This window comes from Gammaproteobacteria bacterium, assembly GCA_017999615.1.
GTDB lineage: Bacteria > Pseudomonadota > Gammaproteobacteria > JAABTG01 > JAABTG01 > JAGNLM01.
This window is the reverse complement of sequence record JAGNLM010000014.1, coordinates 1-51674: the sequence shown is the minus strand read 5'-3', so window position 1 is coordinate 51674 and position 51674 is coordinate 1. Positions and strand designations below refer to the sequence as shown.

At 70.8% G+C, this 51674-nt stretch carries 58 protein-coding genes and 1 tRNA gene; 27 read left to right on the top strand and 32 right to left on the bottom strand.

Annotation, left to right across the window (positions count from 1 at the left end; genetic code table 11):
• Positions 1-215 (bottom strand): efflux RND transporter permease subunit (locus KA217_10510; GenBank protein ID MBP7712873.1); only part of this gene is annotated, 215 nt, incomplete at its 3' end.
• 11 nt (positions 216-226) lie between these two features.
• The gene (locus KA217_10505; protein ID MBP7712872.1) at positions 227-1408 is read right to left on the bottom strand and encodes an efflux RND transporter periplasmic adaptor subunit; all 1182 of its coding nucleotides are present in this window, start codon (positions 1406-1408) and stop codon (positions 227-229) included.
• Between the two features lie 212 nt (positions 1409-1620).
• On the opposite strand from KA217_10505, the gene KA217_10500 reads away from it, so the two are divergent.
• From KA217_10500 to KA217_10490, 3 genes are read left to right on the top strand one after another with little or no spacing between them, the layout of a single operon-like run.
• The gene (locus KA217_10500; GenBank protein MBP7712871.1) at positions 1621-2694 is read left to right on the top strand and encodes an HlyD family efflux transporter periplasmic adaptor subunit; all 1074 of its coding nucleotides are present in this window, start codon (positions 1621-1623) and stop codon (positions 2692-2694) included.
• Positions 2691-5564: a ribosome-associated ATPase/putative transporter RbbA gene (rbbA, locus tag KA217_10495; GenBank protein MBP7712870.1), complete on the top strand. Its 2874-nt coding sequence runs from the start codon at positions 2691-2693 to the stop codon at positions 5562-5564. Before KA217_10500 ends, rbbA begins: the two co-directional genes overlap by 4 nt.
• Positions 5565-5566: 2 nt before the next feature.
• Positions 5567-6688 (top strand): ABC transporter permease, encoded by a 1122-nt coding sequence (locus tag KA217_10490; GenBank protein ID MBP7712869.1) that lies wholly within the window; start codon positions 5567-5569, stop codon positions 6686-6688.
• Positions 6689-6779: 91 nt separating this feature from the next.
• On the opposite strand, the gene KA217_10485 is transcribed toward KA217_10490, so the two are convergent.
• Positions 6780-9212: a phosphoketolase family protein gene (locus KA217_10485; protein MBP7712868.1), complete on the bottom strand. Its 2433-nt coding sequence runs from the start codon at positions 9210-9212 to the stop codon at positions 6780-6782.
• 56 nt (positions 9213-9268) lie between these two features.
• Positions 9269-9529: a GlsB/YeaQ/YmgE family stress response membrane protein gene (locus KA217_10480; protein ID MBP7712867.1), complete on the bottom strand. Its 261-nt coding sequence runs from the start codon at positions 9527-9529 to the stop codon at positions 9269-9271.
• 110 nt (positions 9530-9639) lie between these two features.
• Here KA217_10480 and KA217_10475 point away from each other — a divergent pair, with 110 nt between their 5' ends.
• Together KA217_10475 and KA217_10470 are read left to right on the top strand one after the other, a co-directional pair.
• The gene (locus KA217_10475; GenBank protein MBP7712866.1) at positions 9640-9909 is read left to right on the top strand and encodes a DUF1778 domain-containing protein; all 270 of its coding nucleotides are present in this window, start codon (positions 9640-9642) and stop codon (positions 9907-9909) included.
• Between the two features lie 2 nt (positions 9910-9911).
• Positions 9912-10433, top strand: a complete 522-nt coding sequence (locus KA217_10470; protein ID MBP7712865.1) for an N-acetyltransferase — start codon at positions 9912-9914, stop codon at positions 10431-10433.
• Between the two features lie 128 nt (positions 10434-10561).
• Here the strand turns inward: KA217_10470 and KA217_10465 are convergent.
• A tRNA-Lys gene (locus tag KA217_10465) sits at positions 10562-10637 on the bottom strand.
• A 123-nt stretch (positions 10638-10760) separates the two neighbouring features.
• Between KA217_10465 and KA217_10460 the strand changes: the two genes are divergently transcribed.
• The 14 genes from KA217_10460 (at position 10761) to ybgF (ending at position 22804) form a co-directional block, all read left to right on the top strand.
• Complete coding sequence (locus KA217_10460; GenBank protein MBP7712864.1) at positions 10761-11069, top strand: zinc ribbon domain-containing protein; 309 nt, start codon at positions 10761-10763, stop codon at positions 11067-11069.
• A 186-nt stretch (positions 11070-11255) separates the two neighbouring features.
• A complete protein-coding gene (gene aspS / locus KA217_10455; GenBank protein ID MBP7712863.1) occupies positions 11256-13031 on the top strand; it encodes an aspartate--tRNA ligase in 1776 nt (591 codons plus the stop codon).
• 36 nt (positions 13032-13067) lie between these two features.
• Entirely contained in the window at positions 13068-13940 is an 873-nt protein-coding gene (hslO, locus tag KA217_10450; protein MBP7712862.1) for an Hsp33 family molecular chaperone HslO, read from the top strand.
• A 106-nt stretch (positions 13941-14046) separates the two neighbouring features.
• Positions 14047-14793 carry a YebC/PmpR family DNA-binding transcriptional regulator gene (locus KA217_10445; protein MBP7712861.1) on the top strand — a complete coding sequence of 249 codons (747 nt, stop codon included), beginning with the start codon at positions 14047-14049 and terminating at the stop codon, positions 14791-14793.
• Positions 14790-15308: a crossover junction endodeoxyribonuclease RuvC gene (gene ruvC / locus KA217_10440; protein MBP7712860.1), complete on the top strand. Its 519-nt coding sequence runs from the start codon at positions 14790-14792 to the stop codon at positions 15306-15308. The genes KA217_10445 and ruvC overlap by 4 nt, the downstream gene beginning before the upstream one ends.
• The gene (ruvA, locus tag KA217_10435; protein ID MBP7712859.1) at positions 15305-15940 is read left to right on the top strand and encodes a Holliday junction branch migration protein RuvA; all 636 of its coding nucleotides are present in this window, start codon (positions 15305-15307) and stop codon (positions 15938-15940) included. Before ruvC ends, ruvA begins: the two co-directional genes overlap by 4 nt.
• A gap of 2 nt (positions 15941-15942) precedes the next feature.
• On the top strand, positions 15943-17016 hold the full coding sequence (gene ruvB / locus KA217_10430; GenBank protein MBP7712858.1) for a Holliday junction branch migration DNA helicase RuvB: 1074 nt from the start codon (positions 15943-15945) through the stop codon (positions 17014-17016).
• Positions 17006-17440, top strand: a complete 435-nt coding sequence (gene ybgC / locus KA217_10425; GenBank protein ID MBP7712857.1) for a tol-pal system-associated acyl-CoA thioesterase — start codon at positions 17006-17008, stop codon at positions 17438-17440. The genes ruvB and ybgC overlap by 11 nt, the downstream gene beginning before the upstream one ends.
• The gene (gene tolQ / locus KA217_10420) at positions 17437-18111 is read left to right on the top strand and encodes a protein TolQ (protein MBP7712856.1); all 675 of its coding nucleotides are present in this window, start codon (positions 17437-17439) and stop codon (positions 18109-18111) included. The genes ybgC and tolQ overlap by 4 nt, the downstream gene beginning before the upstream one ends.
• Before the next feature lie 51 nt (positions 18112-18162).
• On the top strand, positions 18163-18594 hold the full coding sequence (tolR, locus tag KA217_10415; GenBank protein MBP7712855.1) for a protein TolR: 432 nt from the start codon (positions 18163-18165) through the stop codon (positions 18592-18594).
• Positions 18594-19970, top strand: a complete 1377-nt coding sequence (tolA, locus tag KA217_10410) for a cell envelope integrity protein TolA (GenBank protein ID MBP7712854.1) — start codon at positions 18594-18596, stop codon at positions 19968-19970. The genes tolR and tolA overlap by 1 nt, the downstream gene beginning before the upstream one ends.
• Positions 19967-21265, top strand: a complete 1299-nt coding sequence (gene tolB / locus KA217_10405) for a Tol-Pal system beta propeller repeat protein TolB (GenBank protein MBP7712853.1) — start codon at positions 19967-19969, stop codon at positions 21263-21265. Before tolA ends, tolB begins: the two co-directional genes overlap by 4 nt.
• 25 nt (positions 21266-21290) lie before the next feature.
• On the top strand, positions 21291-21887 hold the full coding sequence (locus KA217_10400) for an OmpA family protein (GenBank protein MBP7712852.1): 597 nt from the start codon (positions 21291-21293) through the stop codon (positions 21885-21887).
• Between the two features lie 2 nt (positions 21888-21889).
• Positions 21890-22804, top strand: a complete 915-nt coding sequence (gene ybgF / locus KA217_10395; protein MBP7712851.1) for a tol-pal system protein YbgF — start codon at positions 21890-21892, stop codon at positions 22802-22804.
• 40 nt (positions 22805-22844) lie between these two features.
• Here the strand turns inward: ybgF and rapZ are convergent, their stop codons facing one another.
• The 10 genes from rapZ to KA217_10345 all read right to left on the bottom strand — a co-directional run bounded on the left by rapZ (position 22845) and on the right by KA217_10345 (position 29861).
• The gene (rapZ, locus tag KA217_10390; protein MBP7712850.1) at positions 22845-23705 is read right to left on the bottom strand and encodes an RNase adapter RapZ; all 861 of its coding nucleotides are present in this window, start codon (positions 23703-23705) and stop codon (positions 22845-22847) included.
• Between the two features lie 3 nt (positions 23706-23708).
• Positions 23709-24266, bottom strand: coding sequence for a hypothetical protein (locus KA217_10385; protein MBP7712849.1), 558 nt, complete (start codon positions 24264-24266; stop codon positions 23709-23711).
• 2 nt (positions 24267-24268) lie between these two features.
• Complete coding sequence (locus KA217_10380) at positions 24269-24736, bottom strand: PTS sugar transporter subunit IIA (GenBank protein MBP7712848.1); 468 nt, start codon at positions 24734-24736, stop codon at positions 24269-24271.
• 43 nt (positions 24737-24779) lie between these two features.
• Entirely contained in the window at positions 24780-25100 is a 321-nt protein-coding gene (gene raiA, locus KA217_10375; protein ID MBP7712847.1) for a ribosome-associated translation inhibitor RaiA, read from the bottom strand.
• A gap of 23 nt (positions 25101-25123) precedes the next feature.
• A complete protein-coding gene (locus KA217_10370; GenBank protein MBP7712846.1) occupies positions 25124-26641 on the bottom strand; it encodes an RNA polymerase factor sigma-54 in 1518 nt (505 codons plus the stop codon).
• A 93-nt stretch (positions 26642-26734) separates the two neighbouring features.
• Positions 26735-27460 carry an LPS export ABC transporter ATP-binding protein gene (lptB, locus tag KA217_10365; GenBank protein ID MBP7712845.1) on the bottom strand — a complete coding sequence of 242 codons (726 nt, stop codon included), beginning with the start codon at positions 27458-27460 and terminating at the stop codon, positions 26735-26737.
• Complete coding sequence (lptA, locus tag KA217_10360) at positions 27457-28047, bottom strand: lipopolysaccharide transport periplasmic protein LptA (GenBank protein ID MBP7712844.1); 591 nt, start codon at positions 28045-28047, stop codon at positions 27457-27459. Before lptA ends, lptB begins: the two co-directional genes overlap by 4 nt.
• Positions 28028-28201, bottom strand: a complete 174-nt coding sequence (lptC, locus tag KA217_10355; protein MBP7712843.1) for an LPS export ABC transporter periplasmic protein LptC — start codon at positions 28199-28201, stop codon at positions 28028-28030. The genes lptA and lptC overlap by 20 nt, the downstream gene beginning before the upstream one ends.
• A 62-nt stretch (positions 28202-28263) precedes the next feature.
• Entirely contained in the window at positions 28264-28788 is a 525-nt protein-coding gene (gene kdsC / locus KA217_10350) for a 3-deoxy-manno-octulosonate-8-phosphatase KdsC (protein MBP7712842.1), read from the bottom strand.
• 44 nt (positions 28789-28832) lie between these two features.
• A complete protein-coding gene (locus KA217_10345; protein ID MBP7712841.1) occupies positions 28833-29861 on the bottom strand; it encodes a KpsF/GutQ family sugar-phosphate isomerase in 1029 nt (342 codons plus the stop codon).
• On the opposite strand from KA217_10345, the gene KA217_10340 reads away from it, so the two are divergent.
• A complete protein-coding gene (locus tag KA217_10340; GenBank protein MBP7712840.1) occupies positions 29818-30915 on the top strand; it encodes a phosphotransferase in 1098 nt (365 codons plus the stop codon). The two genes, KA217_10345 and KA217_10340, sit on opposite strands and share 44 nt — an antisense overlap.
• Before the next feature lie 97 nt (positions 30916-31012).
• Positions 31013-31678 carry a nucleotidyltransferase family protein gene (locus KA217_10335; GenBank protein MBP7712839.1) on the top strand — a complete coding sequence of 222 codons (666 nt, stop codon included), beginning with the start codon at positions 31013-31015 and terminating at the stop codon, positions 31676-31678.
• A gap of 43 nt (positions 31679-31721) precedes the next feature.
• On the opposite strand, the gene KA217_10330 is transcribed toward KA217_10335, so the two are convergent.
• The 8 genes from KA217_10330 to KA217_10295 form a co-directional block, all read right to left on the bottom strand.
• Entirely contained in the window at positions 31722-32153 is a 432-nt protein-coding gene (locus tag KA217_10330; GenBank protein ID MBP7712838.1) for a putative toxin-antitoxin system toxin component, PIN family, read from the bottom strand.
• Entirely contained in the window at positions 32131-32487 is a 357-nt protein-coding gene (locus KA217_10325; GenBank protein MBP7712837.1) for a ribbon-helix-helix protein, CopG family, read from the bottom strand. Before KA217_10325 ends, KA217_10330 begins: the two co-directional genes overlap by 23 nt.
• 333 nt (positions 32488-32820) lie before the next feature.
• Positions 32821-33186, bottom strand: a complete 366-nt coding sequence (locus tag KA217_10320; GenBank protein MBP7712836.1) for a ComEA family DNA-binding protein — start codon at positions 33184-33186, stop codon at positions 32821-32823.
• A gap of 228 nt (positions 33187-33414) precedes the next feature.
• Positions 33415-34539, bottom strand: a complete 1125-nt coding sequence (locus KA217_10315; GenBank protein MBP7712835.1) for a porin — start codon at positions 34537-34539, stop codon at positions 33415-33417.
• 185 nt (positions 34540-34724) lie between these two features.
• Positions 34725-35630 carry a CoB--CoM heterodisulfide reductase iron-sulfur subunit B family protein gene (locus KA217_10310; protein ID MBP7712834.1) on the bottom strand — a complete coding sequence of 302 codons (906 nt, stop codon included), beginning with the start codon at positions 35628-35630 and terminating at the stop codon, positions 34725-34727.
• A 13-nt stretch (positions 35631-35643) separates the two neighbouring features.
• Positions 35644-36270 (bottom strand): 4Fe-4S dicluster domain-containing protein, encoded by a 627-nt coding sequence (locus KA217_10305; protein MBP7712833.1) that lies wholly within the window; start codon positions 36268-36270, stop codon positions 35644-35646.
• Between the two features lie 33 nt (positions 36271-36303).
• Positions 36304-38472, bottom strand: a complete 2169-nt coding sequence (locus KA217_10300) for an FAD-dependent oxidoreductase (protein ID MBP7712832.1) — start codon at positions 38470-38472, stop codon at positions 36304-36306.
• A 3-nt stretch (positions 38473-38475) separates the two neighbouring features.
• The gene (locus KA217_10295; GenBank protein MBP7712831.1) at positions 38476-39762 is read right to left on the bottom strand and encodes a CoB--CoM heterodisulfide reductase iron-sulfur subunit A family protein; all 1287 of its coding nucleotides are present in this window, start codon (positions 39760-39762) and stop codon (positions 38476-38478) included.
• 277 nt (positions 39763-40039) lie between these two features.
• Between KA217_10295 and KA217_10290 the strand changes: the two genes are divergently transcribed.
• On the top strand, positions 40040-40396 hold the full coding sequence (locus tag KA217_10290; protein ID MBP7712830.1) for a DUF4282 domain-containing protein: 357 nt from the start codon (positions 40040-40042) through the stop codon (positions 40394-40396).
• Here the strand turns inward: KA217_10290 and KA217_10285 are convergent.
• Positions 40380-41072, bottom strand: coding sequence for a tRNA 2-thiocytidine biosynthesis protein TtcA (locus tag KA217_10285; protein ID MBP7712829.1), 693 nt, complete (start codon positions 41070-41072; stop codon positions 40380-40382). The two genes, KA217_10290 and KA217_10285, sit on opposite strands and share 17 nt — an antisense overlap.
• A gap of 168 nt (positions 41073-41240) precedes the next feature.
• Between KA217_10285 and KA217_10280 the strand changes: the two genes are divergently transcribed.
• The 5 genes from KA217_10280 to KA217_10260 all read left to right on the top strand — a co-directional run bounded on the left by KA217_10280 (position 41241) and on the right by KA217_10260 (position 45596).
• Positions 41241-42182 (top strand): SPFH/Band 7/PHB domain protein, encoded by a 942-nt coding sequence (locus KA217_10280; protein ID MBP7712828.1) that lies wholly within the window; start codon positions 41241-41243, stop codon positions 42180-42182.
• 88 nt (positions 42183-42270) lie between these two features.
• Positions 42271-42651 carry an NfeD family protein gene (locus KA217_10275; GenBank protein ID MBP7712827.1) on the top strand — a complete coding sequence of 127 codons (381 nt, stop codon included), beginning with the start codon at positions 42271-42273 and terminating at the stop codon, positions 42649-42651.
• Complete coding sequence (gene typA / locus KA217_10270) at positions 42648-44468, top strand: translational GTPase TypA (GenBank protein MBP7712826.1); 1821 nt, start codon at positions 42648-42650, stop codon at positions 44466-44468. Before KA217_10275 ends, typA begins: the two co-directional genes overlap by 4 nt.
• Before the next feature lie 7 nt (positions 44469-44475).
• Complete coding sequence (gene dtd / locus KA217_10265; GenBank protein ID MBP7712825.1) at positions 44476-44931, top strand: D-tyrosyl-tRNA(Tyr) deacylase; 456 nt, start codon at positions 44476-44478, stop codon at positions 44929-44931.
• Positions 44928-45596 (top strand): hypothetical protein, encoded by a 669-nt coding sequence (locus tag KA217_10260; protein MBP7712824.1) that lies wholly within the window; start codon positions 44928-44930, stop codon positions 45594-45596. The genes dtd and KA217_10260 overlap by 4 nt, the downstream gene beginning before the upstream one ends.
• An 83-nt stretch (positions 45597-45679) precedes the next feature.
• Here the strand turns inward: KA217_10260 and KA217_10255 are convergent, their stop codons facing one another.
• From KA217_10255 to KA217_10220, 8 genes are all read right to left on the bottom strand, one after another.
• The gene (locus tag KA217_10255) at positions 45680-46234 is read right to left on the bottom strand and encodes a FixH family protein (protein MBP7712823.1); all 555 of its coding nucleotides are present in this window, start codon (positions 46232-46234) and stop codon (positions 45680-45682) included.
• A gap of 2 nt (positions 46235-46236) precedes the next feature.
• Positions 46237-47595 carry a cytochrome c oxidase accessory protein CcoG gene (ccoG, locus tag KA217_10250; protein ID MBP7712822.1) on the bottom strand — a complete coding sequence of 453 codons (1359 nt, stop codon included), beginning with the start codon at positions 47593-47595 and terminating at the stop codon, positions 46237-46239.
• A 152-nt stretch (positions 47596-47747) separates the two neighbouring features.
• Positions 47748-47885 carry a DUF3149 domain-containing protein gene (locus tag KA217_10245; GenBank protein MBP7712821.1) on the bottom strand — a complete coding sequence of 46 codons (138 nt, stop codon included), beginning with the start codon at positions 47883-47885 and terminating at the stop codon, positions 47748-47750.
• An 89-nt stretch (positions 47886-47974) separates the two neighbouring features.
• Positions 47975-48868, bottom strand: coding sequence for a cytochrome-c oxidase, cbb3-type subunit III (gene ccoP, locus KA217_10240; protein ID MBP7712820.1), 894 nt, complete (start codon positions 48866-48868; stop codon positions 47975-47977).
• On the bottom strand, positions 48861-49052 hold the full coding sequence (locus tag KA217_10235) for a CcoQ/FixQ family Cbb3-type cytochrome c oxidase assembly chaperone (protein MBP7712819.1): 192 nt from the start codon (positions 49050-49052) through the stop codon (positions 48861-48863). Before KA217_10235 ends, ccoP begins: the two co-directional genes overlap by 8 nt.
• A gap of 10 nt (positions 49053-49062) precedes the next feature.
• Positions 49063-49665, bottom strand: a complete 603-nt coding sequence (gene ccoO, locus KA217_10230; protein MBP7712818.1) for a cytochrome-c oxidase, cbb3-type subunit II — start codon at positions 49663-49665, stop codon at positions 49063-49065.
• Between the two features lie 15 nt (positions 49666-49680).
• Complete coding sequence (gene ccoN, locus KA217_10225) at positions 49681-51099, bottom strand: cytochrome-c oxidase, cbb3-type subunit I (GenBank protein MBP7712817.1); 1419 nt, start codon at positions 51097-51099, stop codon at positions 49681-49683.
• Between the two features lie 218 nt (positions 51100-51317).
• The coding region (locus tag KA217_10220; protein MBP7712816.1) for a helix-turn-helix domain-containing protein at positions 51318-51674 on the bottom strand (357 nt) is incomplete at its 5' end.

Here is a 51674-nt window from a genome sequence, read left to right as displayed (position 1 = left end):
AGGCCGGTCATCTTCTGCTCGATGACCTGGGTCACGGAGTCTTCGACCGTCTTCGCCGACGCCCCCGGGTAGCTGGCGTTGATGGCGATGGTGGGCGGGGCGATGGCGGGGTACTGGGCGACCGGGAGGGTCAGGATCGACAGCGCCCCCGCGAGCATCACGACGATGGCCAGGACCCAGGCGAAGATCGGGCGGTCGATGAAGAAGCGTGCCATTTCGTCCTACCTCAGCGCGCCGCCGCGCCGGGAGGCGCTGGCTCCGCCTGCTTGGGCGCACCAGCCTCCTCGGCCTTGACCACGGCGCCCGGCCTCACCTTCTGCAGACCCTCCACGATGACACGGTCCCCGGCCTGCAACCCGGCCGTCACCACCCACTTCTCGCCGTGGGAGCGCTCCGCGTCCACGTTACGCGCCTCGACCTTCTCCTCGGCGCCGACGACCATGACCTGGGCCTGGCCGCGGGGATTGCGGGTCAGCGCCGCGTGGGGCAGGAGGACTGCCTGCCGGTTCAACCCGTGGGAGAGCCGCGCCCGCACGTACATCCCGGGGAGCAGCCGCCGCTCGGGGTTCGGGAAGACGGCGCGCAGCGTCACCGTGCCCGTCGCCTCGTGGACCGAGACCTCGGAGAACGCGAGCTTTCCCTCCACCCCGTAGAGCGAGCCGTCCTCCAGCACGAGTTGCACTGGAACGGTCGAGCCCTCCGCGCGCTGCAGCTTCGCGGACTCCAGCTGGCGCTCGATGCGCAGGCGCTCCGCGCTCGACTCCGTCAGGTCCACGTTGATCGGGTCGAGCTGCTGCACCGTGGCGAGGGCCATCGCCTGGTTCGCCGTGACCAGCGCCCCGGGGGTGACTGCCGAGCGCCCGATGCGCCCGGCGATCGGAGAGCGCACCCGGGTGAAGTTCAGGTCGATGCCCGCCTTGTCCAGGGCCGCCCGGGCCGCCGCGAGCTCGGCCTCGGCCTTCTGCGCCTCGGCCACGGCCTCGTCGTTGGCCTGCTTGCTGACCGCGTCGTTCTTCTCCAGCCCCGCGTAGCGCTTGGCCTTGAGGCGGGCGACGACGAGGTTCGCCTCGGCACGCTCCACGTTGGCCTTCGCGCTGTCGAAGGCCGCCTGGTAGGGTGCGGGCTCGATCTGGTAGAGGAGCTGGCCGGCCTTGACCTCGCTGCCCTCCTCGAAGGGGCGCTCCTTGATGATGCCGGTCACCTGGGGCCGGATCTCGGCGATGAGCCGCGCCGCCGTCCGCCCGGGCAGCTCCGTCACCAGCGGCACGGACTCAAGCTGCGCCTTCAGCACGGTGACGGCGGGCGGCGGCGCCGCGCCGGCGGGGCTGGCGGCCTGCCGGGGCGGGCGGTCGCAGGCCGCCAGGAGCAAGGTGCCCAATCCGGCGGCAAACAGCAGGGTCGAGGGCATTCGGCGACCGGCTTGCATTGGGTTGGCTTCTCCGCGGAAACGAGCAAGCGGCCCGCCCGCCTTCACGGGCACGATGCCGCGAGCGGGGGGCCGGGAATGTGGATTGAGTGCTCTTTTTATGCTAGCATGGAAACGAACTTGGCGTCCAAGGCTCCCCGCGCCACGGGGCGGGGCTTCGCCAGGGCAGCTGCAACGCGACAGGACAGGGGGCGATGACCGCGCAGGGCCGGAAATGGTGGGTTCGCCTGGCAGTCCTGGCCGTCGCGGGGCTCGCGGCGCTCAGCGCCTGGGAGCGCTACGGCGCCAACCACGGTAACGAGGGCATCGCCAGCGGCAATGGCCGGATCGAGGCCGTCGAGATCGACGTGGCCACCAAGGTTGCCGGGCGCATCGTGGAGGTCTCGGTGCGTGAGGGCGACTTCGTGACCGCCGGCCAGGTGGTCGCGCGGATGGACACCGAGGTGCTCGAGGCGCAGCGCCGGCAGGCCGAGGCCCAGCTGCAGCAGGCGCGCAGCGCCGCCGCCACGGCGCGCAGCCAGCTCGCGCAGCGTGAGGCGGAGAAGGCTGCGGCCATCGCGACCGTGCACCAGCGGGAAGCGGAGCTCGACGTGGCGGAGAAGCGCTCGCGCAGGTCCGCGGCCCTGGCCACCCGGGGCGCCGGGTCGCAGCAGGACGCCGACGAGCACCGGGGCCTCGTGCTGAGCGCGTCGGCGGGCGTCAGCGCGGCGCGGGCCCAGGTGGCCGCTGCGGACGCCGCCATCGCCACCGCCCAGTCCCAGGTGAGCGGCGCGGAGTCCAGCATCACGGCCGCGCAATCCAGCGTCGAGCGCATCCAGGCGGACATCGCGGACAGCGCGCTCAAGGCGCCGCGCGCCGGGCGCGTCCAGTACCGGGTGGCCGAGGTGGGCGAGGTGCTGGGCGCCGGGGGCCGGGTGCTGAATCTCATCGACCTGAGCGACGTGTACATGACGTTCTTCCTGCCGACGGCGGCCGCGGGGCGCGTGGCCCTCGGCGCGGAGGCACGCCTCGTCCTCGACGCCGCCCCGGACTACGTGGTGCCCGCGGAGGTCTCCTTCGTCGCCTCCGAGGCCCAGTTCACGCCGAAGACCGTGGAGACTGCGAGCGAGCGGGAGAAGCTCATGTTCCGGGTCCGGGCGCGGATCCCCATCGAGCTCCTGCAGCGCCGCATCACCCAGGTGAAGACCGGGCTCCCCGGCATGGCCCACGTGAAGCTGGACCCGGGCGTGCCGTGGCCCGAGCATCTGGAGCGCAACCTGGTGCGATGAGCGGCCCCGGCGCCACGCGGGGCGCGAAGCCCCCGGGCCCGGCGCCTGCGGTCCGGCTGAGCGGCGTCGGCCTGCGCTACGGAAAGCGTGTCGCGCTCGGGGGCGTGAGCCTCGCCATCCCCGCCGGGTGCATGGCCGGTCTGATCGGCCCGGACGGCGTGGGCAAATCCAGCCTCCTGTCGCTGGTGGCGGGGGCCCGCGCGCTCCAGGCGGGGCGCATCGAGGTGCTCGGGGGCGACATCGCCGAGGAGGAGTACCGCACCGCACTCCTGCCCCGCATCGCCTACATGCCCCAGGGGCTCGGCAAGAACCTCTACCCCACGCTCTCGGTGTTCGAGAACGTCGAGTTCTTTGCACGCCTCTTCGGGCACGGGCGCGAGGAGCGCGAGCGGCGCATCGCCGAGCTCCTCGAGGCCACCGCCCTCGCTCCGTTCGCGGACCGCCCCGCAGGCAAGCTCTCGGGCGGCATGAAGCAGAAGCTCGGGCTGTGTTGCGCGCTCATCCACGACCCCGACTTGCTCATCCTGGACGAGCCCACCACCGGCGTGGACCCCCTGTCCCGGCGCCAGTTCTGGGAGCTCATCGGGCGCATCCGCGCGCACCGCCCGGGCATGAGCGTGCTCGTCGCCACCGCCTACATGGAAGAGGCCGCGCGCTTCGACTGGCTGGCGGCCATGAGCGCGGGCCAGGTGCTCGCCGCCGGCACCCCCGCCGAACTGCTGTCGGGCACCGGGGCACCGACTCTGGAGGAGGCCTTCATCGCCCTGCTGCCGCCCGAGCAGCGGGAGGGCCACCGCCCCGTGGTGATCACGCCCCACGCCCAGCCGACCGACGGCGAGGCGGCGATCGAGGCCCGCGACCTGACCATGCGCTTCGGGGACTTTGTCGCCGTCGACCACGTGAGCTTCCGCATCCGGCGCGGCGAGATCTTCGGCTTCCTCGGGTCCAACGGCTGCGGCAAGACCACCACCATGAAGATGCTGACGGGCCTCCTCCCTCCGAGCGAGGGCGAGGCCCGCCTCTTCGGCCACCCCGTGGACCCCCGCGACATCAACACCCGCCGGCGCGTCGGCTACATGACCCAGGCCTTCTCCCTGTACGGGGAGCTGACCGTGCGCCAGAACCTGCAGCTGCACGCGCGCCTGTTCGGAATGGCCGAGGGGCTCATCGGCGCGCGGCTCGACGAGATGGCCCGGCGCTTCGGGCTGTCGGAGATCCTCGACAGCCTGCCGGGCGCGCTGCCCCTCGGCCAACGCCAGCGCCTCTCGCTCGCCGTCGCGATGATCCACGGGCCCGAGATGCTCATCCTGGACGAGCCCACCTCCGGCGTGGACCCCGTCGCCCGGGACGCCTTCTGGCAGATCATGCTGGACCTGGCGCGCCAGGACGACGTCACCATCTTCGTCTCCACCCACTTCATGAACGAGGCGGAGCGCTGCGACCGGATCTCCCTCATGCACGCCGGCCGCGTGCTGGTGAGCGACACGCCGGCCGCCCTCCTCGCGAGACGCGGCGTGGACACCCTCGAAGAGGCCTTCATCCGGTACCTCGAGGACGTGGTGGCCGAAGAGGGTCCCGAGTCACCGGCGCCGGCGCCCGCGACCGGGCCCGTCCCGGGGGCACGGCCAAGCGCGGATGCGTCCCCCGACCAGGGGGCGCTGCAGCCGGGGAGCCTGCCACCCGTCCCTGGGGCCCTGCCGGCCGGGAGCGGCCCTGCGCTGCCGGGGCCCGTCGCCCGCGCTGCGCTCGGGCTGCGGCGCCTCCTCAGCTACTCCCGCCGCGAGGCCCTGGAACTGCGCCGCGACCCGGTCCGCCTCACGCTCGCCGGCCTCGGCAGCGTCATCCTGATGCTGGTGATGGGCTACGGGATCAACATGGACGTGGAGGACCTCAACTTCGCGGCCCTCGACCGCGACCAGACGACCCTCAGCCGGGACTACATCCTGAACCTCTCGGGCTCGCGCTACTTCCTGGAGCGCCCGCCCCTCTCCGACCACGCGGAGCTCGACCACCGCATGCGCACCGGAGAACTGAGCCTCGCCATCGAGATCCCCTCCGGCTTCGCCCGCGACCTCGCCCGGGGGAGCCCGGTGGAGATCGGCGCCTGGATCGACGGGGCCATGCCGACCCGGGGCGAGACGGTGCAGGGCTACGTGCAGGGCATGCACATGCACTGGCTCGCGGCGAAGGCCCGGGAGTCCTCCGACGGCTCCGCCGGGTTGGCGCTCGTGAACGTCGAGACCCGTTTTCGCTACAACCCGGACGTGAAGAGCCTGCCGGCGATGGTGCCGGCGGTGATTCCGCTGCTGCTCATGCTGATCCCCTCCATGCTCACCGCCCTCTCGGTGGTGCGCGAGAAGGAGCTCGGGTCCATCGTCAATCTCTACGTCACTCCGGTCACGCGCCTGGAGTTCCTGCTGGGCAAGCAGCTCCCCTACGTGCTGCTCGCGCTCCTCAACTTCCTGCTGCTCACCGCGCTCGCGGTCTTCCTCTTCGGCGTGCCCATCAAGGGCAGCTTCCTCACCCTCTGCGCCGCAGCGTTCCTCTACGTCATCGCCGCCACGACGCTCGGCCTGGTCGTCTCGTCCTTCGTGCGCAGCCAGATCGCCGCCCTGTTCGGGACCGCGGTGCTGACCATCCTCCCGGCGGTGCAGTTCTCCGGGATGATCGACCCCGTCTCCGCCCTCGAGGGCGCCGGCCGGGTGATCGGCGAGCTCTACCCGACCACCCACTTCCTGACCATCGCGCGGGGCACCTTTTCGAAGGGGCTCGGCTTCGTGGACCTGCGTGCGTCGTTCGTCCCCCTCCTCGTCGCCATTCCCGTGCTCCTCGCCCTGGCGACCGCGCTGGTGCGCAAACAGGAGCGCTGACGGTGCCCGTGGCCAACCTCTTCTACCTGGGAACGAAGGAACTGCGCAGCCTGTGGCGCGACCCCGTGATGCTGGTGCTGATCGTGCAGGCGTTCACGTTCGCCATCTACACGGCGGCCACGGCGATGCCGGAGACCCTGAGCAAGGCACCCATCGCCGTGGTGGACGAGGACCGCTCGCCCCTCTCCCGCCGCATCGTGGACGCCTTCTACCCCCCGTACTTCCTGCCGCCCCAACTGATCACGCAGCGCGAGATGGACGCCCGCATGGACGCGGGCCTCGACACCTTCGCCCTCAACATCCCCCCGGGCTTCCAGCAGGACGTGCTCGCGGGCCGGGGCCCCACCGTACAGCTCAACGTGGACGCCACGCGCATGAGCCAGGCCTTCACCGGGAGCGGCTACGTGCAGTCGATCGTCACGGGCGAGGTGAGCGCCTTCGTCCAGGGCAACCGCGCGGAGTCCCCGGCGGCGGTGGGCCTCGCCCTGCGCGCGCGTTTCAACCCCGAGCTCGACAAGTCGTGGTTCGGGGGCGTGATGGAGGTGATCAACAACATCACCATGCTGTCGATCATCCTCACCGGGGCCGCGCTCATCCGCGAGCGCGAGCACGGCACGGTGGAGCACCTGCTCGCCATGCCGGTGACCCCGTTCGAGATCATGACCAGCAAGGTCTGGGCGATGGGGATGGTCGTGCTCGTGGTCTCGGCGCTCTCCCTCCTCTTCGTCGTGCAGGGCCTGCTCGGCGTGCCCATCGAAGGCTCGGTGCCCCTGTTCCTCCTCGGCACGGCGCTGCAGCTCTTCGCCACGACCTCGATGGGGATCTTCCTCGGCACCGTCGCGCGGTCGATGCCGCAATTCGGTCTCCTGCTGATGCTGGTGCTGCTGCCTCTGCAGACGCTCTCGGGCAGCACCACGCCCCGCGAGAGCATGCCCTACGCCGTGCAGCTCCTCATGCTGGCGGCGCCGAACACCCATTTCGTGATGATCGCCCAGGCGATCCTCTTCCGCGGCGCCGGCCTCGCCGTGGTCTGGCCCCAGTTCCTGGCGCTCGTGGGGATCGGGGCCACGCTCTTCAGCCTGTCGCTCGCGCGCTTCCGCAAGACCCTCGCAACGATGACCTGAGGGCTCTGGCAGGGCGTGCTCTCGCGAGCCTTCGCGGCGCGCAATCGATTCCCGCGGGGCCCTCCCCCGGGTCCCGCGGGCACACCGGCCGCTACAGGGGCCAGCGCCAGTTCGCGTGCTCGGGCATGTCCACGCCGTGCTCGTGGGCGTAGTTGCGCGCCTCGATCTGCAAGTTGCGGAACCGTTCCTTGGCGTGGGCACCGGCCACGCGCAGGCGCGGTACGCGGTCGATCACGTCGATGGCGAGACTGAATCGGTCGATCTGGTTGTTGATCGCCAACTCCAACGGGGTGTTGATGTTGCCCTTCTCCTTGTAGCCGCGCACGTGCAGGTTCTTGTGGTTGGTGCGCCGGTAGGCGAGGCGGTGGATGAGCCAGGGATAGCCGTGGAAGTTGAAGATGATCGGCCGGTCCACCGTGAACAGGCTGTCGAAGTCCCGGTCCGACAGCCCGTGGGGGTGCTCGCCCTCGGACTGCAGCTTGAAGAGGTCCACCACGTTCACGAAACGGATCCTGAGGTCCGGGAACTCGCCCCGCAGCATCGCGGTGGCGGCAAGCGCCTCGAGCGTCGTGATGTCGCCCGCGCTCGCCATCACGACGTCGGGCTCATCCCCCTCGTCGGTGCTCGCCCAGCGCCAGATCCCGACGCCCTTCGCGCAGTGCACGACGGCCTCGGCCATGCCGAGGTACTGCAGGTGCGCCTGCTTGTCGCAGACGATGACGTTGACGTAGTTCTCGCTGCGCAGGCAGTGGTCGGCGACGGAGAGCAGGCTGTTCACGTCGGGCGGCAGGTAGATCCGCGTCACCTTGCCGCTCTTGTTCACCACCACGTCGAGGAAGCCGGGGTCCTGATGGGTGAAGCCGTTGTGGTCCTGGCGCCAGACGGTCGAGGTGATGAGCAGGTTGAGCGAGGCCACCTCCTCGCGCCAGGACAGGTGATTGCAGATGTCCAGCCACTTGGCGTGCTGGTTGAACATGGAGTCGATGACGTGGGCGAAGGCCTCGTAGGTCGAGAAGAAGCCGTGGCGGCCGGTGAGGAGATACCCCTCGAGCATCCCCTCCAGGGTGTGCTCGGAGAGCATCTCCACCACGCGCCCGTCGGTCGCGAGCTCGCCCCCGTCCGCGTCCTCCGGCAGGAGGTCGGCGAGCCACAGCTTCTTGCTCACCTCGTAGAGCGCGGTGAGCCGGTTCGAGGTGTTCTCGTCGGGGCCGAAGACCCGGAAGTTGTTCGGGTTGGCGCGCATGACGTCGCGCAGCATCGCGCCGAGGGGGCGGGTGTTCTCCCGGCGCTCCGTCCCGGGCTTCTCGACCGCGATGGCGTAGTCCCGGAAGTCCGGCATCCGCAACGCCCGCTTCAGCATGCCGCCGTTCGCGTGGGGGTTGGCGCCCATGCGCCGCGGGCCTGACGGCGCAAAGGCCCGCAGCTCGGCCGCCGGGACCCCGTCCGCGTCGAACAGTTCCTCCGGGCGGTAGCTGCGCAGCCACTGCTCCAGCAGCTGCAGGTGGGCCGGGCTCGTCTTCGGGTCCGTGATGGGAACCTGGTGCGCGCGCCAGAAGCCCTCGACCTTGTGCCCGTCGATCTCCGCCGGAGCGGTCCAGCCCTTGGGGCTGCGCAGCACGATCATGGGCCAGCGCGGGCGGTGGGCCTTGCCGCTCGCGCGGGCCTTCGCCTGCTCGGCGCGGATCTCCGCCACGCACCGGTCGAGCACCGCGGCCATCTCCTGGTGCATCGCCTCGGGCTCGGACCCCTCGACGAAGTGGGGAGTCCAGCCGTAGCCCCGGAAGAGCGCCTCCAGCTCCTCGTGGCTCACGCGGGCGAGCAGCGTCGGGTTGTTGATCTTGTAGCCGTTCAGGCTCAGCACCGGCAGCACAGCCCCGTCCCGCAGCGGGCTCAGGAACTTGCCGATGTGCCAGGAGGTCGCGAGCGGCCCGGTCTCGGCCTCCCCGTCGCCCACCACCGCGGCCACGATGAGCTCGGGGTTGTCGAAGGCCGCCCCGCAGGCGTGGGAGAGCACGTAGCCGAGCTCGCCGCCCTCGTGGATGGACCCCGGGGTCTCGGGGGTGCAGTGGCTTCCCACCCCGCCAGGGAACGAGAAGTCCCGCAGGAACGTGCGCAGTCCCTCCTCGCCCCAGCCCTTCTCCGGGTAGACCTCGCCGTAGGTCCCCTCGAGCCAGACCGGCCCCAGGACCCCCGGCGCCCCGTGACCCGGCCCGGCCATGAAGAGGACGTCCAGGTCGTGCTTGCGGATGACGCGATTCAGGTGCGTGTAGACGAACGACAGGCCCGGGCTCGCGCCCCAGTGCCCGAGCAGCCGGTTCTTGATGTCCGCGGGGTCGAGCGGCCGGCGCAACAGGGGATTGTCGCGCAGGTAGATCATCCCCAGGGCCAGGTAGTTGCACGCACGCCAGAAGGCGTGCACCTGACGCAGCTCCGCGGCGCCGAGCGGGCCATTCGTCGGCGCGGCGTCGCGGGTACCGCTCTTGCTCTTGCTCTTGCTCTTGCTCGTACTCGTGCTCGTCGTCATGCCCTACCCCCTGGTGATGGGTGACCGAACTGCGGGTCCTTGCTCGAGCCCTCGGCTCAGTCCGCGCCCTGGAAGGCCCGCTGCCAGACCCGGTCGACCAGATACAGGAGCCCCGCGGCCCCCGCGACCGCGGTGATCACGCCGGTCAGCAGGCTGTCGGGCTCGAAACCGACGATCCCGACGAGGAAGCCGCCGACCGACGCCCCGACGGCCCCCACCACCAGGTTGCCGACGAGGCCGTAGCCGCGCCCCCGGCGCACCATGCCGGTCACCCAGCCGGCCAGGATCCCGACGACGACATCGCCGATGAGGCCCATGGGAATCGCTCCCTCCACGCAGAACCCGGGCGCATGAATTTACCCGGCCTTGCGGTGTATTGCAATCTGCAATACCATCCCACGAGACCCCTGATCCGACGCCTGCTTCCATGGCCACCGCTTCCAGCAACCTCATGATTCGGGTCGACGCCGAGAGCAAGGAATGCATCGCTCGCGCCGCCGCGCTGCGGCGCGTCAGCGTCAGCGACTACGTCCGGTCGGTCGTCGTCTCCCAGGCCCGGCGCGAGCTCGATGCGGCGGAGCATCAGGTCGTGGCGTTGACGCCCGACGAGCAACTCGCCTTCTGGCAGGCGCTCACCGAGCCGCCACGACTGACCGATGCGCAACGGGCACTCGGAGCGCTGATGCGGGGAGAGTAGGGTTGGTCCGTTTCCCCGCCGGTTTCCAGGTCGAGCCGCTCGAGCGCCGGCATCCCCGTTCCTCCTTTCGAAGCGGTCAGGCGCAGGTCGACCACTGGCTCGCGACCGGGGCCCTCCAGAGCCAGAAGAAACACCTGTCGGCAACCCGGGTGCTCATCGACCCACAAGGTGCCGTCGCCGGCTTCTACACGCTCGCCACCGCCCAGGCAGATTTCAGTGACCTGCCACCCGACCTGGCGCGACAACTTCCCCGGCGCAATCTGCCGGTCGCCGTACTGGCGTGGCTCGGTGTCGCCGAAGATCTGCAGGGGGAAGGGCTCGGCAGCCGCCTGCTCGCCCAGGCGCTGCGGGACTGCCACGACGCCGGGCGCACGTTCCCGGTGGTCGCCGTCATCCTCGACTGCATCGACGAGAAGGCGAAGACCTTCTATCGGCGCTGGGACTTCCGCCCACTGCCGGGCCACGCCAATCGCCTGTTCCTGAGCTGGCGGGAGCTCGAGGCGATGGTGGCCGGCGTGTCCTGAACGAGCAGAGCGATGCGCTACGTAACCCATGGACCCTGTCGGGCTGCGTTGCGGCCTTTGCGGACTTCGGGGCAGTTTCAGGGAGCGAGGTCGGGAGCGACGGTTGGCGAGGCTTGGGGTTTCGATGTTGGTGGGCCGTGCAAGATTCGAACTTGCGACCAACGGATTAAAAATCCGCTGCTCTACCAGCTGAGCTAACGGCCCGCGCGGACATGCGCCGAGCATGATACCCGAGCGCCGGGCGATGGCAAACGCAGGGCATGCCTTGATTTTCCAGGGTGCCGACCCTATGTTGCCGAGCAATCCGGTCAGGATCCCAAACTTCCCATGCCTATCTACGAGTACGCCTGCGACGCCTGCGGCCACGAGTTCGAGACGCTCCAGAAGATGAGTGAGGAGCCCCTGAAGGAATGCCCGAAGTGCCACGAGCCGAAACTGAGGCGTCTGGTCTCGGCCGCGGGGTTTCAGTTGAAGGGGACGGGGTGGTACGTCACGGATTTCCGGGACAAGGGGGGCAGGAAGGGGCCCGCGGACCGGTCCGAGAAACCCCCGAAGGCCGGGACGAAGGAAGGGAAGGACACCGGGGGAACGAAGGGCAACTCGTCCTCCGGAGCGGGCTCCGGTAGCGGCGGCTGAGCCTCGCGGGGGCCCCTCGCCCTGGGACTCCCGTCACGCACGCCTCCTCACCCCCCACCGACCCCGCGGCCCTCCCGTTGCGGGGGGCCCGCTCGCGCGGTTGCCGCGGCCCGGGCCGGCTCCTACCATTACAGGCTTCTTGCGCGCTTCTTCCGCGCTTCGCTGCACCGATCGGGTGAGGGACTCATGCGTACGCAATACTGCGGGGATCTCCGGGAATCGCACGTGGGCCAGGCCGTCACGCTGGCGGGCTGGGTCCACCGGCGCCGCGACCACGGGGGCATCATCTTCGTCGACCTGAGGGACCGCGCCGGGATCGTGCAGGTGGTCTTCGACCCCGAGGCGGCGGAGGCCTTTCACGCCGCGGAGGGGGTTCGCAGCGAGTACGTGCTGTCGGTGCAGGGCGTGGTCCGCCCCCGTCCGGAGGGCACCGTGAACCCGGAGATGGCCACCGGCCAGGTCGAGGTGCTGGGCCAGGCGCTGACGGTGCTGAACCGCGCGGAGACGCCCCCCTTCCAGATCGACGAGGAGGACGTCAACGAGGAGACGCGGCTGCGCTATCGCTACGTCGACCTGCGCCGCCCGGAGATGCAGAGGCGCCTGCGCCTGCGGGCCGCGATCACCCGCACGCTCCGCCGCTTCCTGGACGACCAGGACTTCATCGAGGTGGAGACCCCGATGCTGACCCGGGCGACGCCCGAGGGCGCCCGCGACTACCTGGTGCCGAGCCGCACCCACCCGGGCGAGTTCTTCGCCCTGCCCCAGTCGCCCCAGCTGTTCAAGCAACTTCTGATGATGGGCGGGACGGACCGCTACTACCAGGTGGTGCGCTGCTTCCGCGACGAGGACCTGCGGGCGGACCGCCAGCCCGAGTTCACCCAGCTGGACATCGAGACCTCGTTCATGGGCGAGGCGGAGATCACCGGGCTGATGGAGCGGATGGTCCGCGAGCTCTTCGCCCAGGTCCTCGAGGCACCCCTGCCGAGCCCCTTCCCGCGCATGACCTACCGCGAGGCGATGGCGCGCTACGGCAGCGACCGCCCGGACCTGCGCAACCCGCTGGAGCTCACCGAGCTGACCGCGTTGATGCGCGACGTGGACTTCAAGGTCTTCGCCCAGGCCGCGGCCGACCCCCGGGGCCGCGTCGCCGCGCTGCGGGCACCGGGGGGCGCCGCCCTGCCGCGCTCCCAGATCGACGAGTACGGGCGCTTCGTCGGGGTGTACGGGGCCAAGGGCCTCGCTTACATCAAGGTGAACGAGAAGGCGCGCGGGCGCGAAGGGCTGCAGTCGCCCATCGTGAAGTTCCTGCCCGACGCCGTGCTGGAGGCCGTGCTCACGCGCACGGGCGCCGAGGACGGCGACGTGGTGTTCTTCGGGGCCGACCGGGCCTCGGTCGTCAACGAGGCCCTCGGCGCGCTGCGCCTGAAGGTCGGCGAGGACCTGGGGCTCGTGGAGCACGGCTGGCGCCCGCTCTGGGTCGTCGACTTCCCCATGTTCGAGCGCGACGACAAGGAGGGCCGCTGGTACGCGACCCACCACCCCTTCACGGCGCCGAAAGTGGACGGGCCGGAGGAGGTCGGCGTGGACCCCGGGAACCTGCTCTCCCGCGCCTACGACCTGGTGCTGAACGGCACCGAGGTGGGCGGCGGGTCCATCCGCATCCACCGCGAGGAGATGCAGAAGGCGGTCTTCCAGGTGCTCGGCATCGGCGAGGAGGAGGCGAAGGAGAAGTTCGGGTTCCTGCTGACCGCCCTGCGCTACGGGACCCCGCCCCACGGGGGCATCGCCTTCGGGCTGGACCGTCTGGTGATGCTGATGATCGGCGCGCCTTCGATCCGGGAGGTCATCGCCTTCCCGAAGACCCAGACCGCGGCCTGCCCGCTCACCGCGGCGCCGGCGCCGGTCGACGCCCTGCAGCTCCGGGAGCTGGGGATCCGAGTCCTCACGCCGCCCCCGGCCTGAGGCGCTCCGGACCCTGCTCCGGACCCTGGAGACGCGATGCTCGCCCCCGACACCCTGCAGCGCTTCCTGTTCGAGGACAACGCGGTGCGCGGCGAGCTCGTGCACCTCGACGCCACCTACCGGGCGATCCGCGACAACCACGACTACCCGCCTCCCGTGCGGGCGTTGCTCGGCGAGACGCTCGCCGCCTCGGCGCTCCTGAGTGGCTCGATCAAAGCCCACGACTCCCTGATCGTGCAGATCCAGGCGAGCGGCCCGGTGCACCTGGCGGTGGCCCAGTGCACCAGCCAGCGCAGCCTGCGCGGGCTCGCCCGCTGGACCGGCGCCGTCGAGCCGGGAGGGCTGCAGACCGTGTGCGGCACAGGCACCCTCGCCATCACCATCGACCCCGGCCGCGGCCAGGAGCGCTATCAGGGGCTGGTGGCGCTCTCGGGTGGGTCCCTCGGCCAGGCCATCGAGACCTACTTCGACCAGTCCGAGCAGCTGCCGACCCGCCTGTGGCTCGCCTGCGACGGTGAGCGGGCCGCCGGACTGCTGGTGCAGAGCCTCCCCGGGCAGCGCGCCGACCCCGACGCCTGGAACCGCATCCAGCTCCTCGCGGCCACCGTCCGGCCGAGGGAGTTGCTCGATTTCTCGCTGGACGAGCTGCGGCGCGCGCTCTTCCCCGAGGAGGACGTGCGCGTCTTCGACCCCCAGCGCACCACCTACCACTGCACCTGCAGCCGGGAGACCATCGGCACCGTCCTGGCAAGCCTCGGGCGCGCCGAGCTCGAGGAGGCGCTGGAGGAGCTCGGCGAGCTGACCGTCACCTGCGAGTTCTGCAACCGCCGCTACGTGTTCGACCGGGTGGACGTGGAGGCGGCGCTCGCCGGCGAGGGGACGCCCGCCGGCTCCGCCACCCGGCACTGAGAACCCCCGCGGGGACGGGGTTGCGCCGGCCCGCGCGGGGCGTTGGGCACCCGGAATCCCGGTGCTACACTCGTGGCCGATCTCCGACCTCTGCACTGCGAGAACCATGGCCGGTCACAGCAAGTGGGCGAACATCCAGCACCGCAAGAGCGCGCAAGACGCCCGGCGCGGCAAGCTCTTCACCAAGTTGATCCGCGAGATCACCGTCTCCGCCCGCCAGGGCGGGGGTGACGCCGGGTCGAACCCGCGATTGCGGGCGGCCATCGACAAGGCGCTGTCCAACAACATGACCCGGGACACCGTCGACCGCGCCATCAAGCGCGGCACGGGTGCGGCCGACGGGTCCACGCTGGACGAGATCCGCTACGAGGGCTACGGGCCCGGCGGGGCGGCCGTGATGGTCGAGTGCATGACCGACAACCGCACGCGGACCGTGGCCGAGGTCCGCCACGCCTTCTCCAAGTGCGGCGGCAACCTCGGCACGGACGGCTCGGTCGCGTTCCTGTTCCGCAAGGTGGGGCAGCTCAGCTACCCCGCGGGCACCGGCGAGGACCGCGTGATGGAGGCCGCGCTCGAGGCGGGCGCGGACGACGTGACCGTGAACCCCGACGGCTCCATCGACGTGCTCACCAGCCCCGAGGCCTTCGGCACGGTGAAGGACGCGATGGCCGGCGCGGGGCTGGCGCCCGAAGGCGCCGAGGTCACCATGCGGGCCTCGACCCAGACCGTGCTCGACGCCGAGGACGCGGCGGGCATGATGAAGCTCCTCGAGATGCTCGAGGACCTGGACGACGTCCAGCAGGTCTATTCCAACGCGGAGATCCCGGACGAGATCCTGGCGAAGCTGGCTTGACCCGCATCCTCGGCATCGACCCCGGCTCCCGCGTCACCGGCTTCGGCGTCGTCGACTCCGACGGCCAGCGCACCGTCCACCTGGCGAGCGGGCGCATCGTGCCGCGGGAGGGGGACCTCGGGGAGAGGCTGCGGTGGATCTTCGAGGGCATCCGGGGGGTAGTCGACGAGCACGGCCCCGAGGAGGTCGCGATCGAGGACGTGTTCGTCGCCCGCAACGCCGGGTCGGCGCTGAAGCTCGGCCAGGCCCGGGGCGCCGCGCTGCTGGCGGGCGTGCTGGGGGGTCTGCCCCTCTTCGAATACCCGCCTGCCCGGGTCAAGCAGGCGCTCACCGGGCACGGGCGGGCCGAGAAGGGACAGGTCCAGCACATGGTCCGGCTGCTCCTCGGACTCGGCGAGGCGATGCCGGAGGACGTCTCCGACGCTCTCGCGGTGGCGCTCTGCCACGCCCACGCCCGCACCACGCTCGCCCGCCTGCCCGCGACCCGGGGCTGGCGGGCCGGGAGGTTGCGGTGATCGGCTGGCTGTCGGGCGTGGTCCGGGCCAAGCGCCCGCCCCTGGTGCTGGTCGAGGTGCAGGGGGTCGGGTACGAGCTCGAGGCCCCCATGACCACCTTCTACGAGCTGCCGCCGGCGGGGCAGCCGGTCACCCTGTTCACGCACCAGGTGGTGCGCGAGGACGCGCACCTGCTCTTCGGCTTCGCCGGGGAGGCGGAGAGGGACCTCTTCCGGCTCCTCATCCGGGTGAGCGGGGTGGGTCCGAAGCTCGCGCTCGCGGTGCTCTCCACGATGGACGCGGACGCCTTCGCCCGCTGCGTGCACGCCGAGGACGCGGCCAGCCTGACCCGCGTGCCCGGCATCGGGAAGAAGACTGCCGAGCGCCTGCTCATCGAGCTGCGCGACCGCCTGGGCGCGGCGGGGCCCGCCTTCGAACCGGGCACCCGCGCCGGGGTGCCGGGGGCAGACGCCGCGGACGCCCGCGCCGAGGCCGTGAGCGCGCTGGTGGCGCTCGGCTTCAAGCCCCAGGAGGCGAGCCAGCGGGTGCGCGCGGTGGCGAGGGACGACATGGCCCGGGAGGAGATCATCCGCGCCGCGCTGCAGTCCACCCTGGCCCGGGCGGACGCGGGCGGAAAGGGGGCCGCGCCGTGACCGTGCCCCCCTCCACCGGCAGACTCGTCGGGCCCGCGGCCACCCGCCAGGACGAGGTGCTGGACCGCGCCGTGCGGCCGCTGCGCCTGCAGGACTTTGTCGGTCAGCCGGCGGTCCGGGAGCAACTCGCCATCTTCATCGAGGCGGCGCGCCGGCGCGGCGAGGCCCTGGACCACCTGCTGGTGTTCGGCCCGCCGGGCCTCGGCAAGACCACCCTCGCCCACATCGTGGCCCGGGAGATGGGCGTGGGGCTGCGCCAGACCTCCGGCCCGGTGCTGGAGCGCCCGGGCGACGTGGCCGCGCTGCTCACCGGCCTCGAGCCCCGGGACGTGCTCTTCATCGACGAGATCCACCGCCTGAGCCCCGTGGTCGAGGAGGTCCTCTACCCGGCGATGGAGGACTTCCAGCTCGACATCCTGATCGGGGAGGGCCCGGCGGCCCGCTCCATCAAGCTCGACCTCCCCCCGTTCACCCTGGTCGGGGCCACCACCCGGGCGGGGCTCCTCACCTCGCCCCTGCGGGATCGCTTCGGGATCGTCCAGCGCCTGGAGTTCTACGACGAGCGCGAGCTGCAGGCCGTACTGGAGCGCTCGGCGCGGATCCTGGGCGTCGCCCTCGCCACGGACGGCGCCGCCGAGCTCGCCCGGCGGGCCCGGGGCACCCCGCGCATCGCCAACCGGCTGCTGCGCCGGGTGCGGGACTACGCCGAGGTGCGGGCCGACGGCACCATCACAGGGCCGGTCGCCGCCCAGGCCCTGGAGCTGCTCGAGGTCGACCGCCGGGGCCTCGACGGCATGGACCGCAGGCTGCTGCTTGCGATCCTGGAGAAGTTCCAGGGCGGTCCGGTCGGCGTCGACAGCCTCGCCGCGGCCATCGGCGAGGAGCGCGGGACCATCGAGGACGTCATCGAGCCCTACCTCATCCAGCAGGGCTTCCTGATGCGCACACCGCGCGGGCGGATGGCCACCGCGAACGCCTGGCTCTACTTCGGGCTCACCCCTCCCGCGAGCGAGGCGCGCCAGACGCTGGACCTTTTCGAGCGTGGGGCCCGGAGCAGCGACGAGGATGGCGGCTGAATCACCTGCGGAAGACCGGGACGCGCCCGGGTTCACCTGGCCGGTGCGGGTCTACTACGAGGACACCGACGCCGGCGGGGTGGTCTACCACTCGAACTATCTCAAGTACATGGAGCGCGCGCGCACTGAGTGGCTGCGCGCCCTCGGCTTCGAGCTGGACGTGCTCCACTCCGAGCAGAGCGTGCTGTTCGCGGTCGTGGAGGCGCACCTGGAGTTCCTGCGGCCGGCGCGGCTCAACGACCGGCTCACGGTCGGTGTTAAACTAGTGCGCCTGGGACCGGCCAGCCTCGAGCTGGCCCAGACGGTATCTCGCGACCCGGACACGCTCCTCTGCCGCGGTGAGGTGCGGGTGGCTTGTCTGGACGCGGTGAGATTCCGCCCCCGCCCGATGCCGGACGCCCTGCTGCGAGGTCTGCGCGTTTGACCACCGATCTCTCCCTCGTCACCCTGGTCGCGAACGCGAGCGTCCTCGTCCAGATCGTCCTGGGCATCCTGCTCACGGCCTCGCTGGCCTCCTGGACCATGATCTTCCGCAAGCGCGGCCAGCTCGGCGCGGCCCGGCGCGCGGCGGACGACTTCGAGGACCGCTTCTGGTCCGGAAAGGACCTGCTCTCGCTCTACAACAAGATCACCTCGCGCCGCCAGAGCCCGGCGGGGATGGAGCGGATCTTCGAGGCCGGCTTCAAGGAGTTCGCCCGGCTGCGCAAGCAGACCAACATCGAGCCGGCGGCGGTCCTGGACGGCACCCAGCGCGCGATGCGGGTCGCCCTGTCGCGGGAGATCGACACCCTCGAGACCCACCTCTCCTTCCTCGCGACCGTCGGCTCCACGAGCCCGTACGTGGGCCTCTTCGGCACCGTGTGGGGCATCATGAATTCGTTCCGCGCCCTCGGGAACGTCCAGCAGGCGACCCTGGCGATGGTGGCGCCCGGCATCGCCGAGGCCCTGATCGCGACCGCCGTGGGCCTGTTCGCCGCCATTCCCGCCGTGATCGCATACAACCGCTACTCCAACGACGTGGAGCGGCTGGTGAACCGCTACGGCACGTTCCTGGAGGAGTTCTCCACCATCCTCCAGCGTCAGGTTCACGGCTGAGGGCGCTCCGCGCCCCGGCCCGAGCCCCGCGCCATGCCGAACCCCGCCACCATCCAGCGCTACCGCCGGCGGCGTCCCATGTCGGACATCAACGTGGTGCCCTACATCGACGTCATGCTGGTGCTGCTCGTGATCTTCATGGTCACGGCGCCGCTCCTCAGCCAGGGGGTGAAGGTCGACCTTCCCCAGGCCGCCGCCGCGCCCATCGAGCGCCAGAGCGAGGAGCCCCTCATCGTCACCGTCGACTCCCAGGGCCGGACCTTCGTCAATTACGGCGAGGGCCAGGACCAGCCCATCGACCGGGACACGCTGGTGAACCGCGTAGGCGCGCTGCTGCGCCACAAGCCGGGGCTTCCGGTGCTCGTCAAAGGCGACCGCGACGCCGCCTACGGGACGGTGGTGCGGGCGATGGCCCTCCTGCAACAGGCGGGCGCCCCGACGGTCGGCCTGATGACGGAGCCGGCCGAGCCGTCGAGCCGGTGATGGCCAGGGGCGTCTTCGACAGCATCCGGTCGGGGCTCCTGGCGGTTCTGGTCCACCTCGCCTTCCTCGCGCTGCTGCTCTTCAGCCTCGACTGGACCCCCAAGATCACCGGCGGCAGCCCCCAGCCCGAGGTGGTGCAGGCCGTCGCGGTGGACGAGCAGAAGGTCCGCAAGGAGCTCCAGCAGCTGCAGAGCCAGGACCAGCGCAAGCGCCAGGCCGAGGAGGAGCGCAAGCGCCGCCTGGAGGAACAGGCGGCTCGAGCCCGGGAACAGCGCGAGGCGGAGGAAGAGCGCACCGAGACCGCCCGGCGCGAGGCCGAGGCGGAGAAGGCCCGCCGGCAGGCCGAGGCCGAGCGGCTGGAAAGGCTCCGGGAGGAGCAGCAGCAGGTCGAGGCGGAGCGCCGGACCGGAGAGGAGCGGCTCTCGCGTATCGCGGCCGAGCAGAAGGCGGCAGAGGAGCGCAAGCGCACGGCCGAGGAGGACCAGCGCCGGGCGGAGGAACAGCGCCGGCAGGCCGAGGCCGAGCACCGCCGGGCGGAGGAGCAGCGCTTGCACGCCGAGGCCGAGCGCCAGCGCGCCGCCGAGGAGAAGAAGCGGCTGGAGGAGGAGCAGCGCCGCGCGACCGTGGAGCGCCAGCGCGCCGAGGAGGAGCACCGGCGCCGCGTCGAGGAGGAGCAGAAGCGGCTCGCGGAAGAGAAGCGCCACGCGGCCGAGGAGCAGAAGCGCCTCACGGAGGAGAAGCGCCGCGCCGAGGAGGAGCAGCAGCGCATCGCCGAAGAGCGGCGCAAGGCCCAGGAGGCACAGAAGCGGGTCGAGGAGGAGCAGAAGCGGGTCGCGGAAGAGAAGCGCCACGCCGCCGAGGAACAGAAGCGCCTCACGGAGGAGAAGCGCCGCGCCGAGGAGGAGCAGAAACGCATCGCCGAAGAGCGGCGCCACGCCGAAGAGGAGAGGAAGAAGGCGGACGAGGCGCGCGGCCGGGCCGAAGCCGAGCGGCGCAGGGTGGAAGAGGCCCGGGAGCGCCAGAGGGCGGAGCAGGCGCTCCAGAGCGCGATCGCCGAGGAGGAGGCCCAGCTCGGCCGCCAGCGCCAGCAGCTCCTCTCCCAGGCCTTCAACGAGTACGTCGCCCAGATCCAGGACAAGGTCCAGCGCCAGTGGCTACGGCCCCAGGGCGCGTCGAAGGGCCTCAGCTGCAAGGTGCGGGTGCGCCAGATCCCCGGCGGCGAGGTGGTCGAGGTGCGGGTCGTGCAGAGCAGCGGGAACACGGCCTTCGATCAGTCGGTCGAAAGGGCTGTGCTGAAGGCTTCGCCCCTGCCGCGGCCGCGGGACGCCTCGTTGTTCGCCCAGGAGATCGAGTTCAGCTTCGAGCCGGAGAAATGAGAGTGCGCAGAGCGCTACTGCAAGTCTTGTGGGCCGTGGCCCTGCTGACCACGGGCGCGCGGGAGGCCGCGGCGGTTCTCACGATCCGCATCACCCAGGGCACCGAGGGGGCGCAGCCGATCGCCATCGTGCCGTTCGCCGCCACCGGGTCGCTGCCCGTGGACGTCGCGGAGGTCGTCGCAGCGGACCTGGCCCGCACCGGCCGCTTCGCACCCATCGCGGAGCGCGACCTGCCGGCGCGCCCCGCGGAGGCGAGCCAGGTGGACTTCGGCGACTGGCGCAAGCTCGGCACCGAGAACCTGGTGATCGGCCGGGTTCGGCCCGAGGGCGGTGCGTACAGCGTCGAGTTCCATCTCCTCGACGTGTTCAAGGGACAGCAGCTCGCCGGATACGCCATACCGGCGCGCAACGACACCCTGCGCCGCGCCGCCCACAAGGTGGCGGACCTGATCTACGAGAAGCTGACGGGAGAGCGGGGCGCCTTCGCCACCCGCGTCGCCTACGTCACCGAGTCCCGCGGGGCGACGGGCAACCGGCGCTACTCGCTCGAGGTTGCCGACAGCGACGGGGCCAACCCCAACACCGTCCTCGAGTCGGGGCAGCCCATCCTGTCCCCGGCCTGGTCCCCGAACGGGCGCCGGCTCGCCTACGTCTCCTTCGAGGACGGCGGCTCGGCCGTCTACATCCAGGACCTGGCGAGCGGGCGGCGCGAGCGCGTCGCCGCCTTCGAAGGCATCAACAGCGCCCCGGCCTGGTCGCCCGACGGGACGCGCCTCGCCCTCACGCTCTCGCGCGACGGCAACCCGGACGTCTACGTCCTCGACATCGCCACCCGCCAGCTCCTGCGCCTGACCGACAACCCGGCCATCGACACCGAGCCGAACTGGGCCCCGGACGGCAGCTCGCTCGTCTTCACCTCCGACCGGGGCGGCAAGCCCCAGATCTACCGGGTCGCGAGCGGGGGCGGGGCCGCCCGGCGAGTCACCTTCGAGGGCGACTACAACGCACGCGCGGTCCATTCGCCCGACGGCAAGCGGGTCGCCATGATCCACGGCGCACGCGGGAGCTACCGCATCGGCCTGCTGGACCTCGACACCGGGGCGATGCGCGTGCTCACCGAAACCCGGCTCGACGAGTCGCCGAGCTTCTCGCCGAACGGCTCGATGGTGCTCTACGCCAGCGGCGGACGCGGCGGAACGCTCGAGGCCGTTTCGGTGGACGGCCGTGTGCGCCAGCGTCTCAGCGTCAGCTCCGGCACCGTGCGCGAGCCCGCGTGGTCCCCTTTCCTCGACTGAAACCCACATTCTCCAGGAGAACCCCATGTCTGCGAGATTCTGGAAGCCGTTGTTGGTCGCCTCCCTGCTGCTCCCCCTGGCCGCGTGCCAGACCGTGGGCACCCAGGACGACGAAGGTATCGCGGTGGAAGACCGGGCGGCGGGGTCGTCGGTCTCGACCTCCGGCCTGGACGAGGCCGGGGGCCGCGTTCGCGGAATCGGTGGTGTCGGTGGTGTCGGTGGTGTCGCCGGGGCCTCCGGGCTCGCGGGGAGCTGGCGCGGCAAGTCGGTCGACGACCCGACGAGCCCGCTCTCCAAGCGGGTCATCTACTTCGACTACGACAGTGACGAGGTGCGCGAAGAGTACCGCTCGACGCTGGAGGCCCACTCCGCCTACCTCGCCGAGAAGCGCGCCGCCGCGACCCTGGAAGGGAACACCGACGAGCGCGGCTCGCGCGAGTACAACCTCGGTCTCGGCGAGCGCAGGGCCCAGGCGGTGCGCCGGCTCATGACCGCCTACGGCGCCGGGGGCAATCAGCTGCGCGCGGTGAGCTTCGGCGAAGAGAAGCCCGCCGCCGACGGCGGCGATGAGTCGGCCTGGTCGCTGAACCGGCGGGTCGAGATCGTCTACGGGTCGCGCTGACGATGGCTCGCGGAACCCGCTACGGGCCGCTGCTGGCCCTGTCCGCTGCGGTGCTGGCCGCCCTGGCTCCCGGCCTCGCGCCGGCCCAGGGCCGCATGTCGGTCGAGGACCGCCTCGGGCGCCTGGAGCGCCAGCTGGATAGCAACACCCTGGTGGACATCCTGGACCGGCTCGACCGGCTCACCCGTGAGGTGCGCGAGCTGCGAGGGGAGGTCGAGGACCACTCCGGCGCCGTATCCGACCTCTCCCGCCGCCAGAAGGAGCTCTTCCTCGACCTCGACCGCCGCCTGAAGCGGATGGAAGGGGGCGCGGGCTCCGCTGCCGCGGAGAGCGCCGCGTCTTCCGGGACCGCGCCCTCTCAGCGGCCCGCGGCGGGGGCCGCAAGCGGGGCCACGGGGGCTCAGGCGTCTTCCGCGGGGGCCGCCGCGGGACCCGCCGCTGGGCCCACAGCCTCCGCGGCGCCGGCAGCCTCTGCAGGGCCGGCGCCTGCGGCGGCAGCCCCCGCAGCCGCGGCCGCCGGGGCCGACCCCCTGAAGGAGCAGAACCAGTACCAGCAGGCCTTCGGCCTGCTCAAGGAAGGCCGCTACGACCAGGCATCCAAGGCCTTCGGCACCTTTCTCAAGACCTACCCCTCCGGGCCCTACTCGGACAACGCCCAGTACTGGCTCGGCGAGAGCTACTACGTGAATCGCCAGTTCCAGCCGGCGATGACGGAGTTCAACAAGCTCGTCCAGACCTACCCCGACAGCGCCAAGGTGAGCCACGCGAAGCTGAAGATGGGACTCATCTACGCGGAGACGGGCGAGACCGAGCGCGCCAGGAAGGCCCTGGAAGAGGTGGCAACCCGCTACCCCACCACCCCCCAGGGCCGTCTCGCCCGGGAACGCCTGGAGAAGATGAAGGCCGAGGGGAAATAGGGGCTCCGCCCCGGCCCCCGCGGTGCTCACCGCGGTGGCGTCAGGAGAGCTCCCGGTGGCGGAGGATGACGGACCAGCGCGCGTCCTGGCGGAACCGCGCGGCGAGCCTCTCGGCCATGTACACGGAGCGGTGCTGGCCGCCCGTGCAGCCCAGCGCCACCGTGAGGTAGGGCCGGCTCTCGGCCTGGAAGCGCGGGAGCCAGGTCTCCAGGAAGGACGCGATGGAGGCCTCCATCTCCGCCACCATGGCGTCCCGGGAGAGGTATTCGACGACCGGCGCGTCGCGCCCGGTGAACGGGCGCAGGTGCGGCTCCCAGTGCGGGTTGGGCAGGCAGCGCAGGTCGAAGACGAAGTCCGCGTCCCGCGGCACGCCGTGCTTGAAGCCGAACGAAACGAACAGCACCGACAGCGTCCCCGGCGGGCTGCTCACCAGGCGCAGGCGGATGATGTCGCGCAGCTGGTGCAGGCTCGTGAGGCTGGTGTCGATGCGCAGGTCGGCCGAGCTGGCGAGCGGCTCCAACAACTCGCGCTCCCGGCCGATCGCCTCCGCCAGCGAGATCTCGCCGCTCGTCAACGGGTGGCGCCGGCGCGTCTCGCTGTAGCGCTTGATGAGGATGGGTTCCTCGGCATCGAAGAAGAGCAGCTGGCACTCCATCCCCTTCGCACGCAGCTCGCTCAGGATGCCGGGCAGCCGCTCCAGCGACCGCGAGGGGTTGCGGGCGTCGATGCCCACCGCGGCGTTCTCGTAGACCGGCCTCTCGGGGCTCGCCATCTGCGCGGCGAAGGCGGGCAGCAGGTCCGCGGGCAGGTTGTCGATGCAGTAGTAGCCGAGGTCCTCGAGCGCGTGCAGGGCGACGCTCTTGCCGGCGCCGGACAGACCGCTCACCACCACGAGGCGCACCCCTCAGCCCTCCCCTGCGCGCCCGGCCATCAGCGCCTCCTGGCGCCGCGTGAAATCGGCATAGGCGTCGTAGCCGGCCCTGCGCAGCCGGTGACTGCGCACCAGCATCTCCACGAGGACCGCGAGATTGCGCCCGGCGCGCGACCACAGCCGCACCGCCGGGACCGGGACGCCGAGCACCTCCCGGGTCTCGTAACAGAGTCCGAGGCAGGGACCCTCGTCGACGATGCCGCTCGCCGGTGGGCGGCGCAGCTCCACGATCAGCTCCAGCCGGCCCCGGGAGCGGACAGCCCCCGCTCCCAGCAGCTCCCGCACGTTCAGGATCCCCAGCTCGCGGTGGGCCAGGAAGTCCCCGAGCCCCTCCTCGGGACAGGAGCCCTCGAGGGACGAGTCCTCCAACCGCCGGAACTCCGGGGCGTCGTCGACGATGAGCCGAGCCCCCCGGCTGACGAGCTCGAGGGCCAGCTCGCTCTTGCCGACCCCGGAGGCCCCGGTGAGCAGGACCCCCTCGCCCAGGACCTCGACCAGCACGCCGGGGACCGTGACGACGGGGGCCGACACGCCTAGTCCCCGTCCTTCGCGCGCGTGATGAGCTCGAAGAGGGCCTGGCAGCGGTCGGTCGCCCGCAGCCGCTCCCTCAGCCCGGAGTCGTCGAAGAGCTCCGCCAGCGAGGCGAGCAGCTCGAGATTGGTCTCCGGCGCGCCATCGGGCAGGAGCAGCCCGAAGAGCAGGTCCACCGGCTCCCGGTCGACGGCGTCGTAGTCCACGCCGGAGACGAGCCGCACGAAGGCGCCGATCGGCTGGGTGAGCTGCTTGAGCCGCCCGTGGGGAAGGCCGACGCCGTGGCCGAGCCCCGTGCTGCCCAGGCGCTCCCGGGCGAGGAGGCAATCGAACACCGCGCCTGCGCTGAGCTCGGGGTCGGCGGACGCGATCAGCTCGGAGACCTTCTCGAGCGCGCGCTTCTTGCTCGCGACCTCGACCTCGCAGGCCGTCCGGTCCGCGGTGAGGATATCCGAGACCCGATGGGACATGGAGAGAGGCCGGCGGGCCGAACGGCCCGCCGGCGTCCGAGACTCAGGCTTCCGGGGCCTTCGCGCCGGGGGTGGCGCGATGCTCGGTCTTGCGCTCCTTGTGGCGCTTGACCTGCCGGTCGAGCTTGTCGGCGAGCGCGTCGATGGCCGCGTACATGTCCTCCTCGATCGCGTCGGCGAAGAGGTTCGCCCCCGCCAGGTGCAGCGTGGCCTCGGCCTTCTGGAGGAGCTTCTCGACGCTCAGGACGACGTGGACGGTCGTGAGGTGATCGAAGTGCCGCTCCAGGCGCTGCAGCTTGCTCTCGACGTACTCGCGCAGCGACGAAGTCACCTCCACGTGGTGTCCACTCACCGTGATCTGCATAGACGCACTCCTTTCTGGCCCTTCTAGGCCAGCCGCTTGCGTTCACTCGAGGGAGGGATGGCCATCCCCTCCCGGTATTTGGCGACGGTCCTGCGGGCCACCTGGATACCCTCCTTCGAGAGCAGCGAGGCGATCCGGTTGTCGCTCAGAGGCTTCTGAGGATTCTCCGCCGCCACGAGCCGCCGGATCAGGGCCCGGATGGCCGTGGACGAGCACCCACCGCCGCTGTCGGTCGGCAGGTGGCTGGAGAAGAAGTACTTTAGCTCGAAGGTCCCCCGCGGCGTGTGCATGTACTTGCGCGTCGTCACGCGGGAGATGGTCGACTCGTGCATGCCCAGGACCTCGGCGACGTCGTGGAGGACCATGGGCCTCATCGCCTCGTCCCCGTGCTCGAGGAATCCACGCTGGCGCTCGACGATGGTCGAGGCCACCCGGAGCAGGGTCTCGCTCCGGCTCTGCAGGCTCTTCATGAACCAGCGGGCCTCCTGCAGGTGGGCCTTCAACGTGGTGTTGTCCGCGCTCGTGTCGGCCCTGCGCACGAGGCTCGCATAGTAGGGATTGATGCGCAAGCGCGGCAGGGCGTCGGCGTTGAGCTCCACGAGCCAGGTGCCTTTGTGCTTGCGCACGAACACGTCGGGGACGATGAACTCCGGCTCGCTCGCGGGCAGCTCGCCGCCCGGGCGGGGGCTCAGTCCCTGCACCAGGCGCAGCACCTCCTGGAGCGCGGCGCGGTCCAGGCGCATGCGCCGGGAGAGCTGGGCGAAGTCCCGGCTCGCCAGGAGCCCTAGGTGGTCGCTCACGAGGTCGATCGCCTCGGCCCGCCAGCAGGTCCTGGGGTCGAGCTGGCGCAGCTGGATCAGCAGGCACTCGCGCAGGTCCCGCGCGCCGATCCCCGGCGGATCGAAGGCCTGCACGCGGTGGAGCACCGCCTCCACCTCGGCGAGCCCCACGGGCGGCTCGCCGCCCATGCTGTCGCGGATCTCCTCCAGGCTCGCCCGCAGGTAGCCGTCCTCGTCGATGGCGTCGATGATGGCGGTGGCGACGGCCCGGTCGGTCTCGGAGAGTGGGGTGAGGAGCAGCTGCCACTGGAGGTGGTCGCGCAGGGTGACTTCGCGCCCGCGCAGCTGGTCGAATTCGACCGCCTCGCCGTCGGCGGACCCCGTGTGGCCCGCCGTGCCGTCGTAGACGTCCTCCCAGGCGCTGTCGACCGGCAGCTCCTCGGGGATGTCCCCGCCCTCCATGGTGAGGTCCGGCTCCTGGGCGAGGCCGTCGTCGTCCGGTTCCTCGGCGGACGCCTCCCCCCGCTCGGCAGGACCAGCCGCCTCGGCGGCGCCCGCGGAGGCCTCGGCCGGGCTCGCCCCCGCGTCGGCCCCGGATTCGCCCTCCTCCTCGGCCCGCTCCAGCATCAGGTTCGACTCGAGTACCTGCTCGACCTCCGTCTGCAGCTCGAGGGTGGAGAGCTGCAGGAGGCGGATCGCCTGCTGCAGCTGGGGGGTCATGGTCAGGTGCTGACCGAGACGGAGCTGGAGGGACTGCTTCATGGCCACTGCGGCGTCGGGTGGTTAGGTACCCCCTTTAGCGGCAAGTCTAGCCCAATCTTTGCCTTGCATAAACGAGACCACATGAACCACCGGTCACAGCTTGAAATCCTCGCCGAGATAGACCTCGCGCACCCGCCGGTCCTGCAGGATCGACTCGGGGTCGCCCTCGGCGATGGTGTGGCCCTCGGTCACGATGTAGGCGCGGTCGCAGATCCCGAGGGTCTCGCGGACGTTGTGGTCGGTGATGAGGACGCCGATCCCGCGCTCCTTCAGGTGGGCGATGATGCGCTGGATGTCCACCACCGAGAGCGGGTCGACGCCGGCGAAGGGCTCGTCCAGGAGGATGAAGCGCGGGTCCGCGGCGAGCGCCCGGGCGATCTCCACGCGCCGGCGCTCACCGCCCGAGAGGCTGAGCCCCATCTGGTCGCGCAGGTGCCCCACGTGGAGCTCGTTCATCAACGACTCCGCGCGGCGCTCACGCTCGGCACGGTCCATGTCCGGGCGCGTCTCCAGGATGGCGAGGATGTTCTGCTCCACGGTGAGCTTGCGGAACACCGACGGCTCCTGGGGCAGGTAGCCGACGCCGAGCCGGGCGCGCACGTGCATCGGCTCCCAGGTGATGTCCCGCCGGTTGACCTCGATGGTGCCGCCGTCGGGGCGGACCAGCCCCACGATCATGTAGAACGAAGTGGTCTTGCCGGCGCCGTTCGGGCCGAGCAGGCCGACCACCTCGCCGCTGGTGACGCTGAGGCTGACGTCGTTCACCACATACCGGGAGCGGTAGCGCTTGGACAGATGGCGCGCCGCCAGGACGCTCATCGCGCGGCGCCCTTCCCGGGCCCGGCGTTTGCGGGCTGGCCTTTCGCCGGCTCCGGGGCGCCATCCTTCTTTCCGTCCTTCCCACCGTCCTTCGCCTTGGGGGTGAGGATGACGCGCACGCGGTCCTCCCCGGAACCGGAGCGCGAGGCCTTCACCCGCTCGTTCACCGTGTCGTAGGTGATCCGGTTCCCGAAGAGGCTGTTGCCCGACTGGAGGACGCTCGCGTCGTCGTAGAGGTCGATGACCCCCTCCTTGACCTGATAGTCCATGCGCAGCGCCCGCGCCTTGAGCGGCTCGGTCTCGCCGTCCGAGAGCTGCTGGTAGGTCGCCGGCTTGCCGACGGCCTCGGCCCGCGAGATGTCCCGTTGGTCGTCGTAGTACAGGACCACGCGGTCGCCCGTGATCTTGATGCTGCCCTGGGTCACCACCACCCGGCCCTCGTAGATGGTCACCCCCTTCACGTCGTCCAGCTCGCCCCGGTCGGCCTCGATGTGCACCGGCTGGTCCCGGTCGGTGGAGAGCGCGAGGGCGGCCCCGGGAAGGGTCGCGAGCAGGATCAGGAACAGCTCAGTGCCTTTGTGGGTCATAGCGGGTCCTCACCCGGGAGAGAAGTTCCAACCGGCTCGCGGCGAGCCGGAGATTCATGCCGACGCCCTCGGCCTCGCCCCAGGGCCCGACGATGCGCGCGGGGGCCTCCGTGCGGGCCTCTTCGCGGGAGGGCAGCACCGTCACGTCGCGCATCTACACGTCGAGCGCGCTGCCGAGGAGCGCGCTCGCGAGGAGGGCCGCGATCCACCAACGGCTCACCGCAGGTAGCGCTGCGACAGCGCCTCGAGCTGGCCCCGCGCCTCCAGGATGAGCTCGCAGACGTCCCGGCCGGCGCCGCGCCCCCCGGCGCTGGGGGTCTGCCAGTGGGCGTGGCGCGCCACCAGGGGGTGGGCGTCCGCCACCGCGATGGCGAGCCCGGCGCGCAGCAGGATGGGGAGGTCGATGACGTCGTCGCCCACGAAGGCCGCCTGGTCCGCGGTGAGGCCGAGCTTGCCGAGCAGCTCCTCGAAGGCGGCCAGCTTGTCCTGCTGGCCCTGGTACACGTGGGAGACGTGGAGCGAGGACATGCGGTGAGTGACCGCCCGCGAGGTCCTGCCGCTGATGACCCCGATCTCCACCCCGGCCTCGCGCAGCATGGCCATGCCCTGCCCGTCCCGCGCGTGGAAGGCCTTGTACTCCTCGCCGTCGTCGCCGAAGAAGAGGCTGCCGTCGGTCAGCACGCCGTCGACGTCGAAGACCACCAGCCGCACGCGTGCGGCCCGCTCCAGGACATCCTTCACGCCTGCCCCCTCACCGCTCCGGCACCTCCGTCACAGCGCGTCCCTCACAGCACGCCCGCCCGCAGCAGGTCGTGCGTGTTCAGCGCCCCCAGCAACCGGCCGTCCTCGGCGGTCACCAGGAAGCCGTTGATCTTGTGCTGCTGCATGCGGTTCAGGGCCTCGACGGCGAGGAGCCCCGGCGGGACGGTCTTCGGATTGCGGGTCATCAGCTCGGCGATGCGGGCCTCGTGGGGGTCCACCCGGCGGTCGAGCGCCCGGCGCAGGTCGCCGTCGGTGAAGAGGCCGAGCACCCGGTCCCCGGCGTCCACGATGGCGGTCATGCCGAGCCCCTTGCTGGTCATCTCCACCAGCGCCTCGCTCAGGGTCGCATCGGGGCCGACCCGGGGCAGCGCGGCGCCCGTGCGCATGACGTCGGCGATGTGCAGCAGCAGCCGGCGCCCGAGGCGCCCGGCGGGGTGCGAGCGCGCGAAGTCCTCCGCGCTGAAGCCCCGCGCCTGCAGCAGCGCCACCGCGAGCGCGTCCCCCATGGCGAGCGCCGCCGTCGTGCTCGCGGTCGGGGCGAGCCCCAGGGGGCACGCCTCGCGGGCCACGCTCACGTCCAGGTGCACGCTCGCCTCGCGGGCGAGCCGCGAGCCGGGGTTGCCGGTCAGCGCGACGAGCGGGACGCCGAGGCGGCGGATGATCGGCAGGATGGCCAGGATCTCGTCCGTCTCGCCGGAGGTCGAGAGCGCCAGGACCACGTCCGCGGCGGTGATCATCCCCAGGTCGCCGTGGCTCGCCTCGCCCGGGTGGACGAAGAAGGCGGGGCTGCCGGTGCTGGCGAGGGTCGCGGCGATCTTGCCGCCCACGTGGCCCGACTTGCCCATGCCGAGGACGACGATGCGGCCGCGGCAGGCCAGCAGGTATTCGCAGGCCCGGGCGAAGTCCCCGCCGACGCGGGGCACGAGGTCGCGGATGGCCGCCGCCTCCGTCTCCAGGACGGCAACGCCGAGACGGATCAGGGCTTCCGGGTCGGGGGCGGTGGGGGACATGGCGCGTGCGTTCGGCAGCCGTCTCGCGGGGGTGGCGGACATTCTAGCCCGGAATCTGACGGCGACGGGGCGCCCCGCTATACTGCCGGCCGCCCGTGAGACAAGCCCCGTGAACACCCCCACCGACGCCCGTCTCGACCTCGCCCGCCGCTGGCTCTCCGAGGAGCTGGGGTTCGGGGATTTCACCCTCGCCCCCGCCTCGAGCGACGCCAGCTTCCGGCGCTACTTCCGCATCACGCGGGACGCAGAGTCGCTCATCCTGATGGACGCCCCGCCCGAGCGCGAGGACTCGCGCCCCTTCGTCGAGCTCGCCGCCCGCTTGGCCGCGGCCGGCGTCACCGTCCCCCGGGTGCTGGCCACGGACCTCGCGCGGGGCCTGCTGCTGCTGACCGACCTGGGCAGCACCCACTACCTCGCCGCGCTCGCCGGGGGGGCCTCGGCGGAGAGGCTCTACGGGGATGCCCTGGACACCCTGCTGCGCATGCAGACCGCGGTCCCGACCCGGGGTCTGCCCGCCTACGACGAACGCCTGCTGCGCCTCGAGCTCGGCATCTTCCGCGAGTGGTATCTCGGCCGGCACCTGGGCGTCACCCTGACGCCGGACCAGGAGAGGGGCCTCGCCGCCGCGGAGGACGTGCTGGTGGCCGGGGCGCTCGAGCAGCCGCGCACCTTCGTGCACCGGGACTATCACTCCCGGAACCTGATGCTTCTCGCGGAGGGCAACCCGGGCGTCCTGGACTTCCAGGGGGCCCTGGTGGGGCCGGTGACCTACGACCTGGTGAGCCTGTTGCGGGACTGCTACGTCGCCTGGCCGGCGGAATTCGTACGGGAGACCGCGCTCGGCTACGGGCGCCGTCTCGAGGCCGCCGGCGCCATCCCCCGGACCGACCCCGAGGTGTTCCTGCGCTGGCTCGACCTCGCCGGGGCCCAGCGCCACCTGAAGGCGGCCGGGATCTTCGCTCGCCTGCACCACCGGGACGGCAAGCCCCACTACCTCCCCGACATCCCGCGCACCCTCGGGTACGTGCGGGAGGTGGCGGGAAGGCAGGGGGAGCTGGGGGGGCTGCTGGGCGTGCTGGACCAGGTGGGGGCATGAAGCTTCGTGTTAACCACGGAGACGCAGAGACACAGAGATTGATCGATAAAATATCCTCTGCGCCTCTGTGCCTTTGCGGTTCATCGGACTTCTCTTCGTGAGGGCCATGATCCTCGCCGCCGGGCGCGGGGAGCGCATGCGGCCGCTCACCGACACGGTGCCCAAACCGCTGATCCCTGTGGCGGGAAAGCCACTCGTTGTGCACCACCTGGAGCACCTCGCCGCCGCCGGCTTCCGGGAGATCGTGGTCAACCACGCGCACCTGGGGGCCGAGATCGAAAAGGCCCTGGGGGACGGGTCCCGCTGGGGGCTGCGGATCCGCTATTCGCCCGAGGCGCCCACCGCCCTCGGGACCGGCGGAGGCATCCACCGGGCGCTGCCCCTGCTCGGCCCCGGCCCCTTCCTGGTGGTGAACGGCGACGTCTGGACGGACCTCCCCTTCGCGGACCTGGCCCATGCGCCGGCCGCCCTCGCCCACCTGGTGCTCGTGCCGAACCCGCCCCACAACCCGAAGGGTGACTTTCCCCTGGACGGGGACCGCGTGGGCGACGGCCCCGGGGAGCGGCTCACCTTCAGCGGCATCGGCGTCTACCAGCCCGCCCTCTTCGCGGGCCAGACCCCCGGCGCCTTCGCGCTCGGCCCGCTGCTGCGGGCGGCGGCCGCGCGGGGCCAGGTCAGCGGGGAGCTCTACGAAGGCGCCTGGTTCGATGTGGGCACCCCGGACCGGCTGGCCGAGGCGGAGGCGTATCTCCAGGGCCGGTGACAGCTGGAGCCTCTTGACGGCTGAGGCCGCCCAGTCCCCCAACCTAACGCGTGCCTCCCACCATGCGCACGAAGTCCATCGGCCGAACGATGGGGATTCCCTCGTACGCTTTGAGACGTAGCAGGTCGCGGTCGCCGCTTACGATAACGTCGGCGCGTCCCGACACTGCACACGCGATGATGTGGTTGTCGTCAGGGTCGTCAGGAAGGACGTCGGGAATGGTCGTGGGCCGCACAATGACGGCTCTCCGTACGAGCGTCCGCAACGTCCGCTGGAGCTCGGCTTCGTCCCACCCGAACTTGCCCCGGAGCTTCTCAGCCAACTCAGAAAGAATTGCAGGCGAAAGGATGAGCCGCACCTGGCCACCGAGCAGCACCCAGATGCGGGAAAGCGCACCGTTTGGGAAGTGAAGCGACGAGATGAGAACGTTGGTGTCGAGGACGACGCGCAGGCTACCGGGGCGATCTTTTCCCATAGAGCATGTTCTCGAGTTCCTTCTCCGAGTTGATGCCAAGGGCCTTCGCCCGTTGCGCGCCATAGATCTGTGAGCGTTCCATCTCGGCGCTGTATTCCTTCGCGTTCAGGGGGCCGCGGCGCTCCGCTTCCTGGGCCTCCAGGATCAGACGTTCTACCCACGCATCTGGCGCCTGCGTTCGATTCACAAGCGGCGCACGGTAGGTCTGGTACAGGCGAAACATCCGGCGAAAGAGCTCGCTCTTCGTGCTTCCCTCCTCCTCGGCAACCCGTTCAAACTCATCCGCCATGCGCGGCGGGACAGTAAAGCCCAGGTTCCGGCTGGTGCGTGCCATAGCAACCCTTCAAGCAAGTTGAACTCTACTGAATAAAGTTTAGCATGCACGCGCGTCACGGAGGCCATACCGGTCGGGACCGGCACGCGGGCCAGCGTCCTCGCGGCACTCTCCTCAATGCTGAGCGAGTAGCCCGCGCCGGACGTCGTCCCAGTCGAGGGCCCAGCACGTGATGTCGAGACGAAAAGCTGCGGCAAGCCCCGGCGCGTTCAACGCCCTGGGGTGAAAGGGAAAGGTGGCCGGCGGGTCACCCGTTCCGTAGCCAACCCGCCGACCGAAGTGCCGGCCGTCCCTGGCCGGTGCCCGCTGCCCCACGCGGAGGCAAGCGGGTCTTCAGCGGGCGGCGGCCCGTGCCGGGGCGGGCGTGGGCGCGGCCTGGGCGCCGACCGGAGCGGTGGCCGCCGGATTGGCCGGGGCCGGGGCCGCGGCAGACGCCGCGCCGACGGTCAGCCGGTCACGGTTGCGCTCCACGGTACGCTCGCCGATCCCCTTGACGGCGGCCAGCCCTTCCACCGACTGGAAGGGGCCGTTCGCCTTCCGGTAGTCCACAATGGCCTGGGCCTTGGCGACGCCGATGCCGTCGATGACCTTCGCCAGCGTCTCGGCGTCCGCGTTGTTGATGTCCACGGTCTGCCCCGCCTGCGGGGCAAACGGCGCCGCGAGAGCCACGGCGAGGGCGATGCTGCGCATCCGTTCCATGTGACTTTCCTCCTTCCCTGGGTTCGAGCCGGCTCTGCCCCGGAGCCCCTTCGGGCCTCCGAAGTCAGCGGGGGAACGCTACCACGCCCCTCCGCCCCCCGGCCGCTTCAGATTTTCGATCCGCGCGCGGGAGTTTCTTGACAGTTCCCGGGTCCGGCGAGTCGTCGAGCGCACAAAAAAGACGGGGCCCGAAGGCCCCGTCCGAGTCACGTCACGCCTGGGAAGCGATTAGAACTTGTGGATCACGCCCAGGGAGTAGCCGTTGACGTTGTGGCCGTCGGCCTTGTAGGCGCTGTTCAGGCCCTGGCCGCCCCACAGACCGTAATCACCGTTACGCTCGTTGTTGATGCCAGCGTACATCGCATACAGCGTGGTCCGCTTGCTCAGGTTGTAGTCGTACCCGACGCCGTACATGTAGGCACCGCTATCCTTAACTTTCTCAATGTCGTCCGCCATGCCCCAGAAGCCCTTGATGGCACTGTTGCCGAAGGCGTAAGACGCCGCCACGTAGTACGCATCACGGTCAATGCTCTTCGAACCCTTGCCCCCATCGGCATCGATATTCTCGTAGATGCCGCCCAGGGTGAAGCCGGCAAAGGTGTAGCCCAGACCGAACTTCATGGACGTCAGGTTAGGCTCGTCGTAGCCAGCCGGGTCAGCGGGCAGAAGCCCGGGAGCCAGGGCCCCAGCAATCCGGTTGCCCTCGCCGTACTCGTAGGCAGCGCTGGCGAAGAAACCGGCGTTGTCGTACATGACCATCGCGCTGACGGCCTGGTCACGCTCGTCGCCATCAATGGCGCCGGCGGAACCGGTCGCAGCCTGGTCCGTGAAGTAGTGGCTGACATAGGCGATGGCGCCGCTGAAGCCGGAGAAGTTCGGGCTCACGTACGCAATCGTCTGCGGGGCGCGCTCGTCAGAAGTGACGATCCCGCCGAAGTTTCCGATGACGACGTTATAGTCACCGATGCGGTCACCAAACGGATCCAGCTTGCCGGTGGCCAGCTTGTACGGGGTGTCGTGCCGACCGACAAGGATCGTGCCCCAGCCGCCCGACAGACCGACGAACGTGTTGCGCCAGTCGACGCCGTTCTCGTTGCCGTTGACCTCGGCCTCGACCTGCCACACACCCTTCAGACCGCCACCCAGGTCCTCGGCGCCCTTGAAGCCGATGCGGCTGTTGCGGGACACGCCCGTCGCGTCCTCGGTCACCTTCTTGCCGCTAACGCCCGAGGTGTAGCCGTCAACCCAGTCATAGCTGTAATGGGCCTGGCCGTACACCGTCACGTCGGCCATGACCGCAACCGGCGCCGCGAGGGCCGCTGCAACTGCGATGGTGAGAAGCTTCTTCTGCATGTGAATTCTCCCGATGTCGTGTTGAAACAGTGAACCCCTAGTCGACCAATCCCCCGATTGTCTGGCCGGAGGCGCAAGCCCTCTGTGCGAGTAGCTGTGGGAAGTCTGGCACACCCGAGAAAGAAATGCAACACCCCGTGTGCAAGAACAACATCGACATCGAGATTGTTGCAGATTCACAACGTTCAGGCAAGACCCGGGGGCAACGCCTCCAGCGCCGGGGCGGGGATGAGCTGCCCGTCCAGCCCCGCCTCCCGGGCCGAGCGCCCGAAGGCGACCGCCATCAGGCTCGTCGCGCAGACGACCGGCATCGCGGGCCGCGTGCCCCCGCTCCGGGCGAGGCGCTGCTGGTAGACCTCGAGGTGGAGCTGGCAGAGGGGGCAGGGGGTGACGACGAGGTCCACCTCGTGGTCGCGGGCCGCCTCGAGGATCCCCCGGAGGAGCCCTTCGCTGCGGGCGGGCTCGGAGAGGGCGAGCGCCCCGCCGCAGCACTGCACCTTCTTCTCGTACGAGGGGACGGGCTCGCCCCCCAGGGCCTCCACCAGCCGGTCCAGATGCGTGGGGTTCTCGGTGGAATCACCGGCGACGCCCACCGGCCGGCTGCTCTGGCAGCCCACGTAGCCCGCCACCTTGAGCCCCTGGAGCGGCCGGCGCACGTGCCGGCCGATCTCCTCGTAGCCCACGTCCTCCACCAGGACGTCCACCAGGCGCCGGACCCTCTGCTCGGCCCGGACCCGCAACCCCCCGGCGGCTAACGCCTCCTGCGTGTCGCGCATCAGGTCCTCGTCCTGGCGCAGGCGCTCGCTCGCCTCCCGGGTCGCGAGCCAGCAGCCCGGGCAGGCGGTGACCAGATCCTGGCCCGGGTGGGCCTGCTCGGAGAGGGCCAGGTTGCGCGCCGAGAGCGCGATGCGCGGCAGCTCGCCGCCGCCCACGTGGCCGAGGGAGGCCCCGCAGCAGTTCCAGTCGGGAATGGTCTGGAGCTCGATGTCGAGCTCCCCGCACACCGTCTCCACGGAGGTGAGGTAGTGCGAGGCGGAGGCACCCGGGCGGGAGGAGCAGCCGGGTAAGAAGGAGTACTGGCGCTTCGCCATGCCTGTCGCCTCCTCAGTCCTCGAGCGCCGCGGCCTTCGCGAGCTCGATGGCGCGGGCCTTCTCGAGGATCGCGCGCAACTCCGCGGGGTCCTTCACGCCGTCACCGGCGACGGCCGCGAGCCGGCTCATGCGCCCCGCCTTCAGGAGGCCGAGACCCGCGTCCCTCGACCGCAGCGTCCGCCGCACACCCTCGGCGAGGCCGTTTGCGAAGAGGAGCGAGAGGGCGAGCCTCGGCTCGTTGACGCGCCCGGTCCGGACCACGTTCTCCCAGAAGCGCTCGGCGAGCCGGCGGGTCGGCGGGTCCGCGGGAGCGAGCCCGCGGCGCACCGCGTAGTGGGCGAGGCCGTGCATCACGTGGGCGACCGGCACCCCGCGGGGACAGCGCACGACACAGGCGTGGCAGGAGGTGCACATCCACACCGAGGGGGAGCCCAGGACCTCGTCGCGCCGGTTGGCGCGGATCAACTGGAAGATCCTGTGGGGCGGGTGCTCCCAGTCGGGGCCGAGCGGGCAGGAGCCCGAGCACACCCCGCACTGCGTGCACATCGTCACCCACTCGCCTTCCTCGACGCGGGCCTCGACCTCCGCGAGGAAGTCGCCCGAATAGTCCTCCCCCCGGTCCTCGACCGCCTCGATCATGACCTTACCCGCCTCACCCATGGCGCCCCGTCCTCAGAACTTGAAGGGCGACAGCCCGATCCGCGTGACCGTGGCCGCCATCTCGTCGATGCGCCGGGCCGCCTGCCCGGCGTCCGTGGCCGAAACCCCGGCGATGACGACCCGCTCCCGTTCCAACCCGAGGCGGTCCAGCGTCTCGTTCACGGCACCCATGCGCTGCGCGGCGAGCTCCGGGCCCCGGCCGAAGGGACACTGGGGGTCCGAGCCCGAGGGACAGCCCATCAGCACGACGCCGTCGTAGCCGGCCTCGAGCGCCCCGCTCACCCAGGCGGGGTGAACCGCGCCGAGGCAGCGCACCGGCACCACCCGCGCGAAGGCGCTCTGCTCGATGCGGCCCGCGGCCGCGAGGTCGAGCGCCGGAAGGGCGCCGTTCTCGCAGGCGAGCACCAGGATGCGCGGCTTGCCCTCGGGCTCCCCGGGCATCGCGACGCTCCGGATCGCGCCTCCCACGCTCTCGACCGAGCAGTCCGCGAAGGAGATGACGCGCTCGGGGCAGGCCCCGAGGCAGATCCCGCAGCGCCGGCAGCGGCCCTCGTGGATGACGGGGTAGCCCTGGGCGTCCTCGTCGATGGCGCCGAACGGGCACTCCTGGGCGCAGCGCCCGCAGCGGGTGCAGCCCTCCAGGCGCACGACGGGGAAGGACGGGTCGCCCGCGCGCGGCGGCCCGGAACGCCCCTGCGCCGCGTTCTCCACCGCCTGGATGGCCTTCAGGGCGGCACCTGCCCCGTCCTCCGCGGCCTCGCTCGAGTCCATGGGCCGGCGCACCGCACCCGCGGCGTAGATGCCGGTGCGGCGGGTCTCGCAGGGGAAGAAGGGGAAGGGCGAGTCGGGGAAGCCGCCGGGCTGGTGGGGCAGTTCGGGACCCTGGAGGTAATCGAGATTCAGGACCGGTGAGTCCGCACCGGAGACCGGGACCATGCCGGTCGCCAGCACCACCAGGTCCGCCTCGACCGAGACGTCCTCGTTCAGGACCTGGTCGTGGAAGCTCACGAGCGCGCCCAGCGGGCGGGGCACGACCCCGTCGACCCGGGCGCGGACGAAGGTGACCCCCTTCTCCTGGCCGCTCCGGTAGAAGTCCTCTCCGCCGACACCGGGGGTGCGCAGGTCGTCGTGGAGCACCAGGGTCTCGACGCCGGGGTCCCGGTCCTTGAAGTACATCGCCTGCTTGATGCTGGTGACGCAGCAGTGCCCGGAGCAGTAGGGCAGACGGCCCTCCTTCCCGCTCCTCTGGCCCGCGCACTGCACGAAGATCACGCGCCGCACCTCGGCGTCGTCCGAGGGGCGCCGGATGGGAGCGCCACCGGCCTTCTTCGCGAGCGTCTCCAGCTGGAGCTGGGTCACCACGTCCGGGCTCTCACCGTAGCCGAGCTCGGGCAGCCGGCGGGCGTCGTAGGGCCGGAATCCGCTCGCGAGCACGATGGCCCCGACCTGCGTGGTGACGCGCCCGCCGGTCCCCTCGGCAACCACCACGGTGAATCGCCCGGGGGCGCCGGAGACCCGCGCCACGCTGGCGGCGCGGTGGACTCGGACGCCCGGGTGCGTGGAGACGGCGTCCGCCAGGGCGTCGACCCCGGTGTCGACCGGGTGGCGGAACGGGGAGCGGGCCGGGGCCCGCTTCCAGAGCCCGGCGAGCGCGCCGCCGAGCTCGGGACCCTGCTCCACCAGGGTCACGGGGTAGCCCGCCCTCGCGGCCTCGAGGGCGGCGGTCATGCCGGCCACGCCCCCGCCGACCACCAGGATCCGGCGGCTCAGGCCCTCCTCGCGGCGGGGCACGGGCGGGGCGACGGCCCGTGCCGCGGCACAGCCCATGCGGACGGAGTCCTCGGCCATCTCCTGGGTGCTCTCGCGCGCCTCCTCCGTGTCCGGGCGCACCCAGACGACGCCCTCGCGCAGGCTCACGCGGGTGAGGGCGACGCCCTCGAAGGCGAAGGCCTCGGTCTTAGCCCGACGCGAGCAGGCGGCGATGACCACCCGGCTCACGCCCTCGGCGTCGAGGTCCTCCCGGATCATGGCCACGCCGTCGGCCGAGCAGAGGACGTCGTGCTCCCGGCAGACCGTCGCCCGGCCTTCGCGCACGGCGATGTCCGCGAGCCGCGCCGTCGCCAGGCGCTCCCCGATCCCGCAACCCCGGCAGACATAGGCCGCGAGCTTCCGCCCGGCCACGGCTCAGCCCTCCGCCCCGCCCACGCGGCGGACCACCTGGAGGGCCCGGAGCGCGGCGGCCGTCGCGTGCTGTATGGAACGGCCCACGTCGAGGGGCTCCGCGGCGCACCCGGCCGCGAAGATGGCGCCGTTCGCGGGGTCGGGCGCGACGAAGCCCCCGGCGTGGGTCACGAGGCGCGAGGGCAGGGCGTCCTCCGGCACGCCCGGCTCCATGCCGACGGCCAGCACCACCAGGTCGTGCGCGTGGGCGTAGCGCTGACCGCCGTCGGTCGCCACACCGTGGAGCACGGGGCTGGCGCTGGCGACGTCCCGGGTCATCTGGGCCACCTTCGAGCGGACGAACTTCACCCGCGGGTCCGAGCGCACCTTCCGATAGAAGTCCTCGAGGAAGTCCGTGACGCGAATGTCCACGTAGTAGAGGGTCACGTCCGCCTCATCGCCCAGGCGCCCGGTGACGCAGGCCGCCTGTTTGAGGGCGGCGGCGCAGCACACGCGGGAGCAGTGGCGCAGGTGGTTCTTGTCGCACGACCCCGCGCAGAGCACGAAGGCGACGCGGTGCGCCTCGCGCCCGTCCGAGGGGCGCAGCAAACGGCCGCCGGTGGGCCCCAGGGGGTCGGCCAGGCGCTCGAACTCGAGGCTCGAGACGACGTCGGGAACCCGGCCGTAGCCGTAGGGCTCGATCTTCGCCGCGTCGTAGGGCCTCCAGCCGGTGGCCCAGATCACCGCCCCGGCCTTCACCCGGGCCTCCCGCTCCCCCATCTCCAGGTCGACGGCGCCCACCTTGCAGGCGGCCTTCGCCCGTTCGGCGTCGGGGGTGCCGAGGATGCGCGGGTCGAGGACGTAGCGTTGGGGGTAGGCCATGGGGAAAGGCAGATAGGCGCCCCTGCGCGTGCCGAGGCCGCAGTCGTGCTCGTCGGGGAACTCGGCCTCCACCGCCCGGGCGCAGTCCCCGCAGGCGGTGCAGCGCTCGTTGACGTAGCGAGGCCGCAGACGCACGGTCGCCGTGTAGTCACCGGGCTGGCCGTCGATGCGCACCACCTCCGCCAGCGTGAGCACGCGCAGGCGGCGGCTCGCCCCCAGGCGCCGCAGGTCGATCTCCAGGCCGCAGGCCGGGGGGCCGAGCGTGGGGTAGTGGCGGGAGAGCTGGCTCACCCGCCCACCGAGCGAGGCGTCCTTCTCCAGCAGCAGCACGTCCGCGCCGGCCTCCGCCGCCTCCAGCGCCGCCGTCGTGCCGCTGATGCCGCCGCCCACGACCAGGATGGTCCGGGTGGTAGCGACCACGTCGCTCATCGACCCTCCTCGGCCCCGGGCACCGGCCCGCGAGGCCGGGCGCGGTCAGGCCCAGCGCCTGCCCCGCCGACCCCGGGAACGGCCTCCCGGACTCCCCCGGACGATACCGTGCGCGCCGTGGAGTTGCCACCCGCGGCACGCGACGGTGGACGGCAGGCGGAAGCTGCCGTACAACGTCGGGCGAAACTGCCGGCGCCCGATCCGGTAGTCTTGGCATCCGACTCCCCTCGAGGCGGCTCGAGCGCCGGGAGGGGCCACGGGCAACGGGACGGGGACCATGGACCATCATTCCCTGCTGCAGAGCCTTCTGGGGGCCGTCGGCGACTTCTTCGCCTTCCGCACCTTCATCGCCCCCGGGGTCATCTACATCACCTACTACGTGGGCGCGGTCTCCGTGCCGGTGCTCGCCTGGCTGGTCGCGCGCCAGTCCAGGACCCGGTTGCTGGAGGAGCTGCGGACCCGGGCACCGGACACCTGGAGCGAGACGAGCGGGCTCGGGTGGAAGGGCTGGGCGCGCGTCGCCGGCGCCGCGCTCGCGACCTTCGTGATCCTCGAGATCAGCTGGCGGATGCTGTTCGAGTTCCTGCTCGCCTACTTCCAGATCCGCGAGGCCCTCGTCAGCGGGGCGGGCTGAGCAGGGGCCGCATCGCGGCCAGCAGGTTCGCGAACAGCCGGGGATTGAGCGCCTCCTCGCGCGCCAGGAGCTCCTTGGCGTGCTCGCGCTCGCTCGGGGCACGGAAACAGGCCGGGCAGCTGTCCGGCACCACGGGGAGCCCGGCGGCCTCCGCGAACGCGCGGAGCTGGCGCTCCCGGACGTAGACCAGGGGGCGGATGAGCCGCAGGTCCCCGGCGTCGATCACGTAGTGCGCCTTCATCGTCTGCAGCCGCCCCTCGTGGAAGGCGGACATCAGGAAGCTCTCCGCCAGGTCGTCCAGGTGCTGCCCGAGCGCCAGGACGTTGTAGCCCCGCTCCCGCGCCACCCGGTACATCACCCCCCGCTTCATCCGGGCACAGAAGGAGCAATAGGACGGGTGGCGCAGGTGCTGGCGCGCCTGCCCGAGGATGTCCTGGGACTCCAGGACGTAGGGAACCCCGAGGGCGGTCATGTACGGCACCAGGGGCCGGGGGTCGAAGCCCTCGGCCTGGGGGTCCACGGTGAGGGCCCCCACTTCGAAGCGCACCGGAGCGTAGGTGGCGAGGTGCAGCAGCAGGTGCAGCAGGGAGAGGGAGTCCTTCCCCCCCGAGACCCCCACCAGGATCCGGTCCCCCTCCCGGATCATGTCGAAATCGCCGATGGCCCGCCCGGCCATGCGGAGGATCGACTTCGGCGGCACCGGGCGCGCCGGCGTGGAGGGCTGTGGGGGGGTGTCGGTCACGGGGTGAGTGTAACAAGCGCTATACTGAACGACGCGCGGCGCCGACCGCGCCGTGCTCGTGTGCCCCTCGACGGGGCGTCGGACATCAGAGGTCTCCCGCGTATGGAAGGTTTCGCCCTGTTCGTGCTGGCGGTGCTCGCGTTCGCCATCGTGGTGGTGTTCATGGGCGTGAAATCCGTGCCCCAGGGGACGGAGTTCACCGTGGAGCGGTTCGGGCGCTACACCCGCACGCTCACCCCGGGGCTGAACCTGATCGTCCCGTTCGTCGACCGCATCGGGGCGAAGATGAACATGATGGAGTCGGTCCTGGAGATCCCGTCCCAGGAGGTCATCACCCGGGACAACGCCATGGTCAAGGTGGACGGCGTGGTCTTCTTCCAGGTGATCGACGCGGCGCGCGCGGCCTACGAAGTGAGCCAGCTGCGCAACGCGATGGTCAACCTGACCATGACCAACATCCGCACGGTCATGGGCTCCATGGACCTGGACGAGCTGCTGTCCAAGCGCGACGAGATCAATCACCGGCTCCTCTCCATCGTGGACGACGCCACCACGCCCTGGGGCGTCAAGGTCACCCGGATCGAGATCAAGGACATCGCGCCCCCGCGCGACCTGGTGGACGCCATGGCCCGGCAGATGAAGGCCGAGCGCGAAAAGCGCGCGTCGGTGCTGGAGGCCGAGGGCGCGCGGCAGGCCGCGATCCTGCGCGCCGAGGGCGAGAAGCAGGCGACCATCCTGGCGGCGGACGGCCGCCGCGAGGCCGCGGTCCGCGACGCGGAGGCCCGGGAGCGGCTGGCCGAGGCCGAGGCCAAGGCGACCGAGCTGGTCTCCGACGCCATCGCCCGGGGCAACGTGCAGGCGTTGAACTACTTCGTCGCCCAGAAGTACACCGAGGCGGTGCGGGAGCTGGCGACCGCCCAGAATCAGCGGGTGATCCTGTTCCCGGTGGAGGCGACCGCGCTCATCGGCTCGCTCGGCGGAATCGCGGAGCTGGCGAAGGAGACGTTCGCCCGGCGCGAGGGAGGCAAGGGCGGTGCTGCCTGAAGTTCACCCGGAGTTCTGGCACTGGCTCGTCCTCGGGCTGGTCTTCGTCACCATCGAGCCCTTCGTCCCCGGGACGTTCTTCCTCTGGATGGGGATCTCGGCGGGCATCGTGGGCCTGCTGGTGTGGGTCCTCCCGGCGGTCGCCTTCGACACGCAGGTGCTCGCCTTCGCCGTGCTGTCCATCGTGACCATCCTGGTCTCGCGGCGCTACCTGGCGCGCTACCCCATCGTGAGCGAGCAGCCGCTGCTCAACCGGCGCGCCGAGCAGTACGTGGGCCGCGTGTTCACGCTCCAGGAGCCCATCGTGAACGGGCGGGGGCGCCTGCAGGTGGACGACACCGTCTGGCGGGTGGAGGGTGAGGACTGCCCCGCCGGGACGGCCGTGGAGGTGACCGGGGTGGACGCCACCCTGCTGCGGGTCCGCCGGCGCGAGACCGCCACGACACGCCCCGGCGCGGGGGCCCCGTGATCGAGAACTTCCGCAATATCGCGATCATCGCGCACGTCGACCACGGCAAGACAACGCTGGTCGACCAGCTGCTGAAGCAGTCGGGCACGCTCCACCTGCGGGGCGACCTGCCCGAGCGGGTCATGGACTCCAACGACCTGGAGCGGGAGCGCGGCATCACGATCCTGGCCAAGAACACGGCGGTGTCGTGGGGTCCCTACCGCATCAACATCGTGGACACGCCGGGCCACGCCGACTTCGGCGGCGAGGTGGAGCGGGTGCTGTCCATGGTGGACTCCGTGCTGCTCCTGGTGGACGCGGTGGACGGGCCCATGCCCCAGACCCGCTTCGTGACCCAGAAGGCGCTGGCCCGCGGGTTCCGGCCGATCGTGGTCATCAACAAGGTCGACCGGCCGGGCGCACGTCCCGCCTGGGTGCTGGACCAGACCTTCGACCTCTTCGACCGCCTGGGCGCAAGCGAGGCGCAGCTCGACTTCCCGGTTCTGTACTGCTCGGCCCTGAAGGGCTATGCGAGCGTCGACCCCGACGCCCGCGAGGGCGACCTGCGCCCGCTCTTCGAGACCATCGTCGACCAGGTGCCGATGCCGCCGGTGAACCTCGATGGGCCGTTCCAGCTGCAGGTGAGCTCGCTCGACTACTCGAGCTACGTGGGCGTCATCGGCATCGGGCGCATCCAGCGCGGGCGTATCCAGCGCAACACCCCGGTCGCGGTGGTCTCCCGGGACGGCGCGGTGCGCCGCGGACGCATCCTGCAGATCCTGGGCTTCCTTGGCCTCGAGCGGACGGAGGTGCCCGACGCCCACGCCGGCGACATCATCGCCTTCACCGGCCTGGACAGCGTCCACATCTCGGACACCCTCTGCGACCCGGACCACGTGGAGGCACTGCCGCCCCTCACGGTGGACGAGCCCACGGTCAGCATGACCTTCCAGGTGAACGACTCGCCGTTCGCGGGGCGCGAGGGCAAGTACCTCACCTCCCGGCACCTGCGCGAGCGCCTGAGCCGGGAGCTGATGCACAACGTGGCGCTGCGGGTCGAGGACACCGACGACCCCGACCGGTTCCGCGTCTCGGGGCGGGGCGAGCTGCACCTCTCCATCCTGATCGAGAACATGCGGCGCGAGGGCTACGAGCTCGCCGTCTCCCGGCCCGAGGTGATCTACCGCGAGGTGGACGGCGAGCGCCAGGAGCCCTACGAGCAGGTCACCGCGGACGTGGAGGAACAGCACCAGGGGACGGTGATGGAGCGCCTCGGCGCGCGCGGCGCGGTCCTGCAGGACATGATGCCCGACGGCCGCGGCCGGGTCCGGCTCGATTTCGTCGCGCCCTCCCGCGGGCTCATCGGCTTTCGCACCGAGTTCCTGACCGCGACCTCCGGCACCGGGCTCATGTACAACGTCTTCCTGGAGTACGGCCCGGTCAAGGGCGCGGAGTACGGCCGGCGCGCGAGCGGTGTGCTGGTCGCCAACGGCACGGGCAAGGCGCTCGCCTACGCGCTCTTCAACCTCCAGGAGCGAGGGCGGCTCTTCGTGGGGCCCGGGGACGAGGTCTACGAGGGGATGTTGGTGGGCATTCACTCGCGCGGAAACGACCTGGTCGTCAACCCGCTGAAGGGGAAACAGCTGACCAATATCCGGGCGGCCGGCTCCGACGAGAACATCCTGCTCACGCCGGCCCTGCGCCTCTCGCTCGAGCAGGCGCTCGAGTTCATCGACGACGACGAACTGGTGGAGGTGACCCCCCACGCGGTGCGCCTGCGCAAGAAGCTCCTGAAGGAGCACGAGCGCCGCAAGGCAGAGCGGCGGGGCGCGGCGTAGGACCTTCTTGATCGGCCTCCTGCAGCGCGTGAGCCAGGCCCGGGTCACGGTCTCGGGGCAGGAGGTCGCCCGCATCGCGAAGGGCCTGCTGGTGCTCGTGGGCGTGGAGCGGGGGGATGCCGAGCCCGAGGCCGACCGGCTCCTGGAGCGGCTGCTCGGCTACCGGGTCTTCCCGGACCCGTCCGGCCGGATGAACCTCAGCCTCCGGGACGTCCGGGGGGGCCTGCTCCTCGTCCCCCAGTTCACCCTTGCCGCCGACACCGGCAAGGGGATGCGGCCGAGCTTCACCCCCGCCGCCGCACCGGAAGAGGGGGAGCGAGTGTTCACTTACTTGTTCCGGCGGGCCGGGTCGCTGCACTCCCCCGTGGCCGCCGGGGTATTCGGGGCCGACATGCAGGTGGAGCTGGTGAACGACGGGCCGGTCACCTTCTGGCTGCGCGTCCCGCGGAGAGAAGACGCGTGAATCGATGGGTGGTGTTGGCCTCGGTGGCGGGGCTTGCGGGCGCCGCGTGGCTCTTCGGGGGGCGCGAACCGTCCCCACCGCCGCCCCCGGGTGAACGCCCCTGGGAGGTCACCCTTGCGCCGGACGGCGCGAGCCGGGCGCTCGGCCTCACGCTGGGACGGAGCACCCTCGGGGACGCCATCGCACGCTTCGGGAAGGGCGTGGACGTGGCGATGTTCGAGTCGCCCGGCCAGCCTCTCTCCCTCGAGGCGTACTTCGCCGAGGCGAGCTCGGGCGGACTCTCGGGGCGTCTCGTGGTGACGCTGGCGCCCGAGCCCGCGGTCCTCGAGGGATTGCGCGCGCGCGGCGCCGGGCCGCGGAGGCTGCAGAGCGGGAGCCTGCGCTACGAGCTGGACCCGCGCGACGCCGACACCGTGGCCCGCCTCCCGGTGGCCTCGCTCACCTTCGTGCCCCGCGCAAACCTGGACGAGGCCACCCTGCGCGCGCGCTTCGGCGAGCCGGTGGAGCGGATTCCGGCGGGCGAGGGGCAGGTGCGCTGGCTCTACCCGGAGCGGGGGGTCGCGGTCACCCTGAGCGAGCCGGGCCGGGAGATGATCGACTACTTCGCGCCCGGGGACTCCGGGCGCCTGCGCCAGCTGTCCACGCCCGTCCCCGCGGGAGACTGACTATCCGCGGCCCCGGGGCCGCAGCCCCGGCCCCGAACCCAAGCCGAAGTCCACGCGTGAGCCCAAGCCCGGGCGGCGGCGCGTCAGGGTGCGAGCAAGAGCTCGAGCCGCTCGGCCTTCTTGTCGACCACGACACGCCCGGAGACCCGCCAGGCCCCGCCCGCCGGCTCGAGCGTGACGGTCCAGGCTCCCGGCCGCAGCCGGTTTCCCAGCTGACCGGCGAAACGGCCGCCCCCCGGCAGCGCGTGCATCTCGACCTGCTGGTCGTGCGTCGCGCGCGTGGCGTACGCGAGCCGCAGGGTCAGCGCCCCCGGCGCTTGACTCAGCCCTTCGACGCCCAGCACCACGTCCCCGGTACCGGGGTCCAGCTGCCCCCGCGCCAGGATGCCCGACTGGCGGGCCAGTTCCTGGCGCTCGAGGGTGCGGTTGATGGCCAGGCCGGCCTGGTAGTAGTCGTCCACCACCAGGCCGTCGGGGTCGTCCATCGAGATGAGGAGCGCCGTGACGCCCCCCAGGACCGAGGTGAGGGGCAGCAGGATCAGCACCCAGGGCCAGAACTGCCGGTACCAGGGCGTCGGGTCCGGCGCGCTCGACGCGAGACCCCGGCCCCGGCCCCGGCCCTGTCCGGCGTCGGCCACGCTCACCTCCCCCGCGGCCCGGTGAACCGGCTCTCCGACGAGGCGGAGAGCGTGGGGTCGTCGACGGACACGAGGTCGAACCGCACCTCGCTGGTGACGGCCTTCAAGCTCCCCGGGTCGGCCCGCAGCTGGACCGGCAGGCTGTGGACCTGGCCGGCGGGCACCCGGATCTCCTGAAGGTCCGTCACGAGCTCGAGGCCGGGCAGCCCGCTCGCCGAGATCCGGTAGGTGTGGTCCCGCTCGTCCATGTTCACGACCTTGAGCGTGTAGACGTTCTCGATCAGCCCTTCGTTCGTCTCCCGGTACAGGCTCGCGCGGTCACGGATGACGTCGAGCTCGAGGGGCACGCGGCTGCTCACCGCGTAGACCAGCCCGGCCACGAGCGCGACCAGCACCGCGGCGTAGAGGAGCACGCGCGGGCGCAGCACGTGCGCCGGCCGCCCTTCCATCGCGTTCTCCGTGGTGTAGCGGATGAGCCCCTTGGGGTAGCCCATCCTCTCCATCACCTCGTCGCAGGCGTCCACGCAGGCCGCGCAGCCGATGCACTGGTACTGGAGCCCGTCGCGGATGTCGATGCCCGTGGGGCAGACCTGCACGCACACGGTGCAGTCGATGCAGTCGCCGAACCCCGCCGCGCGGTGGTCCGTCGTCTTCTTGGGGCGGGGACCGCGCGGCTCACCGCGGGCCGGCATGTAGGAGATGATCAACGTGTCCCGGTCGAACATCGCGCTCTGGAATCGCGCGTAGGGGCACATGTAGATGCAGACCTGCTCGCGCATCCAACCCGCGAAGGCGTAGATCGCGAAGGAGACGAAGATCATCCAGAAGGCTTCCCAGGCCCCCAGATCGAATCCGAGGACGCGCCCGGCGAGTTCGCGGATGGGGCTGAAATAGCCGACGAAGGTGAAACCGGTGAATGCGGCGATCAGGATCCACAGCAGGTGGGTCGTGCCCTTCTTCAGGAGCTTTTCCCGGCCCCAGGGCATCTTGTCGAGCTTCATCTGCTTGGCGCGGTCGCCGACGACTTTGCGCTCGACCCACATGAAGAGCTCGGTCCACACCGTCTGCGGGCAGGCGTACCCGCACCACAGGCGCCCGGCGAGGGCGGTGAAGAAGAAGAGCGCGTAGGCCGCGATGATCATCAGCAGCGCCAGGTAGAAGAAATCCTGGGGCCACATCACCACGCCGAAGAGGTAGAACTTGCGCGCCGGGAGGTCGAAGAGAACCGCCTGACGCGAGCCCCACTGCAGCCACGGCAGGACGTAGAAGATGCCGAGCAGCACCACCAGCGCGGCGATGCGCAGCCGGGCGAACACGCCGTGGACCTCGCGCGGGTAGATCTGCTGGCGCTTCGCGTACAGGGACTTCGGGGCCTCGTCCGTCGGTGTCGCGGACGCACCCGCCTTGCGCGGCTTCGATGCAGGCTGCTCAGACACTGGGTTTCCCCTCTTTCACACACCCGGTGCTTCCGGCGCGCGAGCGAGCACGCCGGAAGCGGGACGTCGCCACGACGTCACTTCTGACCCGGCTCCTTCATGTGCTTGCGCATGAAGATGACCAGGAAGATCGCCATCCCGACCATGAACAGAATCGTGAAGAGCGAGAGAACCCCGATCCAGCTGCCGAGCAGCAGCTCAATGACCTTATCCACGTCACACCCCCTTGGGGCGGGGCGCCGGTGGACGGCGCCCCGCGCATCTTACTGCGATGTCTCGTTATTTCGTGTGACTTCGCCCGCGGCTATTTCGCGGGGTTCGACAGGCTCCAGACGTAGGCCGAAACGAGGTGGCTCTTGGCATCGCCCAGGAACTCGTTGTGCGCGGGCATGAGGCCCTGCCGGCCGGCGGCGATCGACTCCTTGATGGAGTTGCGCGAGGCGCCGTAGACCCAGATGTTGTCGGTCAGGTTCGGCGCACCAAGGGCCTGGTTGCCCTTGCCGTCCGGCATGTGGCAGCCCGCGCAGAGCGCGTACCGCCCCTCGCCGGCCGCCGCGCGCTTGGCATCGTGCTCACGGCCCGCCAGCTTCAGGAGGTAGTCGGTGATCTCGTCGAGCCCCTGCTCGCCCAGGGCACCGGAGAAGCCGGGCATGACGCCCATGCGGCCCTCGGCCACGCTCACCTTGATGGCCTTCGGGTCACCGCCCCACAGCCATTCCTGGTCGGCCAGGTTCGGGAAGCCCCGCGCCCCGCGGGCGTCCGCACCGTGGCAGAGGGCGCAGTAGCTCGCGTAGATGCGCTGTCCCATCTTCATGGCCTGCGGGTCCCTGGCCACGGCCTTCAGGTCCATCTCGGCGTACTTCTTGAAGATGGGGCCGTACTCCGCGTCGGCCGCCTTGACCTCGTCCGCGTACTCCTGCTCCTGGGTCCAGTTCAGCAGGCCCGGCGCCTTCCCGAGGCCGGGGTAGAGGGCCAGATACAGCAGGGCGAAGACGATGGTGGAGTAGAACAGCCACAGCCACCAGCGCGGCAGCGGGTTGTTCATCTCCCGCAGGTCCCCGTCCCAGGTGTGGCTCATCTCCGCACCCTGGGCGTAGTGCTGACTGCTGCCCTTGCCGCTCCACCAGATCAGCCATGCCATCGCCAGGATGTTCAAGACCGAAATGATTGCGATGTACCAGCTCCAACCGTCACTCATGACGCGCCTCCTTCGACTGGGCGGGGGTCTGCTCGTTATGCGGCCTGTCCTCGGTGAGCGGGAGCTCTGCGGCCTCCCGGAATGCCCTGGCGCGCTTTGCGCTCCAGGCCCACCACACGATCCCGAGAAACACAGCCAGGAGGATCAGTGTGTACACGCCCCACAGGTTGCCCCACCAGTTCATGTTGGTTGCCCTATTTCTTCACGTAGGTGCCAAGCACCTGCAGGTACGCGATCAGGGCCTCCATTTCGGTCTTGCCCTTTACGGCGTCCGTCGCCCCCTTGATGTCCTCGTCCGTGTACGGCACCCCGAGGAGCTTCAAGCCCTTCAGCTTGTCCGGGGTACCCGCTCCGTCGAGCTTGTTCTCCGTGAACCAGGGGTAGGCCGTCATGTTGGACTCGGGGACCACGTCCCGGGGATTGTTGAAGTGCACGCGGTGCCACTCGTCACCGTAGCGGTTCCCGACGCGCGCGAGCTCCGGCCCGGTCCGCCGCGACCCCCACAGGAACGGGTAGTCGTAGACGAACTCACCCGCCACCGAGTAGGGCCCGTAGCGCTCGGTCTCCGCCCGGAACGGCCGGATCATCTGCGAGTGGCAGTTGTTGCAGCCTTCGCGGATGTAGACGTCGCGGCCCTCGAGCTGCAACGGCGTGTACGGCTTCAGCCCGGCGACGGCCTCGGTCGTCTGTTTGATGAAATACAAGGGAACGATCTGAACCAGGCCGGCGACGCTGATCACCAGCAGGATCAGGATCATCATCAAGCCAACATTCTTCTCAATCGTTTCGTGGCTCATGGATCGACTCCTCCGTCACGCCGCCTGCGGGACCGGGACCTGTACCGGTCGCGCCCCGGCCACCGTCTTCCAGACGTTGTAGGCCATCAGGAACATGCCGAGCATGAACAGCCCGCCACCGATCAGGCGGACGGTCCAGAACGGATACATGGCCTCCAGGCTCTCGATGAAGCTGTAGGTGAGCGTGCCGTCGTCGTTGATGGCCCGCCACATCAGGCCCTGCATGATTCCGGCGACCCAGAGAGAGACCACGTAGAGCACGATGCCGATGGTGCCGAGCCAGAAGTGGGTGTTGATGAGCTTCACGCTGTACATCTCGGTCTTGCCGAAGAGCTTCGGCAGCAGGGCGTACAACGTGCCGATGGTGACGAGGCTGACCCAGCCGAGGGCGCCCGAGTGCACGTGGCCGATCGTCCAGTCGGTGTAGTGCGAGAGGGCGTTGACGGTCTTCACCGACATCATCGGGCCTTCGAAGGTCGACATGCCGTAGAAGGACAGGGAGACGATCAGGAAGCGCAGGATCGGGTCGGTGCGCAGTTTGTACCAGGCCCCCGAGAGGGTCATGATGCCGTTGATCATGCCACCCCAGGAGGGGGCCAGCAGGATCAGCGAGAACACCATGCCGAGGGACTGCGCCCAGTTCGGAAGGGCCGTGTACATCAGGTGGTGCGGGCCGGCCCACATGTAGATGGACACCAGGGCCCAGAAGTGCACGACCGACAGGCGGTAGGAGTACACCGGCCGCCCTGCCTGCTTGGGAATGAAGTAGTACATCATCCCGAGGAACGCGGCGGTGAGGAAGAAACCGACCGCGTTGTGGCCGTACCACCACTCCACCATGGCGTCGATGGTGCCCGGGTACGCCGAGTAGGACTTCCAGAGGCTCACCGGGAGCTCGGCGCTGTTGCCGAGGTGCAGGACCGCGATGGTGATGATGTAGGCCCCGAAAAACCAGTTCGCGACGTAGATGTGCTTCTGCTTGCGCAGGATGATCGTCCCGAAGAAGACGATCGCGTAGGCCACCCAGACCAGGGTGATCAGGACGTCGACGGGCCACTCCAGCTCCGCGTACTCCTTGCTGGAGGTGAGCCCGAGCGGGAGGGTGATGGCGGCCAGCAGGATGACCGTCTGCCAGCCCCAGAAGGTGAACGGCACCAGCGGGCCCCCGAACAGCCGGACCTGGCAGGTGCGCTGCACCACGTAGTAGGAAGCGGCGAACAGCACCGAGCCGCCGAAGGCGAAGATGACCGCGTTGGTGTGCAGCGGGCGCAGGCGCCCGAAGCTCAGCCAGGAAATGCCTTCTCCGAGCTGGGGCCAGATCATCTGGGCGGCGATGATCACGCCGACCAGCATCCCGACAATGCCCCAGACCACCGTCATGATGGCGAACTGACGCACCACCTTGTCGTTATAGGTCGTGGCGACGGCAGACATATGAATCCCCCTTGAGAGTTTGGTCCCGGACGACGCCGAGCCCGCCCCGCCAGAAGGCGAAGACAGGCACGACCGCGGGCCGGATCGGCCCGACAGGACGGCCCATTCTGATTTCAAAAAGGGGGGCTAATTTTGATCTACGTCAAGGCGCCGCCACGGGGGCGCGGATGCCGGGGCCGCGCCCTGCGCGTCCCTGGCTCCCCGACGCGGGCCGACGGTCAGCCGCAGCGCGCGACGCTGCGGTTCTCGTCCAAACGCAGCATGGAGCGCAGGCGCGCCGGCTCGTGGATCCGGATGTTCTTGCGGTGCACGCTGAGCACCTCGTCCTCCTGGAGCTTGGAGAACATCCGGCTCACGGTCTCCACCGCCAGCCCCAGGTAGTTCCCGATGTCGTGCCGGGACATGCTGAGGTTGAACTCCGTCTCCGAGAAGCCCCGCGCCTTGAAGCGCTGGGCCAGGCTCAGCAGGAAGGTGGCGAGGCGCTCCTCCGCGCTGGCCTTGCCGAGGAGCATCAGCATCGCCTCCTCGTGCGCGAGCTCCTTGCTCATGAGGCGCAGGAACTGGCGCTGGAGGCT

What these genes read in the sequence shown, in the direction of transcription:
- ybgC (MBP7712857.1), top strand. Translation starts at nt 17,006, where the DNA reads ATGGCGGCTGAATCACCTGCGGAAGACCGGGACGCGCCCGGGTTCACC.
- KA217_10305 (MBP7712833.1), bottom strand. Translation starts at nt 36,270, where the DNA reads ATGATCGAGGCGGTCGAGGACCGGGGGGAGGACTATTCGGGCGACTTC.
- KA217_10345 (MBP7712841.1), bottom strand. Translation starts at nt 29,861, where the DNA reads ATGTCCGCCACCCCCGCGAGACGGCTGCCGAACGCACGCGCCATGTCC.
- KA217_10505 (MBP7712872.1), bottom strand. Translation starts at nt 1,408, where the DNA reads ATGCCCTCGACCCTGCTGTTTGCCGCCGGATTGGGCACCTTGCTCCTG.
- KA217_10325 (MBP7712837.1), bottom strand. Translation starts at nt 32,487, where the DNA reads ATGGCACGCACCAGCCGGAACCTGGGCTTTACTGTCCCGCCGCGCATG.
- tolB (MBP7712853.1), top strand. Translation starts at nt 19,967, where the DNA reads ATGAGAGTGCGCAGAGCGCTACTGCAAGTCTTGTGGGCCGTGGCCCTG.
- ccoP (MBP7712820.1), bottom strand. Translation starts at nt 48,868, where the DNA reads ATGAGTGACGGTTGGAGCTGGTACATCGCAATCATTTCGGTCTTGAAC.
- KA217_10445 (MBP7712861.1), top strand. Translation starts at nt 14,047, where the DNA reads ATGGCCGGTCACAGCAAGTGGGCGAACATCCAGCACCGCAAGAGCGCG.
- ccoO (MBP7712818.1), bottom strand. Translation starts at nt 49,665, where the DNA reads ATGAGCCACGAAACGATTGAGAAGAATGTTGGCTTGATGATGATCCTG.
- KA217_10500 (MBP7712871.1), top strand. Translation starts at nt 1,621, where the DNA reads ATGACCGCGCAGGGCCGGAAATGGTGGGTTCGCCTGGCAGTCCTGGCC.
- KA217_10295 (MBP7712831.1), bottom strand. Translation starts at nt 39,762, where the DNA reads ATGAGCGACGTGGTCGCTACCACCCGGACCATCCTGGTCGTGGGCGGC.
- KA217_10310 (MBP7712834.1), bottom strand. Translation starts at nt 35,630, where the DNA reads ATGGCGAAGCGCCAGTACTCCTTCTTACCCGGCTGCTCCTCCCGCCCG.
- KA217_10380 (MBP7712848.1), bottom strand. Translation starts at nt 24,736, where the DNA reads ATGTCCCATCGGGTCTCGGATATCCTCACCGCGGACCGGACGGCCTGC.
- KA217_10480 (MBP7712867.1), bottom strand. Translation starts at nt 9,529, where the DNA reads ATGGGCCTCATCGGCGATGTCGTCGTCGGGATCCTGGCCGGCTGGGTG.
- lptC (MBP7712843.1), bottom strand. Translation starts at nt 28,201, where the DNA reads ATGCGCGACGTGACGGTGCTGCCCTCCCGCGAAGAGGCCCGCACGGAG.
- ccoN (MBP7712817.1), bottom strand. Translation starts at nt 51,099, where the DNA reads ATGTCTGCCGTCGCCACGACCTATAACGACAAGGTGGTGCGTCAGTTC.
- KA217_10285 (MBP7712829.1), bottom strand. Translation starts at nt 41,072, where the DNA reads ATGGCCGGGCGGGCCATCGGCGATTTCGACATGATCCGGGAGGGGGAC.
- KA217_10275 (MBP7712827.1), top strand. Translation starts at nt 42,271, where the DNA reads ATGGGGATCTCGGCGGGCATCGTGGGCCTGCTGGTGTGGGTCCTCCCG.
- KA217_10475 (MBP7712866.1), top strand. Translation starts at nt 9,640, where the DNA reads ATGGCCACCGCTTCCAGCAACCTCATGATTCGGGTCGACGCCGAGAGC.
- KA217_10315 (MBP7712835.1), bottom strand. Translation starts at nt 34,539, where the DNA reads ATGCAGAAGAAGCTTCTCACCATCGCAGTTGCAGCGGCCCTCGCGGCG.
- KA217_10280 (MBP7712828.1), top strand. Translation starts at nt 41,241, where the DNA reads ATGGAAGGTTTCGCCCTGTTCGTGCTGGCGGTGCTCGCGTTCGCCATC.
- KA217_10485 (MBP7712868.1), bottom strand. Translation starts at nt 9,212, where the DNA reads ATGACGACGAGCACGAGTACGAGCAAGAGCAAGAGCAAGAGCAAGAGC.
- KA217_10460 (MBP7712864.1), top strand. Translation starts at nt 10,761, where the DNA reads ATGCCTATCTACGAGTACGCCTGCGACGCCTGCGGCCACGAGTTCGAG.
- raiA (MBP7712847.1), bottom strand. Translation starts at nt 25,100, where the DNA reads ATGCAGATCACGGTGAGTGGACACCACGTGGAGGTGACTTCGTCGCTG.
- KA217_10400 (MBP7712852.1), top strand. Translation starts at nt 21,291, where the DNA reads ATGTCTGCGAGATTCTGGAAGCCGTTGTTGGTCGCCTCCCTGCTGCTC.
- lptB (MBP7712845.1), bottom strand. Translation starts at nt 27,460, where the DNA reads ATGAGCGTCCTGGCGGCGCGCCATCTGTCCAAGCGCTACCGCTCCCGG.
- ybgF (MBP7712851.1), top strand. Translation starts at nt 21,890, where the DNA reads ATGGCTCGCGGAACCCGCTACGGGCCGCTGCTGGCCCTGTCCGCTGCG.
- KA217_10330 (MBP7712838.1), bottom strand. Translation starts at nt 32,153, where the DNA reads ATGGGAAAAGATCGCCCCGGTAGCCTGCGCGTCGTCCTCGACACCAAC.
- tolA (MBP7712854.1), top strand. Translation starts at nt 18,594, where the DNA reads ATGGCCAGGGGCGTCTTCGACAGCATCCGGTCGGGGCTCCTGGCGGTT.
- rbbA (MBP7712870.1), top strand. Translation starts at nt 2,691, where the DNA reads ATGAGCGGCCCCGGCGCCACGCGGGGCGCGAAGCCCCCGGGCCCGGCG.
- KA217_10340 (MBP7712840.1), top strand. Translation starts at nt 29,818, where the DNA reads ATGGCGCGTGCGTTCGGCAGCCGTCTCGCGGGGGTGGCGGACATTCTA.
- hslO (MBP7712862.1), top strand. Translation starts at nt 13,068, where the DNA reads ATGCTCGCCCCCGACACCCTGCAGCGCTTCCTGTTCGAGGACAACGCG.
- KA217_10320 (MBP7712836.1), bottom strand. Translation starts at nt 33,186, where the DNA reads ATGGAACGGATGCGCAGCATCGCCCTCGCCGTGGCTCTCGCGGCGCCG.
- lptA (MBP7712844.1), bottom strand. Translation starts at nt 28,047, where the DNA reads ATGACCCACAAAGGCACTGAGCTGTTCCTGATCCTGCTCGCGACCCTT.
- KA217_10235 (MBP7712819.1), bottom strand. Translation starts at nt 49,052, where the DNA reads ATGAACTGGTGGGGCAACCTGTGGGGCGTGTACACACTGATCCTCCTG.
- KA217_10290 (MBP7712830.1), top strand. Translation starts at nt 40,040, where the DNA reads ATGGACCATCATTCCCTGCTGCAGAGCCTTCTGGGGGCCGTCGGCGAC.
- KA217_10370 (MBP7712846.1), bottom strand. Translation starts at nt 26,641, where the DNA reads ATGAAGCAGTCCCTCCAGCTCCGTCTCGGTCAGCACCTGACCATGACC.
- aspS (MBP7712863.1), top strand. Translation starts at nt 11,256, where the DNA reads ATGCGTACGCAATACTGCGGGGATCTCCGGGAATCGCACGTGGGCCAG.